This is a genomic window from Pseudarthrobacter sp. SORGH_AS 212, from assembly GCF_030818145.1.
Lineage (GTDB): Bacteria > Actinomycetota > Actinomycetes > Actinomycetales > Micrococcaceae > Arthrobacter.
The window spans coordinates 3143416-3201086 of sequence record NZ_JAUTAA010000001.1 but is presented as its reverse complement, the minus strand read 5'-3'; the positions used below and the strand labels follow the sequence as shown (position 1 = coordinate 3201086).

At 64.8% G+C, this 57671-nt stretch carries 48 protein-coding genes and 1 pseudogene (1 of these 49 running past the window's edge); 13 read left to right on the top strand and 36 right to left on the bottom strand.

Going from position 1 to position 57671, the window contains the following annotated elements; genetic code table 11:
• Positions 1-423: 423 nt before the first annotated feature.
• Positions 424-1125 (bottom strand): hypothetical protein, encoded by a 702-nt coding sequence (locus QE394_RS14615; RefSeq protein WP_349034923.1) that lies wholly within the window; start codon positions 1123-1125, stop codon positions 424-426.
• Between the two features lie 10 nt (positions 1126-1135).
• Between QE394_RS14615 and QE394_RS14610 the strand changes: the two genes are divergently transcribed.
• Complete coding sequence (locus tag QE394_RS14610; protein ID WP_349034922.1) at positions 1136-1816, top strand: HAMP domain-containing sensor histidine kinase; 681 nt, start codon at positions 1136-1138, stop codon at positions 1814-1816.
• 79 nt (positions 1817-1895) lie between these two features.
• On the opposite strand, the gene QE394_RS14605 is transcribed toward QE394_RS14610, so the two are convergent.
• From QE394_RS14605 to QE394_RS14595, 3 genes are all read right to left on the bottom strand, one after another.
• Positions 1896-2441 carry a YceI family protein gene (locus tag QE394_RS14605; protein ID WP_349034921.1) on the bottom strand — a complete coding sequence of 182 codons (546 nt, stop codon included), beginning with the start codon at positions 2439-2441 and terminating at the stop codon, positions 1896-1898.
• 127 nt (positions 2442-2568) lie between these two features.
• A complete protein-coding gene (locus QE394_RS14600) occupies positions 2569-3804 on the bottom strand; it encodes an acyltransferase (protein WP_349034920.1) in 1236 nt (411 codons plus the stop codon).
• Positions 3805-3868: 64 nt separating this feature from the next.
• The gene (locus tag QE394_RS14595; protein WP_349034919.1) at positions 3869-6688 is read right to left on the bottom strand and encodes a S8 family peptidase; all 2820 of its coding nucleotides are present in this window, start codon (positions 6686-6688) and stop codon (positions 3869-3871) included.
• A gap of 381 nt (positions 6689-7069) precedes the next feature.
• Between QE394_RS14595 and QE394_RS14590 the strand changes: the two genes are divergently transcribed.
• A complete protein-coding gene (locus QE394_RS14590; protein ID WP_349034918.1) occupies positions 7070-7705 on the top strand; it encodes a MerR family transcriptional regulator in 636 nt (211 codons plus the stop codon).
• A gap of 635 nt (positions 7706-8340) precedes the next feature.
• Here the strand turns inward: QE394_RS14590 and QE394_RS14585 are convergent.
• From QE394_RS14585 to QE394_RS14535, 11 genes are all read right to left on the bottom strand, one after another.
• Positions 8341-10704 (bottom strand): beta-ketoacyl-[acyl-carrier-protein] synthase family protein, encoded by a 2364-nt coding sequence (locus QE394_RS14585; protein WP_349034917.1) that lies wholly within the window; start codon positions 10702-10704, stop codon positions 8341-8343.
• A 3-nt stretch (positions 10705-10707) separates the two neighbouring features.
• Positions 10708-11706 carry an aminomethyl transferase family protein gene (locus QE394_RS14580; RefSeq protein WP_349034916.1) on the bottom strand — a complete coding sequence of 333 codons (999 nt, stop codon included), beginning with the start codon at positions 11704-11706 and terminating at the stop codon, positions 10708-10710.
• Positions 11707-11807: 101 nt separating this feature from the next.
• Positions 11808-13049, bottom strand: a complete 1242-nt coding sequence (locus QE394_RS14575; RefSeq protein ID WP_056075863.1) for a DUF6365 family protein — start codon at positions 13047-13049, stop codon at positions 11808-11810.
• Entirely contained in the window at positions 13049-15226 is a 2178-nt protein-coding gene (locus QE394_RS14570; RefSeq protein ID WP_349034915.1) for a hypothetical protein, read from the bottom strand. Before QE394_RS14570 ends, QE394_RS14575 begins: the two co-directional genes overlap by 1 nt.
• Positions 15223-15678 carry a 3-hydroxyacyl-ACP dehydratase FabZ gene (gene fabZ / locus QE394_RS14565; protein ID WP_349034914.1) on the bottom strand — a complete coding sequence of 152 codons (456 nt, stop codon included), beginning with the start codon at positions 15676-15678 and terminating at the stop codon, positions 15223-15225. Before fabZ ends, QE394_RS14570 begins: the two co-directional genes overlap by 4 nt.
• A gap of 1 nt (position 15679) precedes the next feature.
• Positions 15680-15979 carry an acyl carrier protein gene (locus tag QE394_RS14560; RefSeq protein ID WP_056075871.1) on the bottom strand — a complete coding sequence of 100 codons (300 nt, stop codon included), beginning with the start codon at positions 15977-15979 and terminating at the stop codon, positions 15680-15682.
• Between the two features lie 29 nt (positions 15980-16008).
• Positions 16009-16779: an SDR family oxidoreductase gene (locus QE394_RS14555; RefSeq protein WP_349034913.1), complete on the bottom strand. Its 771-nt coding sequence runs from the start codon at positions 16777-16779 to the stop codon at positions 16009-16011.
• Entirely contained in the window at positions 16772-17689 is a 918-nt protein-coding gene (locus QE394_RS14550) for an ACP S-malonyltransferase (RefSeq protein WP_349034912.1), read from the bottom strand. The genes QE394_RS14555 and QE394_RS14550 overlap by 8 nt, the downstream gene beginning before the upstream one ends.
• A 104-nt stretch (positions 17690-17793) precedes the next feature.
• Complete coding sequence (locus QE394_RS14545; RefSeq protein WP_349034911.1) at positions 17794-18672, bottom strand: ABC transporter permease; 879 nt, start codon at positions 18670-18672, stop codon at positions 17794-17796.
• A gap of 2 nt (positions 18673-18674) precedes the next feature.
• Positions 18675-19586 carry an ABC transporter ATP-binding protein gene (locus QE394_RS14540; RefSeq protein ID WP_056075883.1) on the bottom strand — a complete coding sequence of 304 codons (912 nt, stop codon included), beginning with the start codon at positions 19584-19586 and terminating at the stop codon, positions 18675-18677.
• 561 nt (positions 19587-20147) lie between these two features.
• Positions 20148-20402, bottom strand: coding sequence for a hypothetical protein (locus QE394_RS14535; RefSeq protein WP_235501337.1), 255 nt, complete (start codon positions 20400-20402; stop codon positions 20148-20150).
• 121 nt (positions 20403-20523) lie between these two features.
• On the opposite strand from QE394_RS14535, the gene QE394_RS14530 reads away from it, so the two are divergent.
• Positions 20524-21765 carry an amidohydrolase gene (locus tag QE394_RS14530; protein WP_349034910.1) on the top strand — a complete coding sequence of 414 codons (1242 nt, stop codon included), beginning with the start codon at positions 20524-20526 and terminating at the stop codon, positions 21763-21765.
• A 365-nt stretch (positions 21766-22130) separates the two neighbouring features.
• Here QE394_RS14530 and QE394_RS14525 read toward each other — a convergent pair whose 3' ends face one another.
• The 4 genes from QE394_RS14525 to QE394_RS14510 form a co-directional block, all read right to left on the bottom strand.
• A complete protein-coding gene (locus QE394_RS14525; RefSeq protein WP_349034909.1) occupies positions 22131-22985 on the bottom strand; it encodes an SGNH/GDSL hydrolase family protein in 855 nt (284 codons plus the stop codon).
• A 133-nt stretch (positions 22986-23118) separates the two neighbouring features.
• Positions 23119-23859, bottom strand: coding sequence for a hypothetical protein (locus tag QE394_RS14520; protein WP_349034908.1), 741 nt, complete (start codon positions 23857-23859; stop codon positions 23119-23121).
• The gene (locus QE394_RS14515) at positions 23856-24845 is read right to left on the bottom strand and encodes an ABC transporter ATP-binding protein (RefSeq protein WP_349034907.1); all 990 of its coding nucleotides are present in this window, start codon (positions 24843-24845) and stop codon (positions 23856-23858) included. The genes QE394_RS14520 and QE394_RS14515 overlap by 4 nt, the downstream gene beginning before the upstream one ends.
• 22 nt (positions 24846-24867) lie before the next feature.
• The gene (locus QE394_RS14510; RefSeq protein ID WP_091722428.1) at positions 24868-25242 is read right to left on the bottom strand and encodes a GntR family transcriptional regulator; all 375 of its coding nucleotides are present in this window, start codon (positions 25240-25242) and stop codon (positions 24868-24870) included.
• Between the two features lie 192 nt (positions 25243-25434).
• Here QE394_RS14510 and QE394_RS14505 point away from each other — a divergent pair, with 192 nt between their 5' ends.
• Entirely contained in the window at positions 25435-25719 is a 285-nt protein-coding gene (locus QE394_RS14505; protein ID WP_091722430.1) for a hypothetical protein, read from the top strand.
• Positions 25720-25802: 83 nt separating this feature from the next.
• Here QE394_RS14505 and QE394_RS14500 read toward each other — a convergent pair whose 3' ends face one another.
• The 7 genes from QE394_RS14500 to QE394_RS14470 all read right to left on the bottom strand — a co-directional run bounded on the left by QE394_RS14500 (position 25803) and on the right by QE394_RS14470 (position 37029).
• The gene (locus QE394_RS14500) at positions 25803-26735 is read right to left on the bottom strand and encodes a lipid kinase (RefSeq protein ID WP_349034906.1); all 933 of its coding nucleotides are present in this window, start codon (positions 26733-26735) and stop codon (positions 25803-25805) included.
• A gap of 203 nt (positions 26736-26938) precedes the next feature.
• Positions 26939-27754: an MBL fold metallo-hydrolase gene (locus tag QE394_RS14495; RefSeq protein WP_349034905.1), complete on the bottom strand. Its 816-nt coding sequence runs from the start codon at positions 27752-27754 to the stop codon at positions 26939-26941.
• 478 nt (positions 27755-28232) lie between these two features.
• Positions 28233-31637 carry a hypothetical protein gene (locus QE394_RS14490; protein ID WP_349034904.1) on the bottom strand — a complete coding sequence of 1135 codons (3405 nt, stop codon included), beginning with the start codon at positions 31635-31637 and terminating at the stop codon, positions 28233-28235.
• Between the two features lie 381 nt (positions 31638-32018).
• Complete coding sequence (locus QE394_RS14485) at positions 32019-33494, bottom strand: dihydrolipoamide acetyltransferase family protein (RefSeq protein ID WP_349034903.1); 1476 nt, start codon at positions 33492-33494, stop codon at positions 32019-32021.
• Between the two features lie 5 nt (positions 33495-33499).
• Positions 33500-34612 (bottom strand): transketolase C-terminal domain-containing protein, encoded by a 1113-nt coding sequence (locus QE394_RS14480; RefSeq protein WP_349034902.1) that lies wholly within the window; start codon positions 34610-34612, stop codon positions 33500-33502.
• Positions 34609-35838 carry a thiamine pyrophosphate-dependent dehydrogenase E1 component subunit alpha gene (locus QE394_RS14475; protein ID WP_349034901.1) on the bottom strand — a complete coding sequence of 410 codons (1230 nt, stop codon included), beginning with the start codon at positions 35836-35838 and terminating at the stop codon, positions 34609-34611. Before QE394_RS14475 ends, QE394_RS14480 begins: the two co-directional genes overlap by 4 nt.
• Positions 35839-36039: 201 nt before the next feature.
• Positions 36040-37029 carry a WYL domain-containing protein gene (locus QE394_RS14470; protein WP_349034900.1) on the bottom strand — a complete coding sequence of 330 codons (990 nt, stop codon included), beginning with the start codon at positions 37027-37029 and terminating at the stop codon, positions 36040-36042.
• A 104-nt stretch (positions 37030-37133) separates the two neighbouring features.
• Here QE394_RS14470 and QE394_RS14465 point away from each other — a divergent pair, with 104 nt between their 5' ends.
• Entirely contained in the window at positions 37134-37592 is a 459-nt protein-coding gene (locus tag QE394_RS14465; protein ID WP_268156413.1) for a VOC family protein, read from the top strand.
• 28 nt (positions 37593-37620) lie between these two features.
• On the opposite strand, the gene QE394_RS14460 is transcribed toward QE394_RS14465, so the two are convergent.
• Entirely contained in the window at positions 37621-38442 is an 822-nt protein-coding gene (locus QE394_RS14460) for a response regulator transcription factor (protein WP_349034899.1), read from the bottom strand.
• Between the two features lie 171 nt (positions 38443-38613).
• Positions 38614-39504, bottom strand: coding sequence for a UTP--glucose-1-phosphate uridylyltransferase GalU (gene galU / locus QE394_RS14455; protein ID WP_349034898.1), 891 nt, complete (start codon positions 39502-39504; stop codon positions 38614-38616).
• A gap of 829 nt (positions 39505-40333) precedes the next feature.
• Here galU and QE394_RS14450 point away from each other — a divergent pair.
• The 4 genes and pseudogenes from QE394_RS14450 to galE form a co-directional block, all read left to right on the top strand.
• Positions 40334-41749, top strand: coding sequence for a hypothetical protein (locus QE394_RS14450; RefSeq protein ID WP_349034897.1), 1416 nt, complete (start codon positions 40334-40336; stop codon positions 41747-41749).
• Between the two features lie 74 nt (positions 41750-41823).
• Positions 41824-43512: a GT4 family glycosyltransferase PelF gene (gene pelF, locus QE394_RS14445; RefSeq protein ID WP_349034896.1), complete on the top strand. Its 1689-nt coding sequence runs from the start codon at positions 41824-41826 to the stop codon at positions 43510-43512.
• Positions 43509-44591, top strand: coding sequence for a putative glycoside hydrolase (locus QE394_RS14440; RefSeq protein WP_349034895.1), 1083 nt, complete (start codon positions 43509-43511; stop codon positions 44589-44591). Before pelF ends, QE394_RS14440 begins: the two co-directional genes overlap by 4 nt.
• 14 nt (positions 44592-44605) lie before the next feature.
• A pseudogene (gene galE / locus QE394_RS14435) lies at positions 44606-45616 on the top strand (UDP-glucose 4-epimerase GalE); the annotation flags it as partial.
• A 39-nt stretch (positions 45617-45655) separates the two neighbouring features.
• On the opposite strand, the gene QE394_RS14430 reads toward galE, so the two are convergent.
• Positions 45656-47116 carry a DUF4832 domain-containing protein gene (locus QE394_RS14430; RefSeq protein ID WP_349034894.1) on the bottom strand — a complete coding sequence of 487 codons (1461 nt, stop codon included), beginning with the start codon at positions 47114-47116 and terminating at the stop codon, positions 45656-45658.
• 213 nt (positions 47117-47329) lie between these two features.
• Here QE394_RS14430 and QE394_RS14425 point away from each other — a divergent pair, with 213 nt between their 5' ends.
• Together QE394_RS14425 and QE394_RS14420 are read left to right on the top strand one after the other, a co-directional pair.
• Positions 47330-47794 (top strand): Hpt domain-containing protein, encoded by a 465-nt coding sequence (locus tag QE394_RS14425; RefSeq protein ID WP_349034893.1) that lies wholly within the window; start codon positions 47330-47332, stop codon positions 47792-47794.
• A 161-nt stretch (positions 47795-47955) separates the two neighbouring features.
• Positions 47956-48420, top strand: coding sequence for an Lrp/AsnC family transcriptional regulator (locus QE394_RS14420; protein ID WP_349035414.1), 465 nt, complete (start codon positions 47956-47958; stop codon positions 48418-48420).
• 19 nt (positions 48421-48439) lie between these two features.
• Here the strand turns inward: QE394_RS14420 and QE394_RS14415 are convergent, their stop codons facing one another.
• From QE394_RS14415 to QE394_RS14395, 5 genes are all read right to left on the bottom strand, one after another.
• Entirely contained in the window at positions 48440-50896 is a 2457-nt protein-coding gene (locus QE394_RS14415; protein WP_349034892.1) for a hypothetical protein, read from the bottom strand.
• Between the two features lie 6 nt (positions 50897-50902).
• On the bottom strand, positions 50903-51589 hold the full coding sequence (locus QE394_RS14410; RefSeq protein WP_349034891.1) for a peptidoglycan-binding protein: 687 nt from the start codon (positions 51587-51589) through the stop codon (positions 50903-50905).
• 591 nt (positions 51590-52180) lie between these two features.
• Positions 52181-52318 (bottom strand): hypothetical protein, encoded by a 138-nt coding sequence (locus QE394_RS14405; protein ID WP_349034890.1) that lies wholly within the window; start codon positions 52316-52318, stop codon positions 52181-52183.
• 130 nt (positions 52319-52448) lie between these two features.
• Entirely contained in the window at positions 52449-53696 is a 1248-nt protein-coding gene (locus tag QE394_RS14400) for a MinD/ParA family protein (protein ID WP_349034889.1), read from the bottom strand.
• 665 nt (positions 53697-54361) lie between these two features.
• Complete coding sequence (locus tag QE394_RS14395; protein ID WP_349034888.1) at positions 54362-54616, bottom strand: hypothetical protein; 255 nt, start codon at positions 54614-54616, stop codon at positions 54362-54364.
• A 47-nt stretch (positions 54617-54663) separates the two neighbouring features.
• On the opposite strand from QE394_RS14395, the gene QE394_RS14390 reads away from it, so the two are divergent.
• Complete coding sequence (locus QE394_RS14390) at positions 54664-55185, top strand: hypothetical protein (RefSeq protein WP_349034887.1); 522 nt, start codon at positions 54664-54666, stop codon at positions 55183-55185.
• A 464-nt stretch (positions 55186-55649) separates the two neighbouring features.
• Here the strand turns inward: QE394_RS14390 and QE394_RS14385 are convergent, their stop codons facing one another.
• Positions 55650-55961, bottom strand: coding sequence for a hypothetical protein (locus QE394_RS14385; RefSeq protein WP_349034886.1), 312 nt, complete (start codon positions 55959-55961; stop codon positions 55650-55652).
• A gap of 54 nt (positions 55962-56015) precedes the next feature.
• Between QE394_RS14385 and QE394_RS14380 the strand changes: the two genes are divergently transcribed.
• On the top strand, positions 56016-56168 hold the full coding sequence (locus tag QE394_RS14380; protein ID WP_349034885.1) for a hypothetical protein: 153 nt from the start codon (positions 56016-56018) through the stop codon (positions 56166-56168).
• 392 nt (positions 56169-56560) lie between these two features.
• Here the strand turns inward: QE394_RS14380 and QE394_RS14375 are convergent, their stop codons facing one another.
• A protein-coding gene (locus QE394_RS14375; RefSeq protein WP_349034884.1) for an acyltransferase crosses the window boundary here: on the bottom strand, positions 56561-57671 show its 3' portion. It continues 62 nt past the right edge of the window; the window shows 1111 of its 1173 coding nt (coding positions 63-1173); its start codon lies beyond the right edge, outside the window; the stop codon is at positions 56561-56563.

The following is a 57671-nucleotide window of genomic DNA, read 5'->3' as shown; positions in this document are numbered from 1 at the left end:
TGCGTACTTGTCTTGGTCGATTCCACTACTCGATTTAGCACCTGCCTGCCGCCGTCATGCCGGGTGCCCGCAGCTGAAACATCCAGCCGGGAGCGCGAATCAGACAGTATGCTTCAACAACGTTGACGTAACCGGGGCATGGCTGGGGGCACGATGCTATTCGACTGGGGAGCCCGCTACTTCCGCACGCTCGGGAGGAGTGGCCGCACGGTCCTGTTCCAGTTGCCGCTGACCGGCACCATGCTGCTGGTCATCCTCCTGGCATCGGTCCTGCACCCGGACCTGAAGTGGTCCGCGGCATTCGTTTCCTCCCTGGCTTTCCACGCCGTCCTGCTGGCCGCGTGCGCCGCCATCCCCTGGGACCGGCTGCCGGAGCGGGCGGTCCTCGCCATCCCCGTGCTGGACTGCCTGGCCGTCGGGTTGTCACGGGAAGCCGGCGACCAGTACTTGTCCGTGCTGAGCTTCCTGCTCGTCTTCCCGGTGGTCTGGCTGTCCCATGGCCCGCGCCGGGGCGGCGTGACTCTGGCGGTAATCGCGGCCATCCTCAGTGTGGCCCTCCCGCCCATGATTCTCGGTTCGGGCTTCACCAGCGCTTCGTTTATCCGGGCGGTGCTGCTGCCGGTCATCCTGGGCGCCATCGCCTTCACCACGTTTGGTGTGGCCAACGCCCTGCGCCTGCAACGGCACCGGCTGGAAGAACGGGAGGCGGAGGTCAGGGAACTCCTCGCGGCCAGTGAGGACCGGGAACAGCTGCTGGGCACCGTGATGGACACCGTCAGTGTGGACGTCTGGGCGCTTGACCGGGAGGGGCGGACCATCCTCACCAACCGCCACCACGGCAGCCTGTCCGGCGGGGCCGTCCAGCACGAGCCCGCCCCCGCGGAGGCGCACCGGCCCATTTTCGGGATTGACCGGAAGGAACCCCTTCCGCCTGAACAGCACCCCCGGGCACGCGCAGCGCAGGGGCAGTCCTTCACCGACGAGCTCGTATGGATCGGCACGGGCAACAGCCAGCGTGCCTACTCTGCCACGTGCCGCCTCATCCCGGGCTCCGACGGCCGGCAGGCGGGCGCTGTCCTGGCCCTCACGGACGTCACCGCCCTGGGTGGAGGCCCTTTCGGCCAAGGACCAGTTCGTGGCAAGCGTCTCCCACGAACTGCGCACGCCGCTGACTTCGATCCTGGGCTACCTGTCCATCGCCATGGACGAGGAGGGGCTGGACCCGGAACTGGAGCACTGCCTGGAAGTGGCCAAGCGCAACGCCGAGCGCCTGTTGAACCTGGTGGCGGACCTGCTGACCATCGCGTCCGGCACGCTCACCGTCCGGCCACGGCCGGCGGATCTGGCGGAGGTTGCCGCGCAGAGTGTGGACGCCGCACAGCCGCGGGCCACCTCCGGCGGAGTCACGCTCAGCCTGGAAACCGAGGGGCCCGCAGCGGGCCGCTTCGACCCGGACCGGCTGGGCCAGGCCATCGACAACCTGGTCTCGAATGCCATCAAATACACACCCAAGGGCGGCACGGTGACAGTGCGCGTGCGCAGGGAGGACGGCTACCTGGTGTGCGAGGTGGCAGATACCGGCGTTGGCATGACGGACGAGGACCTGGCGAACGCGTTCACGCGCTTCTTCCGGACGGCCAGCGCCCATTCGTCAGCGATTCCGGGCGCGGGCCTGGGCCTCGCCATCACCCGGTCCATCATCGAGAACCACCGCGGCAGCGTCACGCTGGCCAGCCGCCACGGCCAGGGGACCACGGCAAAACTGACTCTGCCCGAGTCGCATGCGGTGGAAGGATCCCCCGCCGGCACGAGGTAGCAAAGGCCAGGCACGGGAGAGGCCGGGCACCCGGAATAAAACCCGGCACCCGGCCTGTAGCCGAAACAGCGCTGCAGCGTCAGCCCTGCTTAACGAGGGCAGCCTCCAGGTTGATCTTCACCTTGTCGCTGACCAGCACTCCCCCGGCTTCCAGCGCGGCGTTCCACGTCAGGCCGAAGGCCTTGCGGCTGATCTCGGTTTCGGCGGAGAACCCGGCCCGCGTGGCACCGAACGGGTCCACGGCCACGCCGGTGAATTCAACCTCCAGTTCCACGGGCTGGGTGACGCCCTTGATGGTGAGGTCACCGCTGAGGGTGTAATCCTCGCCGTCGCCCGTGATGGACGTGCCGCGGAAGGTCATCTCCGGGTACTTTTCGACGTCGAAGAAGTCCTCGCCCTTGACGTGGCCGTCGCGGTTGGCGTCGCCCGAGTCAAAGCTGGCGGTGGCCACTGTTGCGCGCAGGCTGGAGTCCTGCAGGGAGTCACCAACCCGGGCTTCGGCCTCGGCCTGGGTGAAACGGCCGCGGACTTTGCTGATGCCTGCGTGCCGGACACTGAACCCGATCTCGCTGTGGGACATGTCCAGGGTCCACGTCCCGGGGGTCAGTTCCTGGGGAAGAGTCATGGCCAATCTCCTCTTGTTCGAAGGTCTGCGGGCACGGGCAGCCCGCCGCCGGCGTGTGCCGTCGTGGCCAGCCTATTCCCCGCAGCGCCGCCTGGGCAGGGCCGATGGGCCATAGTTCATCTGCCGGCTACCGGGCGGTCACCAGTTCACGTGCCTTCCCGGCAGCAGGCTTGGGCGCAGGGCGTACGACGGCGGGCTCAAGCCTTTGGTTTGCCCAGCGGCGGATGGGTGCCTCCACTAGCCGCGAGGAGGCGAACGCCAGCACCACGGTGAGGACGGCGGCGAACCCGACGCGGACGGACAGCGACGGCACGAGGGGAAGCAGCAGCAGGTAGACGGGAATGTGCCAGAGGTACATGCCGTAGGAGAGTTCGCGGCCGGGCCAGGCGAGCCAGGGGTGGCTGAGGACCCGGCCCAGGAAGCCGGCCGGCTGCAGGACCAGTGAGCCGATCAGCACCGCTGCCAGCAGCGAGAGCGTGGTGGGCCCCGCGGTCCAGAACACGGTGAACCAGGTGCCGGGCGTGTCCGGTTCCTTGAGCAGGAACAGCGCTGCCACCAGCACGGTCCCCGCGGCCGGGGCACCCCAGCGCGCGGCGGAGACCAGGGCGGCGTGCACCCGGGAGCCGTTGCGGACGGCGGTGAACAGCAGCGCGAGGGCGCAGCCGATCAGCAGTTCGTCGGCCCGGGTGTCCGGCCCGTTGTAGAGCCGGTTCAGCGGCGCGCCGGACGTCACCAGGGCGAAGCGTTCCAGCATGAACGCGGCGGCGAGTCCGGCCGTGGCCCACGCGGCGGTCCGCAGCTTGCAGTACCGGAGCCTGACCAGCAGGAGCACCGGCCACACCAGGTAGAACTGTTCCTCGACGGCGAGCGTCCAGGTGGGGCCGAGCGTCTCACCCGCTATCGAGTCGCCGAACGCTCCCACGTGCGCGAAGTTCATGACGTAGGCGGCGGCGGGAAGGATGAATCCTGCCTGGCCACCCCAGCCGGAAGCGGGGAAGACGAAGCCGACGACGGCGATCACCGCGCACAGTGCCAGCAGCGCAGGCCACAGCCGGGCCAGGCGTTTGGCGTAGAAGATCCCCATGCGGACGCGGCCCGTCGCGAGCCGCTCCTTCATGATCAGCAGCGTGATGACGAAGCCGCTGAGGGTGAAGAAAACGTCCACGCCAATGAAGCCGCCCGGCATCTGGGCGGTGAGGGTATGGAAGAAGAACACCCCCACAACGGCCACTGTACGGAGGCCGTCCAGGGAGTGCTTCCGCCCTGAGATGATGCTTGTTTGGTGCCCTGGGTTGTGCGCTGTTTTATGCGCGGACGCGCCCTCCGCAACCGACAAGTTTCCACTGCTTGACCTAAGAACCACCAAGCAAGCATATATAACGTTTCGGTAACTAGGCTAAATGGAGGCTGGGAAAAGCCTCCATGGATCACCCCGGAAGGAAGTAACCGGAGACGTCTGCGATCAGGTGCGTGGACCCGGCTGAGCGGTTGAACAGGGCGACTCTGCCGAATTCGCCGATCGGCGTGGTTACCGAGTTTGCAACGATCTGGCCCTTGTCGAAGTTGACGCTTGAGATGTCCGGGCGGGCTGCCGCCATCGGGTAGGCGGTGGCAAAACCGTTCGACGCCGCTTGGGCCACGGTGAGGTTCAGCACTATCGCGGGGGCACCCTCGGGAACGCCGTGTTCCCGGGCAGCCTGGAAAGACGTTGCCGTGTCCGGCAAGAGCGGGTAACCCGAGCGGGTGTCCAGGAAGCGCGTCGGGGCGGCCAGCGGCTGGAAGGTGCCACCCGCCGTTGGGGTTCCGGACAGGTAGTAGCCGGCGACGTCCGCTATCAGGTGGGTTGCCCCGTTGGAGCGGTTGTAGAGCATCACCTTCCCGTCCGGTCCCACCGGAACGGTCACGGAGTTGGGGATGATCTGCCCGGCGGCGAAGTTGATGTTGGAGGCGTCCGGACGGTTGACCCCTGATGGATAGGCGGTGATGAAGCCGTTGGACTTCGCTTCCGCCACCGTCAGGTTCAGTACGACAGCGGAAACGGTGGGCGGCAATCCGTTGGCGCCGGCCACCTGGAAGGCCCGGGCGGTATCGGGTGCGACGGCGGTGGTGCTGCGGGTGTCCAGGAACCGCTTGGGGTCAATTGACTTGAAGGCGCCCGCCGCCGTCGGGATCCCATCGCGGTAGTAGCCGGAGATGTCGGCAATGAGGTGCGTGGCCCCGGCGGACCTGTTGAAGAGCGTCACCTTCCCGTCCGCGCCTACGGGAACGGTGACGGAGTTGGCTACAATCTGGCCCTTGTCGAAGTTCACGTTGGAGGCATCCGGACGCGTGGTCCCCGAAGCATACGCAGTGACAAACCCGAAGGACCGGGCTTCGGCCACTGTTAGGTTGAAGACCACCGCGGACACCTTGGCCGGAATGCCGCCGCGGCCCGCCACCTGGAAGGAAACCGTGGAGTCTCGCGCCACGATGGAACTGGTCCGGGTGTCCAGGGCGCGGAACGGTGTGACGGTGATCAGCGAACCCGCCACTGGCGCCGTGGTGGAGGTGTATTTGTAAGTCCACTGGGCTGTGGCACCGGCCATCAACGTGTAGCCCGGGAGCGACCGTGCGAATACGCTGACAGTGCCTGACCCTGCGTGGGGGCCTGCGGGGAGGACGGTCCCGTCGTAACGGACGTACTCCACGCCCTGCGATTCTGGCACCGTGAGGGTGTCTGCAGCAGTGCCGTCCTTGTCGGAGAACGTCACGGCTGCGGGGATGACCGTATGTGCCGGAAGGTCCGCGGCCGTGAGGGCGAGGGCCTTGGCGGCGTCTGCCAGGCCGGCACCGCAGCCTTGGGGGCAGGCTACCGGCAGCGGCCGGGCCGTGGCCTTGATGCGGGCCTTCACCATGTCCGGGGTGTAGGTGCTTCCCACTTCGGACATAAGCATGGCCGCGATGGCGGATACATGCGGGGCGGCCATGGAGGTGCCCTGCAGGAATTCGTAAGCTTCGTCCTCGGGTACGGTCGAGCCGTAGTTGGAGGTGGAAAGAATTCCGTACCGATAGTCGGCGTCCATGTCGCCGCCTGGGGCAGTGACGTCGACGGCGGCGCCGTAGTTGGAGTACGGGGCGCGGCTTCCATCTGCTCCGGCGGCGGCCACGGTGATGACGTTCTGGCAGTTGGCCGGGCTTATCTCAGCTGCCGGGCGGCCGGTGTTACCCGCGGCCACCACCACTGCGGTGCCGGCATTATGGGCGAAATTGATGGCGTTCTGCTCGGTAACGGAGCAGGCGGAGACTCCACCGAGGCTGAGGTTCACCACGTTGGCGCGGTTCGGGTTGGCAGGTACGCTGGCGACGCTCCCGCCGGCGGCCCAGACGATGGAGTCCGCCACGTCCGAGATGTAGCCGCCGCAGGAGCCGATGGCGCGGATGGGCAGGATCTTGGCAGCCGGCGCGGCGCCGGTGATGCCGTCGTTGTTGTTGCCGACGGCCGCAACAATTCCGGCCACGTGGGTTCCATGCCAGGAGGAGCGCGAGGCCGGGGAGCCGGCCTCGCACTGGCCGTCGCCGGCCCAATCGCCCTGGTCCTGCGGATTGGCATCGCGTCCGTCGCCGTCGCGCGCCCACTCCGGGTTGGACAGCATGTCGTAGCCGGCAAGGACGTTGGGGGCCAAGTCTGGGTGATACGTGATACCGCTGTCCACGACGGCAACTACGGCACCCTCGCCACGGTTGTTGTCCCAGGCACCCAGCGCCCGGATGCCGGCACGCTCGTCCCAAAGGCCCCACTGCAAGTCAAACCCTGGATCATTGGGGTTGGCCGCGGTGGCCCGGACGATGGTGTCCGGCTCGGCGTAGGCCACGTCGGGGCTGGAGCGGAGTGCCGCAAGGAACGTGTCAGCGTCGGCACCCTGAAGTGACTTGCCGGTTTTCACCACCTGCGCACCGGTAGCGGTGGCCCGCACGTACTGGGCGGCGGTGCCCACGCGGCCTGCGGCTGACCGTGCGGCCTGGGACGTCACCGCTGCTTCGGAAGCAATGTTTCCGCGGCTCTTGAGGCCCACAATGAACTGGTCAGTGGGGGCCTGGGTTGAAGCGGCCCGGGAACTCGGGTCCCGCAGGGGAAGCTCGGCAGCCGCGGGCTGCTGGGCGGGCTGGGGTGGCTCGGTGGCCTGGGCGGGAAGGGCCGTCAGGGCAGCACCGGCAAGTACGGTGACCAGCGTGAGGGCAGCGGCAGCGAAGGGCCGGGGGTTGAACATGGGCGGGCATCCTTGAGACGGGCGCGGGCCACGAACAAGGGGCCTGGCGCGGACAGCCGGGAATCACCAGCTGACCCCCGCCCTGATTATAGCCATCGAGTTGACTATTCGGAGGACATTACGAGAGTACATGCCCTGTTCGCCCGCAGGGGCGTCCGTCCAACTTCCGCCCCAGCTCACTCCATCTTCTTGAGTGGGACTCGGGGACAGAGCCTAGAACAACGACAAAGTCCCGAGCGAAGGCATCGTTTCCACGTCCCCCGATACTGAACGGTTAGAACCGTGTGCCGCTCGCAGCAAGGAGCACCTGGCACGAGGTTGCCTCCCACGACAGGCTTGGCGACTTTATGTGATGGTACGGTCGCGTCTAGGAGGTCACCAGTGCAGCTTTCGGAACTATCGCGCCAGTCGCGAGTACCCGTGCCATCAATCAAGTTCTACTTGCGTGAAGGCCTGCTTCACCGTGGGCAGCCTCTCTCGCCACGTACGTCTGCTTACGACGCGAGTCATTTGCGGCGGCTGGAACTGGTCAAAATACTTATCGACGTCCAAGGGCTGTCCGTGGCGGGCACCCGAAAAGTGCTGGAGGCGGTGAATACGGCTACCATCGACGAGGCGGCATCAATTCGCCTGGGAGTTGCGGCGCTGTCAGCAGATCGCGTCGGCCCCCAGAATCCACAGGAGTCCGCGCCACCAGAATTAGTATCTGAGCTCGGCAACCGGCACGGCATGGATGATCCGAACATTTGCGCCCTGACCCAGGCTTTGGATACTGCTGTAAAGGCGGGCACACCAGTGGACCCGGCCACACTCACACTCGCGTGGGAGCTGCTGGTCAAACTGGCAGCGGCGACACTTACCGACCTTCCGGCGGATCCTACCGATGCCGCGGAGCATGTCGTCATCGGCACGGCAATTCATGACCGGTTGATTTCCGCACTTTGGTTTCTTAGCCGTCGGGAGGCCGCGGAAAGACTCGTCGCGAACAGAGCGGGGTCGATCTGTCAGGGCCGTTGAACTAAAACTAACGCTTCTGTTCAGTGAATCGGACTCCTCCTCCGTCCTTCAATAGCAGGCGCAGGGCCCAGGACCAGCGCAAGGGATATTCCGTCAACTTCCTGAAGCCAGTAATCACATTCCGTGGTGCCGTCGAACGCGTGTTTGCCCCATCCGGTCCCCGGGACGCGGGGCAGCCCGAATTCACCTGGTGCCGGCCTCCGGCGGGCGTTGCCGCTGGCCTTCCAATAGGCTTCGGCCACGGCCCAGTGTCCAATGGAGGGCTGAAAGGTCGCCTCGGTGGTCCTTGCCAGCCAGCGCAGCGCAGCTGGACGGTGGACATGCCGTTGCACGTCTATGCCCACAGGCAGCGAGCACCGCGCCACCGCCAGGCAGCCCGGGGTGTGGCTGGCGCTCCACCACGCCAGGCACGAGCTGCAGAAGTTCTGACCGGTTTCCCCTTCCGTATCCAGAGCGGGCGACAAGCAGCACTGTCCGCTCTTCTGCAGCAGGCGGATCATCCTGCGCCCCTCGCCCATTCGTGGCGGACCCGCTTCTTCTCCGGCGCGGGTCCGCCACGCCTCCAATCCGCCCCGCCTATCCATGGCAGGCGGACGGCCGAGCCCAGAAAGCTTCACTATGTCCACGAGTGTTTCCTAGGCTTGGACCACCACGGACTGATAGCTGCCACCGATCTCCATCGAATTCACCAAAACCCGGAATGGTTGCGCGCCGTCAAGGGCGGCTGCTCCGTCTGCTCCGGATACGAAATGAGTTGTCCCGGGAACCTGTGCGCGTGCCTTCATCCACAGTGCCTGTTGCACGCCAAGGAGCGCCGCTGAGGACTGGGTGTCACCCAGGACCGCCTTTGGAGCGCTGACCACGGCCTGCGTCAGGTGGAGGCTGTTGATGGCCCGGCGCTCAAGCTGGTCGATCTGGTCCCTGCCCGGCGCAGCAGCAATGACCACATCGATGTCGCAGGGTTCCAGCCCGGCTGACCGGATGGCTTGGTACATTGCCAGCCTCCACGCTGTGGGGTCCTGTTTGATGTTGCCGCAGCCGCTGTCGTCTCCAGCGAAACCAAACCCCAGTATCCGGGCCGGAGGCACCGCCTGGACGTGGTCCGTGGATTCCAGCAGCATCGCGGCGGCTGCACCGCTGTAGAGGCGGCCGCTGTTGCCAAAGGGCCGGAGTGTGTCCTTGCTGAGGTAGCCGTCAATGCGCGCGTAGCCAGCCAACAGGGCAGTGGACGCTTCATCCGCCGACAGGACAATCACACGATCGCAGGAGCCGGAGGCAATCAGCTGGTGGCCGAAGTGCAGGGCGCTGACAGCGCTGGTGCTTCCGGCACAAAACGTCGCTGTAGGTCCCCTCAGTCCGTGAAGCAGGGCGACATGGCCGGCGGAGGCGTTCATCACGGTGTTGGGGAACAGCCTGGTGTTGCCTGCCCCCTCGGTAATGAGGCCGCGTTGGAAAGCCTCCACCGTAGACATCGGTCCCGAAGCAGTGGCAAAGATGAGCCCGGTTGTTTGGAGCTCGGTACGGCTGAGCGGCCTTTCCTTGAGCAATTGCCCCACCACCGATGCCGAGCGTTTGCTGAGGGCATCGAGGCGTCGGAGTGCAGTGGGGTTGATGCCTGATTTCTGCACGGATTCCGGTACTTCCCCGATGGGGAAGGGGCCGTATTCGTCGATGGTTACCGAACTGTTGCCGTAAAGCGGGGTCCCGGAGAACAGTGCTTCGGCTACGGCCTCGGAGTTTCCGGCAGGACCCACCATGGATGCCACAGCGGTGATACCCACCTGCCGTGCCGCGGGCGCTGCCCGTTCGCCGGCGTTGGCCTTGCTGCGGAAAACCAGCGTCGAGTTGTTGCCGCCGAACGCAAACGAGTTGGACAGGGCCAGGGAGATGGCTGCCGGGCGCCCGGAGCCCGGCACGGCATCGAAATCGAGCGTTTCTTCGAAATCGTCCGGGACCACCGTGGGCGGAAGGACCTGTTCACGCAATGCCATGACGGTGGTAACGGCTTCAACTGCTCCGGCGGCGCCCAGCGTGTGGCCGATCATGGACTTGGTGGAACTCATGGGGATGTTGTTCTCGCCAAGGTGGAGCAGAATCTTCTTCTCGCCACCGTCGTTGGCAGGAGTGCCCGTGCCGTGGCCGTTGATGTAATCGATCTGCTCTGCCGTGGCGTCGGCCATCTCCAGGGCAGACATCATTGCAGAGAGGGCACCACGGCCGCGCGGATCGGGCGCGGTGGGGTGGTGGGCGTCCGCCGACAGGCCGTATCCGGACAGGACAGCCAGGACGGGAGCTTTGCGGGCATGGGCGGATTCGGCCCTTTCCAGGATCAGGAATCCGGCACCTTCCCCGAGGGTGAGGCCTTCGCTTTTGCTGTACGGGGCGCAGTCTTTCGGTGATAGGGCACCCAGGCAGGAGAACCCGCCGAACGACAAATAGGCCAATGGGTCCACGCCGCCGGCCACCACCATGTCCGCTGCCCCGGTCCGGAGGTACTCCATGCCGTTGGCGATGGCCACCGACCCTGCTGCACACGCATTTGAGTGCACCGTCCGTGGCCCGAAGAGCTTGAAACGCGCGGCCAGGTAGTCGGCCGTGGCGTGCAGCGGGTACTGGCGCAGGAGCCCGGCGTCTGCCTGCCGCAGGCCCCGGGCGAGCCACTGGCGATGAAATTCCTCTCCCCTCCGCGCACCGCCGAGCGATGTGCCGATGGCCAGCCCCACCCGATGGTTTTGGTAGGGACTATCGACGGCCAAACCCGCTGTTGTCAGCGCTTCTTCGAGGGCGATGCGGCTGAGGATGATGCTGCGGTCATCGTCGTCGTCGGCATCCACGTGCTTGGAGCGCACCTCACCCGCCCGGGTGCTGATCAGCCCGGGGTGGGGTACCACGCTGACCGTGGAGAGTCCGGACTTTCCGTCAGCAATGTTTTGCCAGCATTCGTCCGCCGTGTCGCCCACCGCGGTCATCATCCCGATGCCGGTAACTACGATTGTCATGTCTTATCCGCCGATCTGCTGGGTCCAGGACTGCGGGTCAACGGCGGGACGGGCCACTGTGGACAGGGTCCGGCCCCCGGCAACGAGCGTCAGCCCGGGAACGCAGTACGGGACGTCGAGGAGCAGGAGCCCGAACCCGGAGTCGAGGCCCGCCCGCGCCGTGGCGGTCTGGACCTGGCCCACCGTGACTCCCTCGTCAGTGACGGCGGTCCCGGCTTCCGGGAAGTCTGCGTTGTCGCTCACCGCTGCCACAACTTTCCGGCCCGGCGCTTCAAGCTGGACGCCGGCTTTGCCCCGGTATTCGTCGTCGCGGTTTGGCGTGGCCATCCACTGGATGCCTGCTTCGAAAATGTTCAGGCCCTGGGCCTGGGAGGGCAGTACCGGGTGGTTCACTTCGGCCTGGGCGCGGTGGAGGACCTTCTTGTCGATGCGGCCGCCACCAATGTCCTGGGCGCGTCCCACCAGCCGGTCGAACGCGGAAGACCCGGCGGCGGACGTGATGACCAGGTAGCCGTATTCGGCGGTGGTGCCGATGCGGACGAGCATGCAGGCGGTTCCGTTGAGCGTGCCACGGCGCCATTCGTTGAGGAGGATTTCGGAGATGGGCTCGTCAGTGACGTCCTCTGCGACCTGCCAGGACAGCGGGCCTTCAACGGCGAGGACGGCAGCCAGGTCTTCTGCGTCCTCGGCGAAGGTGCCCTCCAGGCCAAGGCTTTCGATGGCGGCCAGGGCCACCGGCAGCAGCGGTGCCTGCGAGTCCGCGATGACCACGGCGGCTTCGTCATCCAGCACCACCAGTGCTGACCCCTCCACGTTCCCGGCCTCGCCAAGGATCAGGGATTCGACGACGGTGCCGGGTTCAGCGAATTCAGTCTGCTTGGCGAGCAGCCAGGACAGGAGTTCAACACGATGGGTTCCCGTGAGCCGGAGGACTTCGCCGCCCCGGTTGTAGACGGCGGCGGTGTTGCGGATTGCTGCGTAGCTTTCCTCGGTGGTGAGCATGGTTTCTCCTTTGTGGGTGCGGAGTCCGCAAGGCTTGCGGGTCCGCTGTTGCGACGGGTATACGGAAGGACAGCGAGCGAAGGGAGGACGGCGTGGGAAGATCAGGCGCTAACGCGTTCGCGGATGAGCGCGGCGGCCGTCGGCAGGCCTGCCACCTGGCGGCTGAGCGCCTGGGTAGCGGGCCCGTCACGCCGACCAAGGAGTTCCTGGACAGCTGCCACGCAGGCTTCCAGGTTGTAGATTTCGGCCTTTGGCAGCGCGGCCATGTAGCCGTTCCTGTACAGGAGCGGAGCGAGCTCTTCGGCCCAGCCGAAGGGGTTGACCAGAAATCTGACCCCGAACCCCGGGAAGCTTGCCTCCATGTCGGCCAGCCATCCGGCGGAGAACGGGTCTCCGGAGCGTTCGTTGTGCTGGTTTACCAGTGCCAGGACCGGGGTGCCGAGGGTTGCGGCCTTGGCCATGGCACCGGATGTCACGTTGTCCGTGACGTAGAGGTCAGCGGCAGCCAGAATGTCGGCGAAGTCATCCATGGGCAGGTACGGGCAGGACAGGAACTCCACGTTGCCGTGGACGGTGGCCTTCCGGGCGCTCGATGAAAGTTCCAGGACGGTGACGTGCCGCCCGGTGCGGCTGAACATCTCGGCCGCCCACCGGTCCTTGAGGCTGCGGTAGGTATCCGTGCCTGCGTTCCGGGATACCCGTCCCAGCAGGCCGTACGCCGAGGTGGCCCAGCCTGACTGGGCTGCAACCACCAGGGACCGCTTGCTGCTTATCCCCAGGGAGCTGAAGACCTCCGCTTTGGTCCGTGCAGGCCTGAGCTCTTCGCCGTAGAGGTTGAAGGAGTCCGCGGGGCGGCCCAGGCCGGCCACAGGTACAGCCCGCATGAGGGCGACGTCGTCGGGAAGCGCCGGGATTGTCGTCTCGGGAGGAAACCAGCGGTGGATGGGTGCGGTGCCCGCCTGCCGGGCAACGGCCATCGTCAATGTGGAGGCTGCCGGGCCCATACACAGTGAATCCATGGCGATAACGGGGCAGCCGAGGTCCAGGAGCTGCTGCGCGGATACGTTGCCCCGTTCCAGGGCGAGGAGGTGGTGGTCGGCCACCACCACGGCCAGGGGCCGCAACTGCCGCAGAAGGGACATGGTGGCTTCCCGGTTTCCCGGGCCCTGGGGAACGGCGCGGGCATCGATGCCGGACCGGCGGACAATATCGAGGTACTGCTCCGCGACAAGGAATTCGACGGCATCTTCCGGGGAGAGCTGCCTGGCAACGGTAATGGCATTCTGCAGTTCCCCGAAACTGAACTTTCCGGGACAGAAGAAGACCAGGGGACGACGCACCATCAGCGGTCCATTTCCGCGAGGGCGGCGGACCTGTGTGGCAGGACGCTGATCCTCCACCGGCTTTCGGCGCCGTCTTCGCCGGGCCTGGAGAGCAGCGAGAGGTGCAGGCCCTTGCGTTCCGAGCGGACGAACAGTTCCTGGTGCAGTCCGTGCACGGGCCGGACCACCAGGTAGCCTCCGCCTTGCAGCTCGACGGCGATCGTGGAGGTACCCACAGTCCAGGCGTGGCCGGTGGCCTCCACTACCCACTTTTCACCCTGTGGGTGGCCGAACAGGACGGACGCTCCCGGGAGACTGGCCGGCGTGAGATAGAAAGCCATGTCGCCGTTCTCCTGCCCCGGCGCCAGCGCGGCGGCGACTTCGATGGCCGGCACCGGGCCATCCACGGCCTCGAGCGTCCACGAGTCTTGCCCGGAGCGCGGAACAGTACCGGCCAGCGGGATGGCGAAGGCGCTTCCAACCCATTCGACGCCCTGTTCGGGGTTGTCCCGGGGTGCACAGCGGGATGCCCACAGGCCCGCGGCCCAGTCCGTGAGTGAGCCCCAGCTCCGGACGCCCGGGTAGGGGCTTGAGAGAATCTGGTTGCCGTCGTGGGACCAGCCCACCACTCCGCCGGCCGTTTCCGAGTAGCGCAACTCCATCACGGCGCCGAGGTGTTCGACGATGTCCCGCCCGGAACGTTTTGACGCTTGCCAGGTGACCGTTCGGGTTTGCGTGGCTGCCCGTTTCGCCGTCCGCTGGACCCGGCGGACCTTCTCCACCGTGATGCCGGCCGGCGTCGACAATATCCGGGGGGCGGGCGTACTGCCGGCTGTGTTCACCGCCACCATGTACGCCACCGTGCTGTTTGCCGGCCCGCGGAGCTGCGGTAGGTGGTTACCTTCATGCCGAGCCGTCACGTTTTTGGGCCAGGAGGCTTCAAGGACCAGCGACTGGTTGCGCCACAGCGTTGTCCGGGCGGGCAGCTCCGGCTGGACCTCGTCGGCGCAGGCTTCGAAGTCGGTGAAGTCCCGCGGCCAGATGCCCCGGACCACGGGCCCTCCCACCGTTGTTCCATCGGCCGCCACCAGATACTTTTCGGCGGCCCGCATCGAAACCCATGGGCTGACAACCAACTCTTTGCCGCCGTCGTCCGTGGAAAGAACCGATGAAATGCTCATCCGGCCGTCGCCGAACCGGACGTCCCGCGTCACAGTTCCGTCAATGCCGTCGGCGCTCATCCGCCAGCCGTCCTCACGGGCCTCGAACGCCACAGGGGAAAGCCGGGGACGCCGCCAGCCGGAGGCGGTACTCCCCCGGACCACCGGCCAGTGGTCAACCAAGACGGGCCCCGGGAAGCCCGGGCCGAGGATGGATACGGTGCCGAAGGTGTCCGCCTGGGCAACGACGCCGGGGGCCAGCTCCCAAACTGCTCTGGGCTCTGCTTCCCCGTGCCGGTCCATGCCGGCGTGGAGCGGGAGTTCCGTAATGGATCCGGAGACGACGTCGTACCCCAGGGTGGCTCCGGAGTCCATGGCAATGCTGGCACGCAGGCTGAAGTCACCGGCGCTAAGGTCGTAGCTGACCACGGCAGATCCGTCCGGGTCTACGGTGACGCCTGACGTGGGGGCTGTGTCCCGGCCACCGGCGGCATTGCGCCAGCTGAAACGCGGCAGCACATCGCTCAGTTCGTCGCCGATGTTGCTGCGGAGAAGGTCGCCAATGACGCCCGGCAGGTGGCTGACCAACTCGATGTATCCGTCTTCGTCAGCCTTGGCACCCGGAAGCGCGCGGAAGCCCACCCGCAGATACAGGGGAAAGGCTTTTTTGTTCGTGGGGTTCGCTTCGATCCGCATGGCGCGGGTTCCGCCGGCAACCAGTTTTTCGAAGGACTTCACGAACATGTTGCCGGCGAGCATGGAGTTGCGGTGCCGGGGGTCGAGGACGAACAGGCCCGCGAAAAGTTCACCGTCCCGGGTGACGCGCCTACCGGAGCCGCGCATGAACCCGATGCAGCCAACAATATCGTCACCATCCATGGCCACCATGAACAGCTCAGGTGCCCGTTCGGACAGCACGGCGGCCATGGTGTTGGCCCCGAGCAACGAAGCCCCGTGGTGCGGGCCGTACCGGCTCCGCACAAAGTGCGCGGCGAGCGCGGCAGCATCGGCGGGTTGGTATTCCCGGATCAGGGTCATTGCTTGTCTCCGTGCCCCACGCTGATTGCCAGGCTTCCCTCCGCCACAGTTTTCCTGCCTACTGTCAGCGTGCATTTGAACTCGATGAGCGATCCCACGGAAACGTGCCGACGGCATTGGATCTGCAACTGGTCGCCGGGAATCACCAATTCCTTGAACGCGAAGCGCTTCACGGTGGCCAGGTAGCCGATGGACGCCTGGTCACCGTCAACGTCGTCCGTGAACGTGCCGATGACGCCGCACGCCTGGGCAGCGGCCTCAATCATCATGACGCCGGGATAGATCGGCCTGCCCGGAAAGTGCCCGGCAAAAACGGGGTCACTGATGCTGATGTTCTTGATCCCCACGCCGCTGACGCCGGGATCAATTGAGTGCAGGCCGTCCAGCAGGACGAACGGGTGCCGGTGCGGCAGGCGCTGAAGCAGCTCCGTAGCGGAAAGGGCCCGTTCCAACTCAGGCGCCGTTGTCAGCGAGTTGGGCGGCTTCGGCGAAGTCCACCAGCTTGTTGACGGATCCGAAGACAAACCGCTGTTCGTCGGTGATATAAACCCCGAAATCCTCTTCCATCAGGCTGACGATTTCGAGGGTGTCCAGCGAGTCGAGTTCCAGTCCCCGCCCGAACAGGGGCTGGTCGTCATCTACCAGGTCTGGGTCCACAGGGAGGTCGAGACCCCCAATAATGCTCCGCCGGACTGCGGCGTTGAGTTCGAAGCGGCGCTGGGCGCGTTGGTACTGCTCAGTGTTTTCAGGCATGGTGTCCTTCTTTCGGCTTGGTGGTGCAATCAGGCGGTGAGTCCGCCGTCGACGGGAAGTATTTGGCCGGTGATGTAACTGGACTCCGGGGTGGCCAGGAACCGGATAGCGCGTGCTACCTCGTCGGCGTGCGCTACGCGCTGTAGCGGGATGTGACGGGTGAGATCGTGCCGGGCCTTAGCGTCCATGCGTCGGAACATGTCAGTGTCCGTGAACCCAGGTGCCACGGCGTTAACGCGAATCCCCATGCCCGCAACTTCCTTGGCCAGAGATTGCGTCATGGCGTTCACGCCGCCCTTGCTGGCGCTGTAGTTGATCTGGCCTGCCTGGCCGGACACGCCGGAAGTTGAACTGAGAAGGACAATCGAGCCCCCGGACTTGCGCATGGCCTTGACCGCTTCCCGGCACACCAGGAAGGTGCCGCGCAGGTTGACGGCGATCACTGAGTCAAAGCGGTCCGCAGACATCGTTGCGGCGAGTCCATCAGAGGTGATGCCGGCGGAAACCACCACGGCATCCAGGCGCCTTCCGGTAGCCGCCAGGAAGGACCTGAAAGCCGTCCTTACGTCTGCTTCCACCGAGACATCAACCTTGTGCGAACTGTAAGTCCCACCAGCCTGCCGGACGAGTTCTGCCGTCTCGGAGCTGTCCGATTCACCGGAACGCGAGAAGCCCACGACGTCGTATCCGGCCTGGGCCAGTGCGACAGCAGAGGCGTGACCAATGCCCCTGGACGCACCCGTTATCAGGGCTACGGGCCGGGCGGGAACATCGGGCCCGGTGGCATCGACGCTATGCACGGCCAGCACCTTCCGCGAGCTTGACGTTGTCCTCAACAATGAGCACTTCCCGAGACTGCTGATACGGCCGGGCCAAGCGGGCAATAGCCCGTCCTGAGCCGAAGATGCAGAGCCGGTCATATGCGCGGCTCTCCTCCATTACCGAGCTCCACATCACGGGGTGGCACAGGCCTCGCTTAAGGTCTGCCAGGACGTCGGTACCCCGGCGGGTTGGCCTGGCGTCCGTGCAGCCGATATAGGTCCCGGCGGCCTTGGCTATCCCTACGCTGTCCAGCACCTCATGCCATTCCGCCTCCACGGGTCCCATAAGACGGGAGTGGAAAGCGTGGCTGACACTGAGCCGTTTGGCTTTGGCTCCGAGGGCTGCTGCCGCCATGTCCAGTGAGGGAGCTGCCCCGGAAAGCACAATCTGCCGCGGCCCGTTGTGGGCGGCAACATCCAGCCCGAAGGCGAGCGCCATGTCCTGCCCGGCCTTGCGGCCTTCTTCTGCAAGGTCCCGGGCAGGGACTGCGACCGCAAGCATCCCTCCGCTGCCGGGTGCACGGGCCATCAGGCGGCCCCTGGTCTGGGCAAGGACCGACGCCGATTCAATGGAGAGATAGCCGGCGGCCGCGGCCGCCGCGATGGCGCCAACGCTGTGCCCGGCACAGCCATCGATAGGGGCGCCACCCCCTGATTCGTAGGCGCTGTGTGCGGCGAGGCTGAAGACTGTCAGCGCCAGCTGCGCATTTTCGGTGCGTTCCAGTTCGGCGCTGTCGGTTTCCCAACAAAGCTGCCGCACATCCACACCTGTAGCGGTCCCGGCCCGGTCGAACACCGCAGCGGCGGCGGCGTTCCCTTTGGCGAGGCGGTTCCCCATACCTACGTACTGGCTGCCCTGCCCTGGAAACAGCCCGATGGTTTGACTCATATCAATGGCTCCTAATGCAAAAGGGTGCACCTGCCAGCGAAAAAGGGTGCACCAAGCCACACCACCGTCGGGGACGGTGGTGTGGGGGAAATTGGTGTTGAGGCCTAGCGGATGTGGGTGCGGATCCGCACCATGCCCAGCGCGGCGAACAGCGCAAGGACGGCGACCATGACGCCAATGGCCATGGGCACTGTGACGGCAAGGTCTGACACGAAGATGTCGACGCCGTAGAACTCGTCCAGGGCGGTGATGGCCTGATCCTGGCCTCCGGCAAGCTGGTCGATGGTTGCCTCGGTGAGTGGGCCGCGCACCAGCATCGCCGCCTGCGAGAACGGCAGGGCGTTGATGACGTTGGTGACCCCGTCCGGCAGGGTTCCCAAGGGGATGTAGGCACCGGCGAGGAAACCAATGATTGTTCCGACGATAGTGCCAAGTGACGAGAAGGCGCTGGAGCTGCGTATGAACGTCACGATGAAGGAAGATAGTGCCGAGAATGCTGCGGACAGCAGGCAGATGTAGGCGAAGGTCTGCGCCAGGCCGGTCCACGAGGTGATGGGCTGACCGCTGGCAAGCATGTAGACCTGCCCCACCACCAGGATCACGGTGCTCATCATCACGGCAATCACGAAACTCGACAGCAGGTAGCCGCCCACCAACTGACCTCGCCGCACCGGAGAGACCATGAAATCCTTGAAGCGTCCGGATGCCCTGTCCTCAACGAAGATGTTGAGGGCCGAAAGGCTGGTGGTCAGCGTAGTGATCATGACGATGCCAGCGAACACCCAGGAATTGACAAAGCCCTGAACATCCCCGGCACTGGCATTAGGGAATTTTTCCTGGACATTCTCCACCTGGAGATTTCCCAGGAACAAGGCGTAAAGGGCGAAAAGGATGATGGCTGAAAGGAGGGAAAGAAATACACCCATCCTGTCGCGGAAGAACAAGGACAAATTGCGGCCCATAAGGAGAGCGGTAATTCGCATCTTTATGCCTTTCCAGTCAGCGAAAGGAAGACGTCGTCCATCGTTCCGTGCCGTAATTCGAAGTTTCCAATATGTTCACGATGGGCATCGATGACGGCCAGCGCGTCCCGCGTCGTTTCGACGCCGATCTCGAATACGTCGGTCCGGGCCTCGTAGGGCAGGCCGAGTTCCGTGACGGTGCGTTCAAGGCTCGCATGGGCCAGCGACTGGATTGTCAGCACGCTGCGGCTGTGCTGGGAGCGGAGCTCCGCCGGCGTACCGGCTGCGATTTTCCTGCCCTTGTCAATGATCACCACCTCGTCGGCGTTCTCGGTCTCCTGCATGTAGTGGGTCGTCAGGAACACCGTGAGGCCCTGTTCCTCGCGCAGGGTGTTGATCGCTTCCCATACCTGTTCCCGGCTCTGCGGATCCAAGCCGGCCGTGGGTTCATCCAAGAACAGGACGGACGGGCTGTGGATCAGGGCGCGGGCAATGTCGACACGCCGCTTTTGCCCGCCTGAAAGGGGGCCATAGCTGCGGTTGGCAAAGCTTCCCAGGTCCACCAGTTCAGTGAGTTCCTTGATCCGGGCATCGGTTTTGCGTCCTAGTCCGTAGAACCCAGCGCGGAGCCTGAGGTTCTCCACCGGGGTGGCCAGCGGGTCAAGCAGCGACTGCTGGAAGACGACGCCAATGTCACGCCGGATCCGCTCATCGTCTTTTCCGACGGTGTTGCCATTGATGACAATCGTGCCTTCATCAAACGGAAGGCTGGTTGTCATGCAGGAGATGGTGGTGCTTTTTCCTGCTCCATTGGTTCCAAGGAACGCGAACACGGATCCCGTGGGTATCTCCATGGATAACCCGTCCACTGCCGTGACGTTCTGGAATTTCTTTCTGAGACCTTCAACGCGAATCAAGAATGCACCCCTACGCATGCTCTACAGATCAACCTGCCGGCACCCAGTAAGGCGCCGGCTACAAGCTTGTTTTGACCCGCCCCCAAATCGGCATGTCGCTTGAAAGACTACATAGCCGGAGGCTGGCCGCAAAACGAGGATGCCGCGCGGCCGGAATAGCAAGTCAATTCCAGCGCCCACCTTTTCGGATAGCCACCTCCCACTTATTGCCGCGGAACTTCACAAGTGACATGTGAGGTCAAGAGGGTTTTTCGACTCGGCAATTTACAAATGCTGTCACGCCTCGCGACCAGGAGGGGTCAGCCGCAGGTGGCAGGGCGATCGCGGGGAGCCGGCCCGTCCAAAGTGGCGGGGGCGTAATTCCGCGGGCCAGTGGGGCCATCGCAACCGTTAATTAGTAAATCGTTTAGCTAAACTTCATCTGACGCTGACCTGCGAAAACACCTACCGGTTGTCACACGGGCAAGTCAGCCATGCTAGCCAAGAAAGTAGGATCGCGCCGAAGCTGTCAAGGCATTTCCGTGCGCCGATAAGGATTGGCCGGCCTCCAGAACCCTGAACAGCGTTTGCAGCGTTCGGCTAAGCGGCGGATGGGTTCGGCGCGGCCCTGAAATTGGACCTTTTGTTACACGATTGGAGGCTCAGGGTGTGCAGGCGGTCCCGCGCCGCGTGCTCCACAAGGATGGGCACGAAGTCCCGCACCCTGCCCCGGTCCAGTGACCGATGCTCCTCTTGGACCACGTCCTCGATCACGTGCCGGGACAGGCCCGGGTGCCGTTCGGCAAGCCGGTCCACTACCGCGGACAGTGCCCGCACCTCTTCGCTGACGCCCATCGGCACAGGATCCGGCATCGACAGCGGCGGTTCAAGACTTGACTTATTCCGGCGCCTCCCGCAAAAAAAGATACGACGGCGGCCCATATCTGGCCGGACAATGGGACGGCATACTGGCCTGATGAGCAATGCGGAGAAAGTACTGGCGGGCCTCGAGGCGGAGCTCGGCTGGATCCGGGATACGTACCGGGACCTGCACCGCCATCCCGAGTTGAGCCTGGAGGAGCACCGCACCGCCCGGCTGGTGGAGGACAAACTTGCCGCGTTCGGTTACCGCGTGGTCCGCCTCGGAGGCACCGGCGTCGTGGGTGTCCTGGCGAACGGCAGCGGGCCCACCGTGCTGGCGCGGGCGGACATGGACGCGCTTCCGGTCACCGAGGCCACCGGACTTTCCTATGCGTCCGAGGCCGTCGGCGTCATGCATGCCTGCGGACACGACGTGCACGTCAGCACCCTTCTGGGGGCCGCCAAACTGATGGCGGATGGCCGCGGCGCCTGGTCCGGCACCTACATCGCCCTCTTCCAGCCCGCCGAGGAGGTCGGTGCCGGCTCCAAGGCAATGGTCGACGACGGCCTGGCCGCCAAGGTGCCGCGGCCCGACGTCGCGCTTGCCCAGCACGTGATGCCCGCCCCGGCGGGAACAGTTTCCACCACGGCCGGGCCGGTACTCTCCGCCGGCGACTCCCTCAGGATCACCGTGTACGGCAAAGGCGCCCACGGGTCCATGCCGCACATGGCCGTTGACCCCGTGGTGCTGGCGGCATCCATCGTGCTGCGGCTGCAGACTGTGGTGTCGCGGGAGATACGGCCCGGCGAGTTTGCCGTCCTGACCGTTGGGGCGCTGAACGCCGGGACCAAGTCCAACATCATCCCGGACCGGGCCGAGCTGCTCCTCAACATCCGCACCTATGATCCGCAGGTGCGGTCCACGATGCTGGCGGCCATCGAGCGGATAGTCAAAGGTGAATGCCTGTCAGCGGAGTCTCCGCGCGAGCCGGACTTCGAGTTCTACGACCAGTTCCCGCTGACGGACAATGATGCAGCCGTGACGGAACAGGTGACCGCCGCGTTCCTGGCCCATTTTGGTGCCGCTGCGGTGGGCCAGGCGCAGCCCCAGACCGCATCTGAGGACTTCAGCCACATCCCGGATGCCTTCGGGGCGCCCTACACTTTTTGGCTGTTGGGCGGCGTGGACCCGGCAACGTACCAGGCCGCCGAGAGCCAGGGAACCGTCAGCCGCGACATTCCGGGCAACCACTCGCCGTTCTTCGCCCCGGTGCTGGACCCCACCCTGTCCATGGGAGTCCAGGCCCAGGTGGTGGCGGCCCTGTCGTGGCTTGCCCCGGAAACCAACCGTCCCTAGATGCTGGATTAGTTCCCGGGAAAGTTCCCGGCCATCCAGTCTTGAGGAATTCTTGACCCTAATTGGCGCAGATGTTGAGCCGGTTCCCGCACAGTCTTCAGTAAAGGATGGGAATGCATGGGGGTGCACCTGGGATCTGAGGCCCAGTCAGCCCATTCCTGCAGTCGGCGTAGAACCCGATGGTCTCAATGGTTTGGCGGCGCTGAGCAAAGGCGCCGCCAAACGCTCCAACCCAAATACATAAAGACCGGGGCCGACGGCGGAGGCGGCGGATCAGCGTCGATCCGCAAATAGCTGTCGGCCCCCACACTTCTTATTCCACCGGCCCGGCAATAAATGACCAGCGCAAAATTGCCAGCGCAGCGCTACTCCGCCAGCGCGGCCCAGGACTCCAGGAACTTGTCCGCAATGTAAGCGTGCCCGGCGGCGTTCGGATGCGCGCCGTCGGCGTCGAATCCCGGGCTGTTCGCGGCCGTGAACCAGCGGCCCTCCACGGCGTCGATGAAGGGGGCGTTCGCCGCCTCGGCACCGGCCCGGACCGCAGTGTTCACATCCCGCAGGTCCTCCCCCAGCGGCTGCGGCGCCGACGGCCCGAGCACCACCACCTGCACCCCCGGCCAGAACCGGCGGGCCGACTCAATGGTCTGCCGGGTGGCGTCCGTGATCTCACCGGCATCGGTGATCTCGGCGTCGTTCTGCCCGCCCTGGAGAACCAGCAGGTTGGGGACGAAGGCCGGGTTGTTGGCCGCGGTCTGCCGCAGCCGGATTTCGTATTCGCCGCCCTGGTCGTCCCGGGCACCGCCGCCCCACGCGAACCCGGTCCCGCCGCGGCCGTCGATGTTGGTGGGGTATCCCAGCGACCCCGCAACGAGGTTCGCCCAGCTCCCGTCCGGCTGGTCGGCGCCGTCGCCGGCCGTATAGGAGTCCCCCATGATGAGGAGGACGGGGTTCTCGGGCAGCTCGATCTTTGCCGGCCGGCCCGTTGAGGTGGACGTGGGGGCCGGAGCAGGTGAAGCAGGAGCCGGGGAGGCCGCCGGCGAACCGGTGGCCGATGCCGCAGGGGTGCTCGCCGCCGCCACGGGAACGGTCCCGCTTGGGTCCCGCGGGCCCATGAGGGCCAGCGCGGCGACCCCGAAAGCCGCAACCGCCAGCACCAAAAGTGCCGCGTACTTGATCCACTCCCCCGCGGGCGCGCCCGGGCGCCGACCGTTTCCCCTCACCCGCAGAATCTTACTTGCCGGCACGCGCCGCAATGGCGCTTAAGACGACGCCCCGCACAGGAAAGACGTACGACGGCGGCACGCGGCCGCCGTCGTACGTCCTTCCCTTGTGGTGGTCCGGGCCGTTCCGGACTCAGGCGGGCATCCTGCGCAGGGTGAGGTAGGAACCGACGGCGAGCAGCCCGGTCACCGGAATGGCCCACAGCGTCAGGCCCAGCGCTCCGGTGTCCGTGAACCATTGGCCCACTGCCGGCCATGCCTGCTGGAACGTCACCAGGGCAATGAAGCCGACCAGCGCCAGGCCCAACGCCAGCAGCGCGATGGTGAGCCCCAGGGCGCCGAACCGCTTGAAGATGGTGGCGAACCAGAAGCCGATGGTGAAGAAGAACAGGGTGGCCGTCAGGTAGGTCAGGCCGGCGGCGAACGGACCTGCCGCCCATACCCAGTACAGGTAGGCGAAGTAGCCGTTGATCCCATAGCCGCCGGTGGCCTGCTCGAACAGGCCCAGCAGCACGAACACCAGGGACATGCCCAGCCCGCTGACCGCAGCCGCCGCGAGGGAGCCCAGGAAGAACTCCCGCCGCGTGAGGCTCATGGCCTGCGAGAACGGGAACGTCATGGTCATGGCCTGGATGCCGATGGCGAGGAAGTACCACAGGGGTGCCTGGGAACCGCCGCCGGCTTTGACCTCGGTGACGCCGGCGCCGCCGATGATCCAGAAGATCATCATGGACAGCACCCAGGAGCCGCCCAGCACCAGCGCCGGCACCCAGATGAACGTCTGGGTGTTGACGAACTGCAGCCGGACAACGTTGAGCATGCGGTTGCGCGGCACCTGGTGTTGCAGGGCTGCGCCGGAATCGAGGGTTGTCATCGCAGGCTTCCTTCCTGGGTATCCGCGTCTGAGGTGTTCGTGCTGGGGCTCTTCGTGCCGGAGTTGTTCGTGCCGGAGTCCTTGGAACCGAAGCCGTCCGCACCCGGGCGCCCGGCTGACCGGTGCTGGGTCAGGCGCACAATGAGTTGCTGCAGTGAGACCGGCGCCAGTTCGAGGCCGTCGGCAACAACCGCGGCGCGTTCGGCGCCGTCCAGGCGGCCCAGGAAGGTCACGGATGCCACGCGGCCCAGGCCTTCGCGGTGGATGACTTCCCGGCCGTTCACCACCCGCTCCACAGCGGCGGCGTCGCCCACCACGTTGGTGGCGAGGGCGCGGGCGTCATCGGCCGATTCGTCCATGATGATGCGGCCGTCGTCGATCAGGAGCACCCGTTCGATCAGGTTGGAGACCTCGTCGATGAGGTGGCTGGAGAGCAGGATGGTCCGCGGGACTTCGGCGTAATCGGCCAGCAGCCGGTCGTAGAAGATCTGCCGGGCCACGGCGTCGAGGCCCAGGTACGGCTCGTCGAAGAAGGTGACCTCCGCCCGGGACGCCAGGCCGATGATGACCCCCACGGCCGAGAGCTGCCCGCGGGAGAGCTTCTTGATGGTCCGTTTCAGCGGGAGCTGGAAATCGTCAATGAGTTCGTCCGCCAGGCCCTGGTCCCACCGGGGAAAGAACAGCCGGGCGGCCGCGAAGGCGTGGCGCGGGGTGGCGTCGTCCGGGTATTTCTGGCTTTCCCGGACGAAGCACATGCGGCTGAGGACCCGGGCGTTCTCATACGGGTTTTCGCCGAACACGCGCACCTCGCCGCTGGTGGGCAGGTTCTGGGCCGTGAGGATGGACATGGCGGTGGTCTTGCCGGCGCCGTTGCGTCCCAGCAGGCCGTAGATGGCGTCCTGCTCGATGTCGAAGCTGACACCGTCCAGGGCGAGCGCGTCTTTGTATCGCTTGGTGAGGTTCCTGACCTGTATTACGGAGTTCATCGCGTCCTTCGATCTGGCAGGTTTATGGTTTTGCCGGTTCAGCGCCGGCACCGGTGCGGACCAGGTCCGCGACGTCTTCGGGCCCGAGCCCGATCCTGCGGGCTTCGGCCAGCAGGGGTTGCACATACCGTTCGGCAAAATCGCTGCGGCGCTCCTTGAGCAGGAGTTCGCGGGCACCCGGGGCAACGAACATGCCGATGCCCCGGCGCTTGTACAGCACGCCTTTGTCCACGAGCATGTTCACGCCCTTGGCCGCAGTTGCCGGGTTGATGCGGTGGAACACGGCGAGCTCGTTTGTTGACGGCGCCTGTGACTCCTCGGCGATGCTTCCGTCCAGGATCGAGGCTTCGACCTGTTCGGCGATCTGCACGAAGAGTGGTTTGCCTTCGTCCATCAGGCGACCTCCCGGCCAGTTGGTTACTTACTTGACTAACTAACCATGGAAGTAGGCCGTCGTCAAGACGCAACGTTCCTGTTCAGCCTCCGGCGCCCGGGCGTTAGGCAACCGTGACCTTCGGGCAGTTCCTAAGCCGGGAAACAGCCACTACTGTCAACAGCACCATCCGGCTATTACGGAAAAGAGGCGACGATGAGCATCGACATCGGAATTGGTAGCAGCCTCAGCAGCGAGGACGCGGCACACTTTGTGGCCACTACGGAAGCAATCACGTCCGCCCTGCAGCAGGTCAGGGAAATCCACTCCGCGTACAGCTGGGTGTGGACGCACGAGATCCGCTGCCGCGGCTGCCACACCCGCCTCGAGATACCGGTGCTTGCCAGCACCAAGGCCAACGCGGACAAGGCTTTCGCCGCCCACCAGTCGGCGGAGCTGGACGCGTTCCTGGCCGCGGACGGCGGACCCACCTTCACGTGAGGAGACGTCCGACGGCGGAGCGCGGCCGCCGTCGTACGTCTCCGTTTGACGCTGGCCGTCTCTAGAAAGCGGCGCGGGGCGGGCTACCCGTCCAGTACCGCAGCGGTGCTGCCCTGCGGCACCACGACGTGCACGGCGTTGCGCTCGATCGTGAAGTCCGCGGGCGTGACCGTGGCGATTTCGCCGTCGAGGTTGACCGGCATGGGCGGGTCGGTGACCAGCCGGACGCGCTGGGTAGTCGCGTGGTGCACGTCGCTGCGTTCCACGAAGCTGCCGTCCTTGAGGAGCCGGGCGATGCGCATGTGTTCGCGCAGCGGTGCGCCGGGGATGGCGTAGATGTCGAGGGTGTGGTCGTCGATGCCGGCGGTGGGTGAGACGGCGTTCCCGCCCCCGTAGTGCTTGCCGTTGCCCACGGCCACCTGCAGCAGGTTCTCGAGCTCAATGGCCTGGTGGTCGCCCTCGGGGAATTCGAGGCGTGCCCGGAACGGCTGGTGCCGGGCGTAGGCGCGGACGGCAGCGACGGCGTAGGCGAGCGGGCCGAGTCGGCGCTTCAGCCGGGGGCTGAGGGTTTCGGTGACGCCCACCGAGAGGCCCACGGAGGCGACGTTGAGGAAGGGCTGGCCGTTGACCCGGCCGAGGTCGATGTCCACTACTTTTCCGTCGGCGAGTGCGGCGCAGGCGGCGGGCAGGGTACTGGGAATCTCCAGGGTGCGGGCGAGATCGTTGGCTGTTCCCAGCGGCAGGACGCCCAGCACGGTTCCGGTCCCGGCGAGCCGTCCGGCAGCGAAGGAGACGGTACCGTCGCCGCCGCCCACCACCACCAGGTCGTGGTTCTCGGCCATCACCCGGTCAAGGGTCCCGGCCATGTCCGTGCCGGACAGGATCCGGTGCACGGCATTGACGGGCAGGCCCGCGTTCCGCAGCATGTCCACCGCCTGGTCAGGAGCCGCGGCCCCGAGGCGCGCGCCGGCGTTGATCACCACGGCAACGGACCGGGCGTCTCGGGCAGCCTTCATGAGCTCCATCCTAGGGTGGCGGAGCTGGGAGGACCCTGCACGTTTCCTGTGTGCCCCGCACGGGCAGGCCGGGTGTTGGACCCGTTGAAACTCAAGGGCGACGCCCGTTAGGGAAGCCGCCCGCTGGGTACGGAGGCTGCAGAGAGCCCCGCGGAAAGTGATATCCCCCGCGGGGTTTCTCGCGTCAACGGGTGCCCGCCCGGTCAGTACTCCCGGTGGGTTTCCTGGAGGCGTTTGATGAACCAGCGTGACTGTTCCGGCCCATAGGGCAGCACGGGGATCGCCTTGGTGGCGTCGTCCGGGGTGTCCCGGATGGACTGGCGGGCCTGGCGGACGGCGGTGGTCAGCGTGTTGGCCATGGTCTTGACGAACTGGTCGCTGCACGGCTTCCCGTGCCCGGGGATCAGGTACTCGTAGCGGTGGCGGAGGGCCGAGATGTGCCGGAGCGCGTCGGCCCACTCCTCGGGGAACGAGTCTTCGAAGGACGGATGGGCGCCCTGTTCCACGAGGTCGCCCACGTACAGGGTGGTGGGAGTGCCCACCAGCAGGTCGCCGTCGGTGTGGCCGCGGCCCAGGTAGAACAGTGTGGCGGTGACGCCGCCGAGGTCCACCAGGACGGGCTGGTCGCGGACGATGGCGTTGGGCACCACGAGCTCCACGTTCTCGCCCTCGCCGGTGGACATCTCCGGTTCCAGCGTGCCGACGAAGCGCCGCTGCAGGTCACCGCGCTGGTCGATCTCGGTGGCGCAGTTCTCGTGCGCCCAGAATTCCGTGACGCCCGCTTCGGCGAACACCGCGTTGCCGAAGAAGTGGTCGTAGTGCGCGTGGGTGTTGACGACGACGAGGGGCAGCTGGGTCTTTTCCCTGACCGCGTCCAGGATTTCCTTGCCCTGGCGTGGGCCGCAGCCGGTGTCGATCACCATGGCCCGTTCGGTCCCGACGATCAGTCCGGTGTTCAGCAGCGATCCCTCGGTGACCAGCACGTAGTTGTCCGCGCCGACCTCAAGCCATTCCGACATTGTTTCTCCGTACCTCCGGCAAAGCAGTGTGCGTTCGTGTAGTCGTCGATTGTACCCATGGGTCCTTAGCTGAGCCCGGGGCCACGCCCGCAGGGCCCCAGGCCTACCGGGGGTGGCCCGGATCAGGAAGTCGCCGGACAAGGGGAAGGCCCCTCCTAGGAGGGGCCTTCAACGTAGTGATCATTTGTCTTCAGATTACGGTCAGCGGTGATGCACTCCCCCTCCCCGAACGCCTCTGGCGTCCATCCGGACTATGACAGAACCGACTCTAAAACGGTTGCCGCCCGGGCGTAAAGGGTTCGGCAGGAAAAAGTTCATCTAGGTTTCGTCGGGCGTAAGCGATGGCGCTACCCGGATAGGGGCAGCGCCATCGTTCAGGAACGTCGCAAATACCTAAGCGCGTCGACACTCTCCGTCACATTGAACGTGAGACTTACGACTACTGCACGGAGGCGCAGTCGTACGCCGCACTCTCGAGCTAGCCAGCGAGGAAGTAGCCGGAAACGTCCGCCACGAGATGGGTTGTACCAGCTGAACGGTTGAACAGGCTGACCTTCCCGTCGCCGCCCACCGGCGAAACCACGAGGTTCGGCACGATCTGCCGGGCGTCGAAATTCACATTGGATGCGTTCGGCCGGTTGGTGCCTGAGGCGTGCGCCGTAACGAAGCCGAACGACGCCGCATCGGCAACCGTCAGGTTGAAGACCACAGCAGACGCATCGGCTGGAACTCCGTTGGCACCGCCCACTTGGAATGAAACCGAGCCGTCTGCGCGCGCGGGGGCGGAATTTCGCGTATCCAGGAAGCGGGTAGGCGCAACAGCCTTAAACGTGCCGGCAGCCGTCGGCGTACCCGCCAGGTAGTAGCCCGAGACATCCGCCAATAGGTGGGTGGATCCTCCTGAGCGGTTGAACAGAGTCACTTTTCCGTCCGCCCCGACAGGAACGGTGACGGCGTTGGGGATAATCTGACCCCTGTCGAAGTTCACATTTGAGGCGTTCGGCCGGTCAGTCCCTGCCGGGTAGGCGGTGATGAACCCATTGGCTTTCGCCTCCGCCACCGTAAGGTTCATAACTACCGCCGAGACTCCGGCTGGTACGCCGCCGACACCAGCTACTTGGAACGAAACCGCTCCGTCGGAAGCCACTGCCGCGCTTTTTCTTGTGTCCAAGAATCGGCTAGGTGAAATCGACGCGAAGGCGCCAGCCGCCGTCGGCGTCCCGGGAAGGTAGTAGCCGGAGACGTCCGCCAAAAGATGAGTGGCGCCCGCGGAGCGGTTGAACAGAGTCACTTTTCCGTCCGCCCCGACCGGGACCGTGACGGAGTTGGCGACAATCTGGCCCTTGTCGAAGTTGAGATTAGAAGCGTCGGGACGATCAGAGCCTGAAGCATAAGCAGTCACAAAACCAAAGGACTTCGCGTCTGCAACCGTCATGTTGAACACCACTGCTGACACTCCCGAAGGAACGCCCCCAACTCCGGCCACCTGGAATGAAACTGTGCCGTCAGGCTGGACGGTGGCCGAGTTACGCGTATCCAGAGCACGGAAGGGCGCCACGGGAATCATGGATCCAGGGACTGCTGGATGTTTGCTGGAGAAGGTCTGGGACCACTCAACTGCTGCGCCCGCGGCCAAGACGTAATCAGTGGTGGCCCTAGCCCTGACGGACACAGTCCCAGACGCGGGATAGGTGCCCGCGGCCTTCACGAGGTCGCCGACCACATATTCGACGCCCGCCTTGGTCGGGATCGTAAATGTGTCCTCCGAGGTGCCGGCCTTGTCAGTGAACGTTACAGCCGCTGGAGTAACCGGATACGGAGTCGACTTGAATACGTGCGACCACTCCGCTTTCGCATTCGAGGCGAGAATGTATTCAGCCTTGGCGCGCGCCTTCACAGTCACAGTCCCGGAGCCCGGGTACGTTCCCGCGGTCTTCACGGCGTCCCCCACCAGGTACTCAACACCCGTTGTGGATGGGACGGTGAAGGTGTCTTTCGCGGTGCCGTCCTCATCAACGAACGTCGCATTAGCCGGCGTCACCTGATATGGCGTTGCCTTGAACTCATGCGACCAACCCGCAGTCGCCCCATCGGCCAGTACGTAGTCTGCCGCAGCCCGCGCCTTCACAGTCACAGTCCCGGAGCCCGGGTAGATTCCCGCTGCTTTCACTGCGTCGCCAATAAGGTACTCAACGCCCTCTATCGCTGGGATCGTGAAGGTGTCCTCCGCAGTGCCGTCCTCGTCAGTAAAAGTTACTGCTGCCGGCGTTGCCGGATACGGCGTCGCCTTGAACTCATGCGACCACTCCGATGTTGCCCCGTCGGCAAGGACATAGTCTGTGACAGCCCGAGCCTTGACGGTCACAGCCCCGGAGCCCGGGTAAGTTCCCGCCGCCTTGACAGCATCCCCCACCAGATACTGAACACCCTTGGTGAGCGGGACGGTAAACGCGTCATTCGCCGTGCCGTCCTCATCAACGAACGTCACCGAAGCCGGCGACACCACGTACGGCGTCGCCCTGAACTCATGCGACCACTCAGCCACTGCACCCTCAGCCAGGACGTAGTCCTCCAACGCGCGAGCCTTCACCGTGACCGTCCCCGACCCCGGGTACGTCCCGGCAGCCGTCACCTTGCCACCGACCAGGTACTCCACACCCTCCGTGGTTGGGACCGTGAACGAATCCTTCGCCGTGCCGTCCTCATCAACGAACGTCACCGCATTCGGAGGCACAGCTTTCGGCGGCTCCACAACTGTGAAGCTAAGGGAGCTTAAATCAACTCCCTCCCCAAGGGCATTGCCCTCACGGGTGTCAGCAAAGTTATCCGCCGCATCAGAAAACTGCGCAAAATCAACACGGTACTCCCCCGCAGGCCACGTCAAACTATCAATGACATCCGAATACATCACCCCAGAAGACGAATCACCACTCTTCGTATGCCCGGTAGTTATGTACACGTGCTTGATACGGCCGCCGGGGCCGATCGCCCAGAAGATCACGCCCTCAACATCGCTGGCATCCGTGGCGCTCCACGCGATCCGAACCCGATCACCAACAGTCACCGTCTTCTTCGACAGCAACGACACCGACGACAACACAGGAGGAGTTGAATCAGCCTCTGTACCCACGACTGTGAAGCTGAGAGAACTTAGATCAACTCCCTCCCCAAGGGCATTGCCCTCACGGGTGTCAGCAAAATTGTCCGCCGCATCAGAAAACTGTGCGAAGTCGACGCGGTACTCACCAACAGGCCACGTCAAACTATCAATGACGTCGGAATACATCACTCCGGAAGACGTGTCCCCCACCTTCGTGTGACCAGTAGTGATTTTGACATGCTTAATGCGCCCGTCGGGCGCGTATACCCAGAAGACCACGCCCTCAACATCGCTGGCATCCGTGGCGCTCCACGCGATCCGAACCCGATCACCAACAGTCACCGTCTTCTTCGACAGCAACGACACCGACGACAACACAGGAGGAGTTGAATCAGCCTCTGTACCCACGACTGTGAAGCTGAGAGAACTTAGATCAACTCCCTCCGCAAGGGCATTGCCCTCACGGGTGTCAGCAAAATTGTCCGCCGCATCAGAAAACTGTGCGAAGTCGACGCGGTACTCACCAACAGGCCACGTCAAACTATCAATGACGTCGGAATACATCACTCCGGAAGACGTGTCCCCCACCTTCGTGTGACCAGTAGTGATTTTGACATGCTTAATGCGCCCGTCAGGCGCGTATACCCAGAAGACCACGCCCTCAACATCGCTGGCATCCGTGGCGCTCCACGCGATCCGAACCCGATCACCAACAGTCACCGTCTTCTTCGACAGCAACGACACCGACGACAACACAGGAGGAGTCATGTCGGCCAAAGCCATTGCTGAATTGGCCCCAAGGAAAACCAAAATGATTGCCAAAAATGACGCCAACATACGGCGCAGGGTTTTCCTCAAAGTTGTCCCCGTTATTCAGAATTTCTACACAAACCTTCGAATCATATCCGTATTTCCGCACACGGATAACACCGCTCTGGAAGGGCTGACAGGGTTACTTAGGCGCATCGCATCAGGTGTGACAAGAGCGCGCGGCGGGAGTGGCCGCTGGGGTGGCCACGGCTGTCGATGCGTACGTTCGTTTTCGACGTACGCAGCGCCATCGCATGTGAGGGTCGGCCGCGGATATGCGTGTACGGGAAGACCACCACAACTGAGCGGACGTTTGGGAAAACACCACCACAAGTGAGCGCGCGTCGGTGGGGGTTAGATGTCGGCGAGGAGGGTGGTGGGGTTTTCGATCGCGTCGGCCACGAAGCGGAGGAAGCCTGCCGCTGTGCCGCCGTCGCAGACGCGGTGGTCGAAGGTCAGAGTCAGCTCTGTCACCTTGCGGACTGCCAGCTCGCCGTTGACCACCCAGGGCTTGTCGATGATCCGGCCCACGCCCAGGATCGCCACCTCGGGGTGGTTGATGATCGCCGCCGAGCCGTCCACGCCGAACACACCGTAATTGTTGAGCGTGAAGGTGCCGCTGCCCAGTTCCGTGGGGGTCGCCTTGCCTTCGCGTGCGACGTCGGTCAGCCGGCGGATCTCCGCGTCCAGCTCGCGGGCGCTCAGCTTCTCCGCCGAGCGCACGGATGGAACAACCAGGCCCCGGTCCGTCTGGGCGGCGATGCCCAGGTTGACGCCGTCGAACCCGACGATCTCCTGCGAGCCGTCCTCAGCAGACTCAATCCGGGTGTTCAGCTCCGGGTACTTTTTTAGCCCGGCTGTGACAAAACGCGCGATGAACGCCAGCAGACCCGGAACCGCGGCCCCGCCAGCCTTCATGCTTTCCCGAAGTTCCATCAGCCCGGTGGCGTCCACGTCCACCCACACCGTGGCTTCCGGTATCTCCGACCGACTGCGGGACATGGTGGCGGCCACGGCCTTCCGGACTCCCCGAACCGGCGTGCGGGAGGAGATCGCGAGCCCCGTGCGGGCATCACGGCCCTGGGTTTCTTTGGTTTCGGCAGGCTCAACCACCGGTGCGGGCTTGGTTTCGGCAGGCTCAGCCACCGGAGCGCTGATGGCCTTCTCCACGTCGCGGCGCATGATCAGGCCGCTCTCCCCCGAGCCGTGCAGCACCCCCAGGTCCACGCCATGCTCGCGGGCCATCCGCCGGACCAGTGGGGAAATGACGGCCCCCAGCTTGCCGGGGACGCGGGTGCGCAAGAGGGTGAGGTCGTCAGCGGCCTTGTCCGCAGGCTGCGTTTCGGCCGGCTCAAGAACGGAGACGGAAGCTTTCGGCAGCCGCGTCCGTTTGGCAGCAGCGTGCCCGCCCGGGGTTCCGTAGCCGATCAGGACGTTCCCGGATCCGGCCTTTTCCTCCTCGCGGTATGCCTCGGCTTCCGCGTTGGCGGGTTTGGGTTCGGCAAGCTCAGTTTCTGCGGGTACGACGGCGGGCTGCGCCGGCTCTGCGGGGGCGGCATCATCCGTGGCGACCCCAGCACCAGAGGAAACAGGCGTCACCGAAATCAGCGGCTTCCCCACGTCCAGGGTCTCCCCCGGCTTGCCATGCAGCTCGGCCACGATCCCGGCATAGGGGGACGGCACCTCAACAGCTGACTTTGCCGTCTCCACCTCGGCGATGGGCTGGTCCACCTCAATCGAATCGCCAACAGCAACGTGCCAGGACACCAGCTCGGCCTCGGTCAGCCCTTCGCCCAGGTCCGGCAGCAGGAACACTCGCGTCTCGCTCATAGAAATCAGTTCTCCCACTGCAGGTCGTCAACGGCGTCGAGGATACGGTCCACGCCGGGCAGGTAATACTTCTCGAGTTTGGGCGCCGGGTACGGCACGTCGAATCCGGTGACGCGCCGGATGGGCGCGGCCAGGTGGTGGAAGCAGCGCTCCTGCACCCGGGCCACGATCTCGGAGGCCACGGACGCGAACCCGTGCGCCTCGGCGATCACCACGGCCCGGCCGGTCTTGCGCACCGACTCGCACACAGTCGCATCGTCGAACGGCACAATGGTCCGGACGTCGATCACTTCCAGCGAGCGCCCCTCCAGCGCGGCGGCTTCGGCCGCCGCCAAAGCGGTGGGCACGGATGGGCCGTACGCAATCAGCGTCGCGTCGGTGCCGGGACGCGCGACGGCGGCCCTCCCCTCGGAGCCGAGTCCCGCCGTCGCGCCTTGCTCATGAAGGCGGCGCAGCTCGCCAAGGTCCACGGAGTCCTTGGTCCAGTACATCTTCTTGGGCTCCATGAAGACCACGGGATCGTCCGAGTCGATGGCTTCGCGGAGCATCCGGTAGCCATCGGCCACGGTGGCGGGGGTGTAGACCTTCAGGCCGGCGGTGTGGGCGTAATAGGCCTCGGACGAATCGCAGTGGTGTTCCACGCCGCCGATGCCCCCGCCGTACGGGATGCGGATTACCAGGGGCAGCTTCACGGTCCCGCGGGTGCGGTTGTGCATCTTGGCCACGTGACTGACGATCTGCTCGAACGCCGGGTAGGCGAACGCATCGAACTGCATCTCGATCACCGGGCGCATCCCGTTGATGGCCATGCCCACCGCCATGCCCACGATGCCGGATTCGGCCAGCGGGGTGTCGAAGCAGCGCTGCTCGCCGAACGTGGCGGTGAGGCCGTCGGTGATGCGGAAGACGCCGCCCAGCATGCCCACGTCCTCGCCGAACATCAGGACTGACGAATCGGCGTGCATGGCGTCGGCCAGCGCGGTGTTCAGTGCCTTGGCCATGGTGACCGGCTGCGGGCCCGTGGCTTCGGCGGTTGCCGCGGCGGAGGCTGCGGCCCGGGCGGTGGCGGCGGAAACGTTGCCGTTGGCCTCGGACGAGGTGGTGATGGTGGGACTCACTTGCCGGCCTCCTTCGAGTCAGTTGTGGATGCAGCGTCGCGGGCGAGTTCGTCGGCGAGCATTTCGGACTGTTCCTTCAGCTGCGGCGTCTGCCGGGCGAACACGTGGCGGAAGAGTTCCTGCGGGTCCACGGGCACATCCTCGCTGAGGCCCTCGCGCAGCTGCGCGGCAACCGCTTCCGCCTTCGCGCGGATCCGGGCCTCGCCGTCGTCGTCCAAAATCCCCTGGCCGGTGAGGTACGTCCGCATCCGGTTCACCGGGTCCTTGGCCCGCCACTCGGCAACCTCGGCGCTTTCCCGGTAGCGGGTGTCGTCGTCGGCGTTGGTGTGGGCCTGCATGCGGTAGGTGTTGGCTTCCACCAGCAGCGGGCCGGAGCCGTCGCGGCACAGCGCAACGGCGCGGTCCAGGACGGCGAGGAGCGCCACCACGTCGTTGCCGTCCACGCGTTCGCCGGCCATGCCGTATCCCACGGCTTTGTGCGCGAGCGACGGCGCCACGGACTGGTGCGCCAGCGGCACCGAGATGGCGTACTTGTTGTTCTGGACGAAGAAGATGACGGGCAGGTGGAAGACGGCGGCGAAGTTGAGGGCCTCGTGGAAGTCGCCTTCGCTGGTGGCGCCGTCGCCGCACATGGCCAGCACCACGGTGTCCTCGCCGCGCAGCTTCGCGGCATGGGCGACGCCGACGGCGTGCAGCAGCTGCGTGGTCAGCGGGGTGGACTGGATGCCCACCTTGTACTGGAGAGGATCGTAGCCGCCGTGCCAGTCGCCGCGGAAGATGGTCATCACCTGGACGGGGTCCACGCCGCGGGTCATCACGGCCACGGCGTCGCGGTAGGTGGGGAACATCCAGTCGCCGTCCGCGAGGCACAGGGCGGCGGCCACCTGGCACGCCTCCTGGCCGTGGCTGGATGGGTAGACAGCCATGCGGCCCTGCCGGACCAGGGCGGAGTTCTGGTCGTTGACGCGGCGGCCGACGACGAGCTTTTCGTACGCTGCCAGCAGTTCTGTATCGCCGGGCACGGGATATTCGTGGCCGGGTTCGGTGCCCTGCTCACCTTTGTCCTTGAGCCGGCCGTCCGGGTCCACCATCTGAATCTGATGCCGGGCGGGCAGCATGTAGTCCTCGGCGGTGATGCCGAACTTCTTGACTGCCTCGGAGAGGGCGTTGTCCGGCCCGGTGTTACGGGCGGTTTCCGGGGCCGTGTGGTTCGCGGAGATCGTCATTGGTCCGTCCTTCTGTTGCCACTATTCCTTCCAAGTATTGACCTGCGGCAGGTTTCGTATCCAGCACCTGCGGGAATCGTGGAGAAGATGCTTCTCGAGGGGTGAAATGGGAGACGATCTGTAAATGTGAGCTGGCTTACGGGAGGGGTTGTGGACGAAATGGCGGCGCCCGGTCGATTGGGGCACTTCCTTCATGCAGGATTACGCAGGGGCGCTCTGGCCTGTAGTTGCGAAGCGCTCGGCAAGGATGGCGAACGCAGAAGCCAGCTCAGGCGGCCCCACCACCTCCATGGGTGCGTCGAACCGTCCAATCGTGGCGGCCAGCGCCGCCCAGGACCAGGCACCTGATTCAAGGCTGCAGGTGTGTCCGTCAATGGCGGTGACTGTTCCGTCGCCGGCGAACGGGAGGACGCGGTCCGCTGGCAGGTGCAGGATCACTGTTCCCGTGCATGGCCACTGGTTTGCGCTGGATCCTTTGAAGCGGGCGGAGACGAAGTCCCTGAGGTCGCCGCCGGGAAGAGTGCGCGGAGTGAAGCGGGGCCCGGGCGGGGTGCGTGGCTGGATGCGGTCCACCCGGAAAAGGCGCCAGTCGTCCCGGCCCAGGTCCCACCCCATGAGGTACCACCGCCCTCGGGCGGTAAACAGGTGATGCGGCTCAACACGGCGGGGTGGGGCTGGCCCCGGGTCCACCGTGATGGTTGCGCCAACGTGCGCGTAGTCGAACCGGAGGGTCTGCCTGTCGCGGATGGTGTTTGCCAGGACAACCAGGATGTCCAGCGAGATGTTCCTGGGAACGCCATTGGCCGATGGGCCGATGGCGGTCACCTTAAGCGCGTCGAGGCGGTGCCGGAGCCGTGAGGGAATGATCTGGCGGATGGTGCCCAGGGCGCGGATGGCGGCTTCTTCGATTCCGGCGCCCATGGCGGGGGCCGTCTGCAGGGCGATGGCGACGGCGAGCGCCTGTTCGTCGTCGAAGAGCAGCGGCGGCAGCTCGCTTCCGGCATCCAGCCGGTACCCGCCGTGGGGGCCCATGGTGGTCTGGATGCTGTATCCCATCTCCCGCAGCCGGTCGATGTCACGGCGTACGGTCCGATCGCTGATCTTCAGGCGGGTGGCCAGCACGGTTCCCGGCCAGTCCCGGCGGGTCTGCAGCAGGGACAACAGACTTAGCAGCCGCGAGGAAGTGGACATGACATCACCCTACGCTTCAGTCCCGGACAGAAACTGACCTGCACCCTTGCCATGCTGGGTTCATCGGCCTGAGCAGGCCGCAACCACAGAGGAGTACAACCAGCATGCAGACAACCACCCATCTCAACTTCCGCGGCGACGCCCGCCAGGCCTTGGAGTTCTACCAGTCCGTGTTCGGCGGCCACACGGTCCTGAACACCTACGCTGATTTCGGCATGCCGGCGGGGCTGCCGGGTGCCGACAACGTGGTGTTCGGGCTGGTCACCTCGGAGAACGGCTTCCGAGTGATGGGATACGACATTCCCGGTCAGAGCGGGGGCTCCCTTGCCGGCGGCGGGTCCACCCGGCGCGAGAACAACACCACGGTTACAGAGCAGGCCCTGTTCGTCTCCATAGAGTCCGAAAGCCTGGACGAGCTGCAGGGGTACTGGGACAATCTGGCTGCGGACGCCGTCATCGTAGAGCCGCTGGCTGCCTCGGCATGGAGCCCCGGGTTCGGCATGCTCACGGACCGGTTCGGCGTGACCTGGAGTGCCAGCGTCTCCGGCGCACCAAGCCGCTAAGAGGGCACGTCTCGAAGGGGTGGTGTCGCTAGGGCGTCATGCGGTAGCCCACCCCGTGGACCGTCTCGATCCACCGCGGCCTCCGCGGCGTCTCGCCGAGGCGCTTGCGGAGGTTGCTGACCTGGACCTCCACGGCGCGCTCTTCCTTGGCACTGACGAAGCCTCCGGTGTTGTACGGCTCGTTGCGGAGCCGGTGGACCAGGTCCGCCTTCGTCTGGATGGTTCGCCCGTTTTCCATGAGGGCCAGGAGGATATCGAATTGGCTCCGCGTCAGGATCACGGACCGTCCATCAACGGCGGCCTGCCGGGATCCTTCATGCAGGGTGAGCCCTCGATGCGAAAAATCGATTTGTCTCTGCTCAGCAGCGTGCGTTGATGGTTCTAAAGAATGGCCGACGGCGGGACGCAGGTGGATTGCTTCGTCAGGGCCGGCGTCGGGGGTTCCGTGGTTCTGGTGGGCTGCGGCTGGACCTTCCAGGGTCCGGGGCCGCCGGAACATTGCCCGCACGCGGGCTTTGAACTCGCGGGCCCGGAAGGGCTTGACCAGGTAGTCGTCAGCGCCTGCCTCGAACCCAAGGAGCGCATCCGCCTCCTCGGACCGGGCGCTGACGATGATGACGTAGGCGTCGCTGAAGGTGCGGATGCGCCGGGACACCTCGATCCCGTCAAAGTCCGGGAGGCCGATGTCCACGGTGACCAGGTCGGGCTGGTGCTCAGTCACCTTGGCAAGCCCTTCGGAGGCCGTTGCCGCCGGATGAACGGAGAACCCTGACTGTTTCAACAGGTCGGTCAGGGCCATCCTGTTGGTGGCTTCATCCTCAATCACCACCGCCACGCCGCGCTGCCCCATAAATCTCCTTACGTCGCGGAGCTCCGGCAATGGTCTGATCCGGCATGCCCTCCCCAGTGGCCCTTACTGCTTACCTGACCATCCGCGCACCACAGCGCGGCTGCCTACTCCTGCTTCCTTCTTCAGGTATTCGGCGCCGCGCTGTGCGTGGATGGACCGGGTTAATGATGCTTAGTTGATGAAGTCCTTCATCCAGGCCTTCAGGTCTTCGCCGAATTCGACGCGCTCGGACGCGAGGGTGATGACGGCTTTGAGGTAGCTGAGTTTGTCTCCGGTATCGAAGCGACGGCCCTTGAACACCACGCCATAAACCCCGGCCCCTTCACTGTCGCCCGCAGCAAGGGACTGCAGGGCGTCGGTGAGCTGGATTTCATTACCCCGGCCCGGCGGGGTGTTCTCCAGCACACCGAACACGGACGGGTGCAGCACATAGCGTCCGATGACGGCGAGGTTCGACGGCGCTTCCTCCACAGCGGGCTTCTCCACCAGGCTGTTGACGCGGACGTAGTCCTCGCCCTCAACGGCCGTGATGTCGGCGCAGCCGTAGGCGCTGATTTGAGACGGTTCCACTTCGATCAGGGCGATGACAGATCCCCCGGTCTTCTGCTGCACATCGATCATGGTGCTCAGCAGGTTCTCAGCCTCATCAATGAGGTCATCACCCAGCAGCACCGCGAACGGCTCATCGCCAACGTGCTGCTTGGCGCACAACACAGCGTGGCCAAGTCCCTTCGCCTCACCCTGACGGACATAGTGAATCGGGCCCAGTTCGGACGCATCCTGGATGGACTGCAGCCGGTCCTTATCGCCCTTCTGCTCCAGCAGGCGCTCCAATCCAGGGGCGCGGTCAAAGTGGTCTTCCAGGGCACGCTTGCTGCGGCCCGTAATCATCAGGACGTCGTCCAAACCGGACTTGATGGCTTCTTCCACCACATACTGGATGGCCGGGCGGTCAACCACCGGCAGCATCTCCTTCGGCATTGCCTTGGTGGCGGGCAGGAAGCGAGTTCCCAATCCGGCAGCAGGAATGACGGCTTTGGTCACAGATCTTCCCTTAGTCATGGGAGAACCCTATAAACGCGCCCGGCAAGACGGCAAAGCGAATTAGTGGCCAGCAAAATGACAATCTTCACATTTGCCTCTTTCTCTAACCCGCCAAGCTACTAAAGTCGGTGGATTTTTGCTTGTCAGACGGCATATTTCAATGAGGAAACGCTTTCCACTCATTCACCAGCCGCCTTTCACGAGACCTTAATCACACGGAAAAATGTAGTCATAAAAGCAGTAACATGTTCGCCATGCCGTACGGTTCGCGCGCTAGCGCAGCCGCTCTCACCTGCGTCGAGACGGCCTGACCTGCGGTAATGCACTCATGCGGCGAAAACCGTCAGGTTACTGAGGAAATCCTGAGAAGTAGTCCACACGTTTACCAAGTCTTGAGCCGCATCCCAGAAAAATCTGAGAATTAGCTGGTTTGCTGGGTTTTTAGGGAACCAAGTAGTGCCATTTTGAAAATAGAGTACCCGCTACCCGTGCAGATTTATTGCGTTTGCCTGTGTAATTGGAATTGTCCAAATTTCCGGCCTCCTCCGCAGGGGCCGGGCTCCTGCTGGAGCCGACGGCGGTAGCCAACTCCCTGAGACCGGGTTGGCCCCCCAGTCCGTCGTCGGCTCCGTCACCTGTCCGACTTCCACGTCGACTGTCAGTTGGATCATCCACCGCCTGCCGGGCCTGTCATCGAAGACAGACCGGCAGGCATTTTCATGCCCTGAAACAACAGGCTGCGGTTCCGCTGCGGCCCGCCGCCGTGGCCCCAGGCCATCCCAGTTAGACCTAGAGGAAAGAACCACATCTTTTGAAGTCCCTGCTGCAAGATACGTATGCACGTCAAATGTCCATGATCATTCTCGCGGGACTGGTGTTGTCGGCTTGCGTACCCTTCGCCGTCCAGTTCTTTTCCACCGGTTACCAGCTGCCCGTCTTCGTGGCAGCCGTCCTTCCCATGCTCCTGGCCCTTGCCCTGATCCTCAGGCCGGGCATCGCAGGGCGGGACCGCTTCGGCAATCAGCGTGCCACCGAGCGTCTGGGCGCCCAGCTGCTCCTGTACTTGTCCCCCGTGCTTCTGCTGAACATCGTCTACCCGGTGGTCAGCCCCACCATGGCAGCGGTGGACGTGGACGGGGTGCCGCTGACCCTGGTGGTGCTGGCATCCTCCATCACCGTGCCGTGGATGGCGCAGGCAGCCTGCCTCCCCATCTACCGGGTCCTGGGTGACCTCATGGCAGGGCAGGATCTGGCCGCCATCACCCGGCGGTTCTGCCAGTACTGGCCCACCATCTTCCTGCAGACACTTCCACTGATCGCCGCCTTCGCCGTTCCCATGTGGTTGGCCACCGGATGGTCAGCATCGGTCATCCTGCACTACGTGATCCTGTGCGTGCTGCATCTTCTCTTCGTTCAGTCGCTGGTCCTGGCCAACGTGGCCAACCGCCGAGGCCTGTGGGCCTTGGCCTGGTCCGGCTACGCTGCCGCGCTCTTTGTATCGCCCACCACGTGGTGGCTCCCGCCGCTGGTGGGCACCGTCACCCAGATCGTGGCCATGCGCAGCGGACTCCGCCACCTGGGCTTCATCCAGCGCCTCAGCATGCGCGTAGTGGGCCAGGACCTGGTCCGCGGCATCTTCATGGGAGCCGTCCTGTGGGCTGACAAGTTCGCCCTGTTCGCCGTGACCAAGGGCGACTTCAACGTCGTCGCTGTCTTCGCCGCAATGCTGCCCGCCGTAGTGGCGTACAACTTCTACTTCGTCCAGCTGGCCCCCACCGTGGACAAGGCCCTGGGCCGGCTCCACAAGGACATCGCCGAGGCACCCATCAGCGCGCTCAAGGGCAGCTCACGCCGGCTCACCCGGGTGGTTGACAGGTCCGTGCTGCTCACCGGCGCCATCGCCGCGCTGTTGACGCTGACCGTCGCACTGGTGATGGCCGGCGTCGATCCGGCGCAGACAGTGCTGGCGGTGGCAGCTGCAGCGGCATCCTGGGGCTTCATGGTCCTCACCCTTTTGAGCTACGAGCTTGACTTCATTGGCGAAAAAGTGACACCGCAGCTTATTGGTGCCGTTCACCTGGCTGTCTGTGTCCTCGCGTTCATTGCCGGCGGACTGTTCGGCCCCCTGGCCGGCGCGGCCGGAAGCTACCTGCTGCTGGGAGCCGTGGACTTCATCCTCATCGCCATCGCCTGGATGTTCTACAAGCACCACTGGAGCCAGCCGGAATACACGCTCTTCTGGCGTCACGCCACCAGCTGGTAACTGCCCGCCCGGTCACCGGCCATAGCTTCATCACAACACCACGCCTGACTTCTTGAACGCATAAGGGGAACATTTTGTACTCGACACTGATAAGCCCAGACACCCTGCCCAAGGACATCCTGCCACTGCGGACCTCCCGGCCTGCCACGGCTGCGGAGCCTGAGTACGAAGACGTTGACGTAGCCATCGTCATGGAGTCCACTTACCCGTTCCTCAAAGGCGGGGTGTCCGCAGTGGTCCACGACATCGTGACCCACAACCCTGACCTGAGCTACGGCATCATCCACATCACCTGGGACTCAAACTCCCCGCTGACGGACCTCTACGGCATGCCCGCCAATGTCCGGTGGGTCCGCACCGTGTTCCTCAGCATGGAAGAACACCGGCAGGATTTCCTTGCGGTATCTGCCAAGGACCTGGGCATGACCCCCCAGCAGCGCGAGCAGCTCTCCCACCGGCTATTTGATTCGCTTTATGCGCTCTCCGAATACGGCGACGTTGACGGGCTGTGGAAGCTGATCGATGAAGGCATGAACGAACGGACCCGGCAGTACCCCCTCTGGGCCCTCCTGGGCTCCAGGGAGTTCATGCAGGCATTGCAGGTGCGGATGCCACAGCTGAACCTTTCCCTGTCCAACTCCTTCTGGACCCTGCGGAACTTCTTCTCCCTGGCATATGCCGTCCTCGGCGAGACGATGCCCCGTGCCAGCGTCTACCACGCCCACACAACCGGGTATGCCTCACTGCTGGGCGCAGCCGCAGCACGTGACCACGACACGTCGTTCCTGCTGACCGAGCACAACCTCTACGTCCGCGACACGGTCAACACCCTGCTGGACCGCAACATGGCGCTGTCCATCACGGAGGACGATTACCGCACCTTCGACGTGACCCCTGACCAGCGCGCCTGGATGGCGTGGTGGACCGAAATGGGCCGTTTCTGCTACCCCAGTGCCCGTCTGATCACCTACCTGTACCCCAGCGCCATCACCGAAGCTGCCCGCCTGGGCACCGACATCGACAAGTCGGTGGTGGTGCCCAACGGCATGGTCATCGAAGAGTTCGATGACAAGTACCGTGCCCGGCAGCAGGCGCTGGCAACGATGGAAAAGGAAGGTTCGGACTACGTCTGGCACCTCGTCTACATCGCCCGCGTGGTACCCATCAAGGGACTCCTTGACCTGCTTTCCAGCCTCGAAATCCTGAGGGACCGCGGCTACCCCAACATCCACTTGGATGTCCTGGGCCCCACCGAGCACGTGCCCGAATACTACGAGGCATGCCTCGCAAAGATCGAGGCCCTGGGCCTCACTGACCACGTCACCATCCACGGCACGGTCCACGTGCGGGACATGCTGGACCAGTTCGACCTCCTGGTCCTGCCCAGCTACAACGAGGGCCAGCCCATCGTTATCCTCGAGGCCATGGCAGCCGGTATCCCCACCGTTGGTTCGGACGTGGGAGGCGTTGCCCAGCAGATCGCGGACAACCTCATCACGCCGGACGGGCGCACCATCGGCCCCTGCGGCGAAACCGTCACCCCTGGCGATGTCCACCAGATGGCCGACGGGATCCAGGCCGTGATCGGCAACCTGGATGAGTACGCGGCCTATGCAGCCAACGCCCGCACCCGGGTCCAGGAGCTCTTCCAGATGCACGAGGTCATGTCCTCGTACAACCAGATCTACCGCGCCCTGGGCGATCTCCCGGTCGCGGACGAAATGGCTGAGTTCATGGACGAAAAGGTCCCGGCAGAACTGTGAGCGGTGTTGGCGCCTGGATCAGATACGGCGATCCGATCACCCCGGACCAGCTGTCCTTCGCAGCCGAGCACTACCGTTCCGCCATCCTGCAGCCCTGGGAGACGGACGCAGCAGCGGAGCTGAAGCGGCGCCGCCGGGATATGACAGTCCTGTGCTACAAGTGCCTGTCCTCCACCCGGGACTACGAGCCCGGCCCGGTGTACAGCTCCGGTGTCAGCCATCAGGAGGCCGAGGACCAGGGCGGGAACTGGTTCGCCACCCGGCTGGACGGTTCCCGCATCCAGTGGAACGGGTACGGCGGGCACTGGCAGATGAACGTCCGGGACCCCGGGTATCGCGAGCGCTGGGTCCGGAATGTCACCGCTGAGCTAGCGGATTCGTCCTTCGACGGGGTGATGGCGGATAACGACGTCTTCGAGGATTACTACCAGCTGAACCTTCCCATCCGGGAAGCCTCGTCCATGGCCGACCTCCGCGACGGGCTGGATCTGCTGGTGCACGCCGCCGGCCGGTCCCTGAACGGCGTCGGCAGGATCCTCGTCCCCAACATTGCGGAATCACGACGGCGGCCCGGGCGTTGGGCCTCGCACGCCGCCTACGGTGGCGGGTTCGAAGAAGTATGGCTGGGTTACGGACCGAAGAACCTTTTCGATCCCCAAACCGCCGAGGCCCAGCTCTCCCAGGCCGCGGGGCCTGGCCTGTCCATCCTGCGCGTTCCGACCGACGGGGATGACTCCCATCCCAACTTCACGTACGGGCTGGCGGCCTTCTGGATCTTCGGCGCCGGCCGCGGATCGTATTCGGCAACAGCCCATGACGATTACAGCCGCACCCAACACATCCCTGAGCTCGACTGGAGCCTGGGCAATCCGGCGGAAGAACCCAAGGGCCGCAACCACGTCTGGTCCCGGGAATTCAGCAACGGCTGGGCGGCCGTGAACTTCAACCAGGACGGCCGCCGCCGCCAGAAAGTCAAAGTGCCAGCCGGCCTGGCGGATGCTGCCGGAAACCCGGCCCCGTCATCAGTGGTCCTGCCGGCACAGCGGGGCGTCATTTATCAGCGAGGGCAGAACAATTAGGATTCTCATCACCCGGCGGCTGCGGGTACATCGGATCGCACACCATCCTGCGGCTCCTCGAAGCCGGGCACGACATTACCGTCATCGATAACCTGAGCAACTCCCTGTCCGAGTCGCTGCTGCGCGTGGAAAAACTGACCGGACGGGAGATCGCCTTCGTTGAAGGGGACATCGCGGACAGGTCATGCCTCGAGCGGATCTTCCACCAGGACGAAATTGAGGCGGTCATCCATTTCGCCGGGTACAAGGCCGTGGGCGAGTCCGTTGACCAGCCGCTGCGCTATTACGGCAACAACGTCAGCGGAACACTGACCCTCCTGGAGACCATGGACGCTCACGGCATCCGGAACCTGGTGTTCAGTTCATCCGCCACCGTGTACGGCGCGAACCCCCAGATGCCGCTGCGCGAAGACTTCCCGCTGCGGGCCACCAATCCGTACGGCCGGACCAAGCAGCACATTGAAGAGATCCTGGTGGATCTGCAGGCAGCGGACAGCCGGTGGCGGATTGCGCTGCTGCGCTACTTCAACCCTGTGGGCGCCCACCCTTCCGGGCTCATCGGGGAAGACCCGCAGGGCCCGCCCAACAACCTGTTCCCCTTCGTCACCCAGGTGGCGGTGGGCCGCAGGGACAAGGTCAGCGTCTTCGGCAATGACTACCCCACGGCTGATGGGACAGGGGTCCGCGACTACATCCACGTCATGGACCTCGCTGCGGGCCACGCGGCCGCGCTGGACTATCTGTCCGGCCACCAAGGGCTGCACACGTGGAACCTTGGGACCGGGCGGGGCTATTCGGTGCTGGAAATCATCCACGCGTTCGAGGCCGCCTCCGGCACCAGCGTGCCCTACGAGCTGGTGGACCGCCGCCCGGGAGATGCACCGGTCAGCCTGGCCGATCCTTCCAGCGCCCTCCGCGATCTGGGGTGGAAGGCGTCGGAGACGCTGGAGAGCATGTGCGCGGACGCGTGGCGCTGGCAGCAGCACAACCCGGACGGGTACCGGGCGAAGGCCCTGCCTGCATGACGCGCCCGACGGCGTAACTTGCCTGCCGCCGTCGGGCGTTCAGGGAGCAGGGAGGTACTTCCGGCCCAGGGTGAGCCAGCCGGGCTTGGTCTGATCCTGCGAGGCGTTGGCGAAGCGCAGGGGCGTCCCGTTGGGCAGCGGATTCACGGGGCGCACCAGGAGGGTGTAGGTTCCGGGGACCAGTCCGCTGACGCTGACCGGCGCCTTCCACTGCACCGTCATTCCGGGCTTCACCGCGGTCAGCTTCCACGACGTTCCCCACGTCCTGGCTATGTTTCCAGCGCTGTCCACGGCTGCGATCTGCACCGGCCAGTCGTAATAGAAAGGTGCCACCCCCACGTTGCTGACCATGACACTGACATCGCTCTGGCCGGTCACGGTTCCGCGGGTGACGGCGAAGGAGGTCGCGTGGAACCGGTAGCCCAGGGACTGGGCCGCGGCGGTGGCGGTGCTGAGCGCCTGTCCCGAGTAACCGGGGCTGAAGGCGTGCTGGTTGAGAAGCCAGGAGGCGTGGGTGGCTTGCACGCTGTCCGTGAACTTGTTGTCGGCACCGCTTTCCACCACGGGGCAGAGCATGGGAGCGTCGAAAATGCAGTGCTGGATTTCGGGCCGGAGTTCCCCGCCCACTGGCTGGGTGAGCCACTTCTGGGTGGCGCCGGCCTGCGCCATTTTGTCCATGAAGTGCCACCCGGTCCCCGGCAAAGTGCTCACGGCGAAGGAGTCGTCGTGGTAGCCCACGTTCAGGCTGCTGTTGGCGGCGTCCGGGTACCTGACCTGGAGCTTGGTTTTGGTGAAGGCCTTCGTGTAGGCCTGCAGCACGCGCTGCTGGGAGGCAGGAGATGCGAGCCAGTTCTCGGCGGACGCCCACCCGTCGTGCGGGTAGGTGTGCCATTCGCCCCAGAAGCCCAAGAGGCCCATCTGGATGAACCCGATCCGCGGATCGCCGTTGTAGCGGGACCCCAGGGCGGCGATGAAACCGTCCAAGGCGTCCAGCAGGCGGGGGTCGTCGTAGTTCGGGGAGACGCTGATCCCGCCGTTGCCGTGGTCCCAGTAGGTGTGGGTGGCGAGGCCGGAGTTCAGGAGGTACGCGGGGACACCGGAAGGCTTTCCCGGATAGTCAAGGTAGAACCTGAAGACCGACTGGTGGCCGCGGGCGGCGATGGCGTTCAGCTGCGCTTCAAAACCTGACCAGCTATACGTGCCCGGTCCGGTCACTACGGAGCTGACCGGCACGTAGAACCACTCCATGGAATGGGGCACCCCGGTGTAACTGCCGGCGTACGGAACGAAACCTGCCAGGGGACTGCTCGCCGGGACAGGTCCGGCGGCCAGGGAAGCCCACTCACCCGCCGGATCCGCTGCTTCGGCCGGAGGAGCCGCTGATCTGGAAGGAATGACCAACAGCACCGCGGCCACCACGCAGGAGATAAACACCGCAATAAAAAGCCGCCAGCCCTGAGCCTTTCCGCCCGAACGGTACCCCAAAGTATTCAATTGCATTCCCCCTGAGACCCGGTGACAAGCACCCAAATGAGACCACACAGTGAAAAACATCAATGAGACCAGGAACTTCTGACGCCACTCCCAATGCGGCGTTTCAAACTCAGTACTTCGGACTGATCCTAAAGCCGCAGACCACCGTTTCCCCATGGGTTTCCCGATCTTTCTTCGAGAACTTTTTCCTGGAACCACACCTACCCCGAGGCCATACGCATGACCCCCACACAATCCCCGTCCCCTGGCCTTCAGGCCCCGATGGAACAGAAGGTTCCGGCTTACGTGGCGGGTGCCCGGCCGCCGGTGGACCATTCGGTGCTCGACCGGTTGGAGGAAGAGCTGGAAGACGACGCCGGATACACCCCGGTGTTCGTGGCCAACTTCATCCAAGGCCTCCCCAAGAGGGTGGAACGGCTGCGCGTTGCCCTGGTCTCGGGCGACCTTGCAGGTTCCTTCGACGCGGTGCTCAGCCTCAAAACGTCCAGCCAGATGGTGGGCGCGGAGCAGCTGGCATCCCTGGCGCAGCAGCTGGAAGCCGGATTGCGCCGTGACGCCGCGACTGCCGACTCGGCCGTAGCGCTGCCGCAGCTCGCAGCTGCGTTCCTGGCAGCCATCACCCGGTGCAGCGGGGAGACCGCCCGCAGCCTCACGTCCCGGCAGGCAGACCCGCTTCAACGCTGACGGTTCCGGTTCACTGGGTGGTCACTATTTCGTCCGGATGCCGACCGGAGACTGGTTTCGTATCCCGACCCTCCAACAGTCAGGCAGACCTGCTCGATGAATGCCTAGACTGGGAGACGATTTGTAATGTGAGCTGGCTTACGGCAGGGGTTGTGAACGGGATGACGGCAAGGGACGGCCGGGCAGAGCCGGCGGAGCTGGACGACATCGACAGGAGCATCATCGCGGAGCTCACCCGGGACGGCCGGATGTCCGTGACACAGGTGGCGGAGAACGTCCACATCTCCCGGGCACACGCGTACACCCGGATCAACCGGCTCACGTCCGAGGGCGTGCTGTCCCGGTTCACGGCGTTGGTGGACCCCATCAAGGCGGGGCTGAAGTCCTCCGCCTACGTGACGCTCAAGCTCAAGCAGGACTCCTGGCGGGAACTGCGCGACCAGCTCGGCGCCATCCCCGAGGTGCACCACATCGCCCTGGTGGGCGGCGACTTCGATGTCATCCTCCTGGTCCGGGCCGTGGACAACATCGACCTCCGCCGGGTCATTTTCGACCAGCTGCAGTCCATGCCCGGCGTGCTGGACACCCAAACGTTCCTGGTATTCGAGGACGTGGACACCAGGTAGGAACCGGGGTTCGGCAGGATCAGCCGGCGCCCGACGTCGGGGCTACCGTCTCTCCCGTACCGGAACCAACGGTAGGTGCCGGCGTCGCATTGTCCACGGACGACGTCGGCTGGCCACCACCCGCAGGCTGGCTTGCCGGGGCGGTGGGCAAGGGAGTCGCGGCCGGGGCCGGGGCGAACGTCTCGGCAGGTGTACCGGCCGGAGCTGTGGCCCCGCCCGGGGCAGGCGAGGACGTAGAGGCTGTGGAAGGCCCGCCACTGGGCCCGGCGGTGGGCGGAGTGGTCGCAACAGATGTGCCGCCCGCAGCCGGAGAACCCTTGACGATGGCCGTGATCTGCTCCTTGAACCCGTTGAGGGTGGCCTGGATTTCGGAGAGTGGGACGTCGCGGATGTTCCGGCCGTACTCGGCAATCTGCGCCCAGAGCGCCTCAAGCTGCTGCTTGCTGTCCCCGTCCAGCGGCCCGTCGAGTGAAAGGACCAGCTGGCTGGCCAGGGCGTACGTTAGGCAGTCGAGGCAGTTGTAGTTGGCCGCCGCGGAGAGATTTTCCGGCACGATCACATCCGTCTGCCCCACCACCAGGACCACCTGGAACCCCACGGCCACCGCCGCGCAGCCCGAGCAGTTGGCAAACGCGTAGGCCTCGTTGGCAGTGGTGACCGGAGCGCCGTCCTCCGCCCACACCAGCGCGAACGCCACGCTGTAGGCAACGGAGCCGTCCGTGGTGTTGACGGCGAGCGCCTGGTTCCCGTCGGCTTCCGGGGCGGCGGGCCGGTCGAACGGGAACACCCAGGACGGCGCCGAGGGCGCCACGGCAGCATCCGTGCCGCCAGCTGGCGCAGCCTCACCAGCAGGCTCCCCCACCGGCACCAGCACCATGCTCAGCTGAGGGTTGTCCCGCGTGGGTTTCGTGGCACCGGCCGGCCACAACGCCACGGTCTGCCCGGTGCCGCCCTGCCGCAGTTCCCCGGCGTCGCGGGCGGGAAGGATGGCGCGGGTGGCGTCCCCCAGCGTCCCGCGTTCGTACGCCTGCACCGGACGGTACGTCCCGCCGTCGGGCCACCATGCCCAGGCGAGGCCGGCCAACAAAGCACCCACCAAAGTCATGGCCGCGGTGCGCTCCAGCGCCTTTCCGCGGGTCTTCTTCCACAGCCCGGTGACCAGTTGCCGCAGCAGCCGCACCACGATGTACAGCAGGCCCAAAACCGGGATGGCCACAATGACAATGGCCACCGCCCGCATGGCGGCGCCCAAAACATCCCCATCGGCGAGCGACGCCGCCAGCATCCCCTGCTGCTTGCCCACACTCGCCCAGCCCGTGGCCAGCAGCCGGGGCAGTGACAGCACCATCATCACCATGCTGAACAGCAGCACGGGGACGGTCACCAGCACCCACACGGTGACCACGGCCCGCGCCCACGGCTTGAGCACCTGGCTTCCGGGGTTCCCCCACCGCCAGGGCAGGATCCCCAGGAGCGTGGGTTTGATGCGCTGGAAGAGGTCCGGGACTCCGGTGGCGTCGGCCAGGATGTGGTAGCCGTCGTACTTCACCAGCGGGATCAGCTGGCGGACCATCTGCAGGATCTGCGTGACCACCACCAGCAGCAGCGCGTCGAAGCCGGTGGCCCACCAGAGCCCCATGATGGCCACGGCAACGATGGCGTTGAAGTACAGCCCGCCCAGGTCCGTGCGGATCCTGCCGCCGCGGCCCAGCCGGTAGGAATCGGTGACGTCGGTAAAGAACGCCGGCCACAGCAGGTACAGTCCGGCGCCCATGGCTCCCGGCGTTGCACCGCCCTTGCGGGTGGCGGCGGCGTGGCCGAATTCGTGGAAGCCGGCGGACAGGATGGTGACGGCGAGGATCAGCAGCAGGAGGGCGGGCTGTTCGAACGCCTCATGCGTGGCCGAGCCGAGTCCCTTGACCATGAGCACCCACCAGCACGCGGCCAGGAACGCCGCCGTCACGGCCACCACCAGCAGCGGATGGAACAGCACGGCAAACGGTGCGGTGATCCTGCGGGTGCGCTCGGGATCGGACACGATGTAGCGGAACCGCAGGCCCAGCAGCGGGTTGGACTTCCTGACCTCCGGCTGGCTGCCGTCCGCGAGCCGGAGCACACCCATCGGCAGCAGCTGCGAATCCATCAGGGTCCGCACGTTGTCCGCGCTGACCAGCCGCCCGGAGCCTTCGCTGACGTGCCGGGCGATGCCCTCGAGGTCCTGCGTCCCGTCGGCGGCCTCCAGCACCAGGTACAGGAGCCTGGTCAGCTGCAGGGTCTGGCCGTCGGCGCGGCGCACCAGGGCGGGCGGTTCGCGGTAGCCGGAGCCCTCTGCGGTGCCCATCAGCTGGACGCCGTCGGCGCGGGCGGGAAGGTGGGCTCCCGCCGTCGTCGTCCGGCCCGGCGGATCCTGGGCAACGGCAACGCGCGACGACGGCCGGCCCGCCTCGGGAGGCGGGCCGCCATGGGTCTGGGTCATGGTGGCTTACTGCTGCAGGTCGGACTGCTGGCCGGCGGTGGCGTCGGCGGCGCCGTCGATGTGCTGCGAGATGGTGGCGCTCTGGTCCGAGATGGCGTACGCCTGGCTGTCGATGGAGCCGATGTTCGCGGCAACGGCGGCGTCGATGGGTGCGGCCACGTTGGCGTTCGCGGCCACGGCGCCGTTGATGGGGGCGGCGATGGCGGCGTCCGCGTCCAGGTTCACGTCCACGTTCAGCAGGTTGCCGTTGAGGGCACCGGCGGCATCGGTCACGGCACCGGTGCCGGGCAGTGCGGAGACGGCATCTGCGGCACCGTCCGTGGTGCCGGCGTCCGTGGTGCCCGTGCCGGCGGCATCAGTGTCAGTTGCGCCGTCGCCCTGCCCGATCACACTGTCCTGCTGGGATTCGGCGGTGGCGTCCGCGGTGATGCCCTGGTCAATCGCGGCGTCCTGGGTGGACAGTGCCTGTGCGTCCGAACCGTAGGAAAGAATGTTGGCCGAGGCTGCAGCGTCGATGGGCGCGGCTACGTTGGCGTTGGCGGCGACGGCGAGGTCGATGGGCGCGGCGGCGTTGATGCCCAAATCCAGGTCCGCGTTCAGGTCCAGGACCGATGCCACTTCCTTGTCCGGCAGTGCGGTGGCCTGCTCCTGCAGGAGTTCTTCGTCAGTGAGGGGACGCATCTGGTTGTCCATGCTTGAAAAACCTCCGGTGCAGCGCGGGTGCTCTGCCCCCAGCGGGCAGCCCGCGCTCCACAATACTAAGCATGATTAGCAGTTTTGCGAAGGGAAGCCACCTTCGACGCGCACATTCGATATCGCGGCCCAGATAACGTGCGCGTCACCGAGCATGAGCAGCGAAAACGAACCCGCAGTCCCACCCAACAGACCGCGGACAGCCGCATTTCCCGCGCGTGGAACCGCGCTACGGCCTGTGCGCTGACGCGTCGCCCCAGTACTGGTAGCTGTCATAACAGTCGCGGGAGCAGAACACTGCAGACGGCGTTGGAAGCAGGGCCAGCCCGCAGTACCGGCATGTCGGTTTGGGTCGCAGAATCTGCTTCACGAGTCTCAGCATGGTTGAAGGCTAAGCGCTCAATCCGCGCCTGTGATGAGTGGACCGATACTTCACTTTTCCCTGCCGCTATACCTGCCCTGCCACCGCTCGCCGGCGTTCAGCAGGCCTGGCCGGGACAGCCGTAGCGGAGCGAAGGTAGCAGGCCGTCTAAGAATTGCAGGCAAGCGGAGGGACATGTCAACGCGACCGAAATACTGAGTACGCGGCGGTCAGTAGAGCCCTTCGAGCATGTATCTCGCGTGAGCGGCGGCATCCTCTTGGTCCAATCGCGACAACTCGTCCGTGGGGTCATCACTCACCACGTAGTCAGCCACGAAGCTGCGGAAGGCTTGAAGGAGACGCTTCATGCTCAGACGCTAGGCGCCGTCGCAACCGGCCGACCCGCGTAACCGCTACCCGAAAACGCTCGCTACGGATACTTGGATGCGGTTTACTGGCGAGGACTCACCCCGGTACGCCGAGCCACGCCGGAGCCGCCTACCGGTACCCGTCCACGATCGCGGCAGCGATTTCCTTGTACGCCCGGCGGGTTTCGGGCTTGAGTACGTCGAGGGTCACCAGGTCACCGTCTGCAACGCCTCGGTCGTGGGGTACCGCGATGAGCTGGCGGCAGATACCGGACAGATGCTCCTCAATGGCGTCCTTGTCCACACGGGACGAAACTTCGTCTTTGTCTGTAATCACGACGATGGCGTTCCGGGCTAGGTCCTCGTACCCGTGGCTGGCCAGCCATTGAAGTGTGCTGCGGGCACGCTTTGCACCTGAAACCGCATAGCCGGCGGCGATGACCAGGTTGTCCGCCGACTGAAGAATCCCGCTCATCGCGTTGTGCGTCACGCCCGTGCCGCAATCGGTCAGGGCAACGGAGTAGTAGCCGGAAATGAGCTTGCGGATCCGCAGGTACTCCTCGGCGGTGAGAGAGTCCGAGACTTCCGGGTCCTGCTCCCCCGCGATCAAGTGAAGCCGGCCGGCATGGTGCATGTATCGGGCCAGCGCAGTCAGGGAGTCGATGGACTCGATGTTCTCCAGCAGGTCTGTGATGGTCCTCGGACTGGCCTGCTGGTAGATGCCCTCGCCCAGGGCGCGCTCCACCAGGTCACCAGAGTCCGGGTTGGCATCAATGGCGCACGGCGCATCGCCGCGGAATTCGGCAAGGGTAAGGCCTACGCCCACAGTGGTGGAGGTCTTGCCGATGCCGCCCTTCAGGCTCAGAACAGCGGTGTTATAGCTGCCCTGGAGCTGACGTGAAATGCGGCGGGCCAACTCATCCTCCTGGCGCTGCTTGGGCCCCGGCCCCATGTTCCAGGAACCGCCGGTCAGCTTGTACATGGCGCCGCGGAAGCCGCCCACGGGTCGCGGCTTCTGCTCCTTGACGAACAGTCCGGGCGAGCTTATGAAGTCCGGTGCAGGGCTGCCCGCGATGGCATCGGCGACTGTGGGGCGGCTTCGGCGGAAGGACGGCGCCTCAGGAGCAACATCTGACGACGGCGCGGAGACTTCCTGAGCGGCATCGCCAGCAGTGGGATCACTGGGAACAGCAGAAATGGGCGCGTCCGCTTGGACTGTGGACTGCGCGGAAACCGGTGGTCGCGTCGGCGCCGCAGGACCGGGCACGCCGGGCTTTGCTGCATCGGCCGCTGCCGCTGCTTCCGCCCAGGACGAGCGGCGCGTCGCCGACCCTCCGGCGTCGTTCTTGCGAGGCGTGTTTGGGGTTACGGCTGGCATGGTTCCTGTCCAGGCATCCTCAACCGAACCATCGGCGCGACGAATGTCGCGGCGTCGGCGCAGTTGCGGCTGCCCTGCATCTTCTGCTGGGGCGCCTGCATTCTGATCCGCCGGTTGTGGCATGTCTGTCCCCCCGGACGCTCGGCAAACTGTTATGCAGCACTAGTTCAAGGAGTAAGTCTAGGTGCTGTCAGCGGCATGCTCAGCCAGGCTGGCGATTCAGTGGTGCGTCAACGCGGTAGCGACCACAGCTGCTGTGAGAACCAAAAGGACAGCGACTAGTGCGTAACCAATCCACTTGGGACGGCCCTTATGGGGGTTGATGTCGACATATGGCACGTCAGCCCCTGTCCTCGCAAATTGACGACCGGGCGGGGACCCGGAGCGCGCGGCGCCTAAGCCGGAGTCTCTGATGAAAGAAAACAAAGGGAACCAAGAGTGTGCCTAGCAGGGCGCTGAGCGCTAAGGCGTAGTCAGATATTGCCAAAATGATCTCCATCGTTCATAAGCTTCCTTATCGACTCTGACATAAGCACGTGACACAAAGATTGACAAGTCACGTCAAAAGACTTGCGAGAAACGACAGGTTCCAGTTGGCAATCACGAGTAACGAGACTCCGACGCAACGGGCGGGACACGACGTGACTAGGGTGCGACTGGCGGTCTTAGCGGCGCTGCATAATTCTCACGCGCGAACCGACGAGAAAGTCGTGATCGGAGGACCAATCGTTGCCGAGAACATGACCCGCCACATCGAGATGCTCACGCGCGCTGGCGAAGACCAGATCAAGCGGTACACAAACGCCGTGAAGAACTACTTCAGCGGGCGCCTGGGCAAGCTGCCCGTTGCCGCCGTAGAGCACGAAGACGTCGTCCTCTGGGTAAAGGAAATGCTGGGCAAAACCTACAAGGGCAGCCACTCTCCGCGAAGACCATCGCCAACCACCACGGGCTACTGTCCGCGTCCGTGGAGACAGCGATCAGGCTCAAGCGCCGCGGCGACAACCCATGCAGGGGCGTCCAACTGCCCCGCGACGAGTCGAGCAAAGAGAAGATGCACTTCATGACGGCATCGGAATTCCTCGCCGTGATTCAGGCGCACCCGGAGCGGTATCAGCCGCTCGTGGCATTCTTGCGGGCAACCGGGGCACGCTTTGGCGAAGCGACCGCGCTGCACGGGAAGGACTTCCAACTGGACATCCCACAGCCGACCGTGCGTATCGAAAAGGCATGGAAGTGGGACAAGAATGACCGCTTTTACATTGGGCCGCCCAAGACTAAGAAGTCCAGACGCAGCATCAGCCTCCCACCGTCCTTCGTCAAGCAGCTGCGGCCTCTCGTTGAGAAGGCTGGACCCGGCGGTTTGGTGTTCGTCACGAGCTACGGCGGGCCCATCCAGGCATTCGACCTTCTATGGGTTCTGGGATGCCGCCCTGACCTCTCTCGGCTACCCGGATTCACGACATGCGACACACGCATGCGTCACTGATGCTCGGTGCCGGCATGAGCCCTTTCGAGCTGTCTCGGCGCCTAGGGCACGAATCGATTAGCACGACCGTCTACCGATACTCGCACCTCTTCCCTGATGCCCAGTTCCGTGCTGCCGAGATGGCAGAGAAGGCCATGGCCATCGAAGCTCCAGATGTCAAAGATGACCACGATGGAGAGCTCGAAGCCGCCAGCTGAATGTCAGCGCCCGGCCATAGAGTCTTACCCCGTGCTCACAGACCAACAGAAAGCCATGCTCGACTTAGCCGGGGAATCGTTCAAGTATGCAGGATCCCTGGACGCAGAAGCGAGAAGAGGTTCGGCCTCTCCCCAACCTGCTACTGGCAAGGGATCAACAGACTCCTGCGCACCGAGGAAGCGGTCGCGTACCGGCCCGCCCTAGTCGCCAGAGTGAACAACAGGCGCCGACCGTACGGCCCGGCCCATCCAACACATACTGGCGCCTCAGCTCGCCACGTAGTTGCCGTGCCATTCCCCTTCGGCCGCGCGGCGGACGTCGGCGGCCGGCACCCAGCAGGTGAAGTGGTGGACGTTGTCGTTCCAGTCCACGGTCGCCCAGTCGCTGTTGTAGTGGCCGCCGTATCCGTGGATCTCGATTATCCCGCCGCCCTTTAGCGGGACCCGGGCGATGATCTGCGGCTCCGCGCCGTACGTGAACCGGCGGACGCTCCCGGGAACAAGATCCGGCTTAGTGTCGGCATGCTCGTACTGGATGCCGTCCTGTACGAACTTCGTCCGCATCACAATCTTTTCCACGTGCACTACTAAACAAGCAGATAGCCGGACGCGTCGCCGGCTACGATGGCGGCCATGACCGAGGACCGCAACGCCGTCGAACCCGACACGTGCACGGAGGACGCCCCGTTGTATCGCTTGTCCGTTGGATGCTCCATGCCCTTCGGTCACGGCGGCCAGCACAACGCTATGGGCCCTACCGGCCAGATCGTCGCAGCCTGGCACTGAGGCAAGCGAAGAGGGTGCCCATCGCCGCTTCACTTTGTCCCGGGCGTGTCGGGCCAGGTTCTTAACTTTGGTTCGGGCTCAGACTGAAGGCAGCAGTCACCTTGGCTGCACCCTCCGGGAAGGAAACATAGTGGGCCAGACCCAGACCAAGTACAAGCAGGGCAACGAGTTCAAGTGCCGCGCATGCGGATCGTTCACGATTGACGAAGCACTTCCAGTCGTCACCTTTACTCAGACGTCCTACACGGACTACGCCCCTGATCGGTGCAGCAACGACGGGTGCAAGAACAGTTGGCCGGAGCACCCGAGAGGCTGGTGGGAGGCCGCCTAAGGAACGACCAAAAGCGCCCCACCTCCGAAGAGATGGGGCGCGAGGGGGCGATGCCCAGGTGTTATCGACTGTTGCTTACAAGTTCCGGCTTGCTCGTGCGAGCCTGCGACTTCGTTTGGATTGCCTTGGCCAAGCGGTGGCTTGGTCGCTCCACCAAGAGGAAGAAGAGCGGCGCGAGCAGGAGTGACAGTACGAAGCCAAGAAAAGCGGCCAGTGGCGCAAACTGGTCCCCCATGATGTATCCCAACGTGACAATGATTGGTTCGTGAACCAGGTAAAGGCTGAAGGATATTTTGCCGAGCCACTGCGCGGGCGCTGATTCTAGAGATGTCTTAAGTGGCTTCCAGTACATGGAAGCGAAGATCAGAACTGAAGCGCCCAGCACCATCGGGCCGATCATGGCATCCTGAAGCACTGCGTTTGAGCTGACGGGCATGACCCACCAGTGCGTTGTCAGGAGGACGCACCCTATGACGAACAGGGCCGGGAATATTGCGGAATGTCGGCCTGCAGCTTCAGCCCAGCGGGTCAATGTCCGGTGCTCGGCCATCATGACAACGCCAATCATGAACATCGGCATGTACTTCAACACGAGTTCCGGGGTTCCGTCTGTAAGTGCGCTGGCAGAGATTGCGCCCAGCAGGACTATCACCTTCGTGGCGAGGTGCCCCCGTAGCTTGAGAGCAAGCCAAAGGTACAGCGGCAAGGCGAGAGAGAACAGGATTTCCCACTGCAGGGACCAGAGGGGCGTTGCGAGGCCACCGGGCCCTCGAACGAGGGTGAGGTCGCGGCTGAGAATCGCCGCAGTTACGTTCTCAACACGAGCATTCAACCACTCGTTCGAAGTGTCGCCGTGGCGGGGAACAAAGAATACGGTTGTTGCCGCGAACAGAACTGCAGCCCATATCGGCAGGTAGAGACGTAGGAGCCTGTGCGGATAGAAGACCTTAGCCCGAAGCGGTTTCCTGAGAAAGGGAAGTGCTAGCACCACACCGCTCAAAACAAAGAAGATGTAGACCGCGCCATCACCTTCCCAAAGGATGTGCAGGGGCGTGTGCGTCAGCCACCAAACCAGAGGTCCGTCGGTGCTTGCGCCACGGGTGAAGTAGGTTGCCGCCAAGGCGGGAAACAGGAGGGCCGAGTGATGTATGAGGACAACAAGAGCCGCTACT

Coding starts and splice junctions, on each gene's coding strand:
- QE394_RS14490 (WP_349034904.1), bottom strand. CDS start 31,637: ATGGCTTTGGCCGACATGACTCCTCCTGTGTTGTCGTCGGTGTCGTTG.
- QE394_RS14380 (WP_349034885.1), top strand. CDS start 56,016: ATGACCGAGGACCGCAACGCCGTCGAACCCGACACGTGCACGGAGGAC.
- QE394_RS14515 (WP_349034907.1), bottom strand. CDS start 24,845: ATGAACTCCGTAATACAGGTCAGGAACCTCACCAAGCGATACAAAGAC.
- QE394_RS14585 (WP_349034917.1), bottom strand. CDS start 10,704: ATGACAATCGTAGTTACCGGCATCGGGATGATGACCGCGGTGGGCGAC.
- QE394_RS14530 (WP_349034910.1), top strand. CDS start 20,524: ATGAGCAATGCGGAGAAAGTACTGGCGGGCCTCGAGGCGGAGCTCGGC.
- QE394_RS14460 (WP_349034899.1), bottom strand. CDS start 38,442: ATGGGGCAGCGCGGCGTGGCGGTGGTGATTGAGGATGAAGCCACCAAC.
- QE394_RS14410 (WP_349034891.1), bottom strand. CDS start 51,589: ATGGACAACCAGATGCGTCCCCTCACTGACGAAGAACTCCTGCAGGAG.
- QE394_RS14420 (WP_349035414.1), top strand. CDS start 47,956: ATGACGGCAAGGGACGGCCGGGCAGAGCCGGCGGAGCTGGACGACATC.
- QE394_RS14540 (WP_056075883.1), bottom strand. CDS start 19,586: ATGCGTAGGGGTGCATTCTTGATTCGCGTTGAAGGTCTCAGAAAGAAA.
- QE394_RS14560 (WP_056075871.1), bottom strand. CDS start 15,979: ATGCCTGAAAACACTGAGCAGTACCAACGCGCCCAGCGCCGCTTCGAA.
- QE394_RS14475 (WP_349034901.1), bottom strand. CDS start 35,838: ATGACGATCTCCGCGAACCACACGGCCCCGGAAACCGCCCGTAACACC.
- QE394_RS14495 (WP_349034905.1), bottom strand. CDS start 27,754: ATGTCGGAATGGCTTGAGGTCGGCGCGGACAACTACGTGCTGGTCACC.
- QE394_RS14535 (WP_235501337.1), bottom strand. CDS start 20,402: ATGGGCGTCAGCGAAGAGGTGCGGGCACTGTCCGCGGTAGTGGACCGG.
- QE394_RS14570 (WP_349034915.1), bottom strand. CDS start 15,226: ATGACCCTGATCCGGGAATACCAACCCGCCGATGCTGCCGCGCTCGCC.
- QE394_RS14605 (WP_349034921.1), bottom strand. CDS start 2,441: ATGACTCTTCCCCAGGAACTGACCCCCGGGACGTGGACCCTGGACATG.
- QE394_RS14425 (WP_349034893.1), top strand. CDS start 47,330: ATGACCCCCACACAATCCCCGTCCCCTGGCCTTCAGGCCCCGATGGAA.
- QE394_RS14465 (WP_268156413.1), top strand. CDS start 37,134: ATGCAGACAACCACCCATCTCAACTTCCGCGGCGACGCCCGCCAGGCC.
- QE394_RS14575 (WP_056075863.1), bottom strand. CDS start 13,049: ATGGTGCGTCGTCCCCTGGTCTTCTTCTGTCCCGGAAAGTTCAGTTTC.
- QE394_RS14415 (WP_349034892.1), bottom strand. CDS start 50,896: ATGACCCAGACCCATGGCGGCCCGCCTCCCGAGGCGGGCCGGCCGTCG.
- QE394_RS14500 (WP_349034906.1), bottom strand. CDS start 26,735: ATGAAGGCTGCCCGAGACGCCCGGTCCGTTGCCGTGGTGATCAACGCC.
- QE394_RS14520 (WP_349034908.1), bottom strand. CDS start 23,859: ATGACAACCCTCGATTCCGGCGCAGCCCTGCAACACCAGGTGCCGCGC.
- QE394_RS14470 (WP_349034900.1), bottom strand. CDS start 37,029: ATGTCCACTTCCTCGCGGCTGCTAAGTCTGTTGTCCCTGCTGCAGACC.
- QE394_RS14485 (WP_349034903.1), bottom strand. CDS start 33,494: ATGAGCGAGACGCGAGTGTTCCTGCTGCCGGACCTGGGCGAAGGGCTG.
- QE394_RS14450 (WP_349034897.1), top strand. CDS start 40,334: ATGTCCATGATCATTCTCGCGGGACTGGTGTTGTCGGCTTGCGTACCC.
- QE394_RS14430 (WP_349034894.1), bottom strand. CDS start 47,116: ATGCAATTGAATACTTTGGGGTACCGTTCGGGCGGAAAGGCTCAGGGC.
- QE394_RS14550 (WP_349034912.1), bottom strand. CDS start 17,689: ATGAGTCAAACCATCGGGCTGTTTCCAGGGCAGGGCAGCCAGTACGTA.
- QE394_RS14545 (WP_349034911.1), bottom strand. CDS start 18,672: ATGCGAATTACCGCTCTCCTTATGGGCCGCAATTTGTCCTTGTTCTTC.
- QE394_RS14400 (WP_349034889.1), bottom strand. CDS start 53,696: ATGCCAGCCGTAACCCCAAACACGCCTCGCAAGAACGACGCCGGAGGG.
- QE394_RS14405 (WP_349034890.1), bottom strand. CDS start 52,318: ATGAAGCGTCTCCTTCAAGCCTTCCGCAGCTTCGTGGCTGACTACGTG.
- QE394_RS14580 (WP_349034916.1), bottom strand. CDS start 11,706: ATGCTCACCACCGAGGAAAGCTACGCAGCAATCCGCAACACCGCCGCC.
- galU (WP_349034898.1), bottom strand. CDS start 39,504: ATGACTAAGGGAAGATCTGTGACCAAAGCCGTCATTCCTGCTGCCGGA.
- QE394_RS14505 (WP_091722430.1), top strand. CDS start 25,435: ATGAGCATCGACATCGGAATTGGTAGCAGCCTCAGCAGCGAGGACGCG.
- QE394_RS14595 (WP_349034919.1), bottom strand. CDS start 6,688: ATGTTCAACCCCCGGCCCTTCGCTGCCGCTGCCCTCACGCTGGTCACC.